The 56,643-nt window shown below is 71.9% G+C and carries 51 protein-coding genes, 1 tRNA gene and 1 pseudogene (2 of these 53 cut by a window edge); 34 read left to right on the plus strand and 19 right to left on the minus strand.

Features of this window, described 5'->3' with window-relative positions; all coding sequences use genetic code 11:
- The 8 genes from ACFWJX_RS02725 to ACFWJX_RS02760 all read left to right on the plus strand — a co-directional run.
- Positions 1-748 carry the 3' end of an aldehyde dehydrogenase family protein gene (locus ACFWJX_RS02725; RefSeq protein WP_383235728.1) on the plus strand. It extends 794 nt beyond the left edge of the window, so 748 of the gene's 1,542 nt are visible here — the last part of the coding sequence; its start codon lies beyond the left edge, outside the window; it ends in the stop codon at positions 746-748.
- Between the two features lie 526 nt (positions 749-1,274).
- Positions 1,275-1,359: transfer RNA gene (locus ACFWJX_RS02730), tRNA-Leu, on the plus strand.
- 441 nt (positions 1,360-1,800) lie between these two features.
- Positions 1,801-2,973: an ATP-binding protein gene (locus tag ACFWJX_RS02735; RefSeq protein WP_383235731.1), complete on the plus strand. Its 1,173-nt coding sequence runs from the start codon at positions 1,801-1,803 to the stop codon at positions 2,971-2,973.
- A complete protein-coding gene (locus ACFWJX_RS02740; protein WP_073497663.1) occupies positions 2,970-3,371 on the plus strand; it encodes a roadblock/LC7 domain-containing protein in 402 nt (133 codons plus the stop codon). Before ACFWJX_RS02735 ends, ACFWJX_RS02740 begins: the two co-directional genes overlap by 4 nt.
- Positions 3,368-3,745, plus strand: a complete 378-nt coding sequence (locus ACFWJX_RS02745; protein ID WP_086771796.1) for a DUF742 domain-containing protein — start codon at positions 3,368-3,370, stop codon at positions 3,743-3,745. The genes ACFWJX_RS02740 and ACFWJX_RS02745 overlap by 4 nt, the downstream gene beginning before the upstream one ends.
- Positions 3,720-4,313, plus strand: coding sequence for an ATP/GTP-binding protein (locus tag ACFWJX_RS02750; RefSeq protein ID WP_073497659.1), 594 nt, complete (start codon positions 3,720-3,722; stop codon positions 4,311-4,313). Before ACFWJX_RS02745 ends, ACFWJX_RS02750 begins: the two co-directional genes overlap by 26 nt.
- 8 nt (positions 4,314-4,321) lie before the next feature.
- A complete protein-coding gene (locus ACFWJX_RS02755; RefSeq protein WP_383235736.1) occupies positions 4,322-5,662 on the plus strand; it encodes a cytochrome P450 in 1,341 nt (446 codons plus the stop codon).
- Between the two features lie 222 nt (positions 5,663-5,884).
- Positions 5,885-7,033, plus strand: a complete 1,149-nt coding sequence (locus ACFWJX_RS02760; RefSeq protein WP_383235738.1) for a tryptophan dimethylallyltransferase family protein — start codon at positions 5,885-5,887, stop codon at positions 7,031-7,033.
- A gap of 190 nt (positions 7,034-7,223) precedes the next feature.
- Here the strand turns inward: ACFWJX_RS02760 and ACFWJX_RS02765 are convergent, their stop codons facing one another.
- From ACFWJX_RS02765 to ACFWJX_RS02800, 8 genes are all read right to left on the minus strand, one after another.
- Positions 7,224-8,510 (minus strand): flavin-containing monooxygenase, encoded by a 1,287-nt coding sequence (locus tag ACFWJX_RS02765; protein WP_383235741.1) that lies wholly within the window; start codon positions 8,508-8,510, stop codon positions 7,224-7,226.
- A 126-nt stretch (positions 8,511-8,636) separates the two neighbouring features.
- Positions 8,637-9,335, minus strand: coding sequence for a GntR family transcriptional regulator (locus ACFWJX_RS02770; RefSeq protein ID WP_383235744.1), 699 nt, complete (start codon positions 9,333-9,335; stop codon positions 8,637-8,639).
- 131 nt (positions 9,336-9,466) lie between these two features.
- Positions 9,467-10,468: a proline racemase family protein gene (locus tag ACFWJX_RS02775; RefSeq protein WP_383235747.1), complete on the minus strand. Its 1,002-nt coding sequence runs from the start codon at positions 10,466-10,468 to the stop codon at positions 9,467-9,469.
- Between the two features lie 23 nt (positions 10,469-10,491).
- Positions 10,492-11,382 carry a dihydrodipicolinate synthase family protein gene (locus ACFWJX_RS02780; RefSeq protein WP_383235750.1) on the minus strand — a complete coding sequence of 297 codons (891 nt, stop codon included), beginning with the start codon at positions 11,380-11,382 and terminating at the stop codon, positions 10,492-10,494.
- Positions 11,383-11,498: 116 nt separating this feature from the next.
- Entirely contained in the window at positions 11,499-12,938 is a 1,440-nt protein-coding gene (locus ACFWJX_RS02785) for an FAD-dependent oxidoreductase (RefSeq protein WP_383235753.1), read from the minus strand.
- Positions 12,931-13,230 (minus strand): (2Fe-2S)-binding protein, encoded by a 300-nt coding sequence (locus ACFWJX_RS02790; protein ID WP_383235756.1) that lies wholly within the window; start codon positions 13,228-13,230, stop codon positions 12,931-12,933. The genes ACFWJX_RS02785 and ACFWJX_RS02790 overlap by 8 nt, the downstream gene beginning before the upstream one ends.
- The gene (locus ACFWJX_RS02795; protein ID WP_383235941.1) at positions 13,227-14,402 is read right to left on the minus strand and encodes an NAD(P)/FAD-dependent oxidoreductase; all 1,176 of its coding nucleotides are present in this window, start codon (positions 14,400-14,402) and stop codon (positions 13,227-13,229) included. Before ACFWJX_RS02795 ends, ACFWJX_RS02790 begins: the two co-directional genes overlap by 4 nt.
- Positions 14,403-14,613: 211 nt before the next feature.
- On the minus strand, positions 14,614-15,468 hold the full coding sequence (locus ACFWJX_RS02800; RefSeq protein WP_383235943.1) for a hypothetical protein: 855 nt from the start codon (positions 15,466-15,468) through the stop codon (positions 14,614-14,616).
- Between the two features lie 598 nt (positions 15,469-16,066).
- Here ACFWJX_RS02800 and ACFWJX_RS02805 point away from each other — a divergent pair.
- The 6 genes from ACFWJX_RS02805 (at position 16,067) to ACFWJX_RS02830 (ending at position 24,036) form a co-directional block, all read left to right on the plus strand.
- Positions 16,067-16,765: a DNA polymerase beta superfamily protein gene (locus ACFWJX_RS02805; protein WP_383235759.1), complete on the plus strand. Its 699-nt coding sequence runs from the start codon at positions 16,067-16,069 to the stop codon at positions 16,763-16,765.
- 420 nt (positions 16,766-17,185) lie between these two features.
- The gene (fusA, locus tag ACFWJX_RS02810) at positions 17,186-19,231 is read left to right on the plus strand and encodes an elongation factor G (protein WP_383235762.1); all 2,046 of its coding nucleotides are present in this window, start codon (positions 17,186-17,188) and stop codon (positions 19,229-19,231) included.
- Between the two features lie 234 nt (positions 19,232-19,465).
- Complete coding sequence (locus tag ACFWJX_RS02815; RefSeq protein ID WP_383235765.1) at positions 19,466-20,785, plus strand: ABC transporter substrate-binding protein; 1,320 nt, start codon at positions 19,466-19,468, stop codon at positions 20,783-20,785.
- A gap of 5 nt (positions 20,786-20,790) precedes the next feature.
- Complete coding sequence (locus tag ACFWJX_RS02820; protein ID WP_383235768.1) at positions 20,791-21,780, plus strand: carbohydrate ABC transporter permease; 990 nt, start codon at positions 20,791-20,793, stop codon at positions 21,778-21,780.
- Between the two features lie 28 nt (positions 21,781-21,808).
- Entirely contained in the window at positions 21,809-22,648 is an 840-nt protein-coding gene (locus ACFWJX_RS02825) for a carbohydrate ABC transporter permease (protein WP_383235946.1), read from the plus strand.
- 29 nt (positions 22,649-22,677) lie between these two features.
- Positions 22,678-24,036 (plus strand): GH1 family beta-glucosidase, encoded by a 1,359-nt coding sequence (locus ACFWJX_RS02830; RefSeq protein ID WP_383235771.1) that lies wholly within the window; start codon positions 22,678-22,680, stop codon positions 24,034-24,036.
- 190 nt (positions 24,037-24,226) lie between these two features.
- Here ACFWJX_RS02830 and ACFWJX_RS02835 read toward each other — a convergent pair whose 3' ends face one another.
- Entirely contained in the window at positions 24,227-25,306 is a 1,080-nt protein-coding gene (locus ACFWJX_RS02835) for a hypothetical protein (RefSeq protein ID WP_383235774.1), read from the minus strand.
- A 621-nt stretch (positions 25,307-25,927) separates the two neighbouring features.
- Here ACFWJX_RS02835 and ACFWJX_RS02840 point away from each other — a divergent pair.
- From ACFWJX_RS02840 to ACFWJX_RS02875, 8 genes are all read left to right on the plus strand, one after another.
- Entirely contained in the window at positions 25,928-26,767 is an 840-nt protein-coding gene (locus ACFWJX_RS02840; protein ID WP_383235777.1) for an alpha/beta fold hydrolase, read from the plus strand.
- 205 nt (positions 26,768-26,972) lie between these two features.
- Complete coding sequence (locus ACFWJX_RS02845) at positions 26,973-27,395, plus strand: WXG100 family type VII secretion target (protein WP_383235779.1); 423 nt, start codon at positions 26,973-26,975, stop codon at positions 27,393-27,395.
- 55 nt (positions 27,396-27,450) lie between these two features.
- A complete protein-coding gene (locus ACFWJX_RS02850) occupies positions 27,451-27,765 on the plus strand; it encodes a WXG100 family type VII secretion target (protein WP_355983361.1) in 315 nt (104 codons plus the stop codon).
- The gene (locus ACFWJX_RS02855; protein ID WP_383235782.1) at positions 27,765-29,501 is read left to right on the plus strand and encodes an RNase A-like domain-containing protein; all 1,737 of its coding nucleotides are present in this window, start codon (positions 27,765-27,767) and stop codon (positions 29,499-29,501) included. The genes ACFWJX_RS02850 and ACFWJX_RS02855 overlap by 1 nt, the downstream gene beginning before the upstream one ends.
- A gap of 26 nt (positions 29,502-29,527) precedes the next feature.
- The gene (locus ACFWJX_RS02860; RefSeq protein ID WP_383235785.1) at positions 29,528-30,091 is read left to right on the plus strand and encodes a hypothetical protein; all 564 of its coding nucleotides are present in this window, start codon (positions 29,528-29,530) and stop codon (positions 30,089-30,091) included.
- Between the two features lie 59 nt (positions 30,092-30,150).
- Positions 30,151-30,450, plus strand: a complete 300-nt coding sequence (locus ACFWJX_RS02865) for an RNase A-like domain-containing protein (protein WP_383235788.1) — start codon at positions 30,151-30,153, stop codon at positions 30,448-30,450.
- Between the two features lie 13 nt (positions 30,451-30,463).
- Positions 30,464-31,123: a contact-dependent growth inhibition system immunity protein gene (locus ACFWJX_RS02870; RefSeq protein ID WP_383235791.1), complete on the plus strand. Its 660-nt coding sequence runs from the start codon at positions 30,464-30,466 to the stop codon at positions 31,121-31,123.
- 363 nt (positions 31,124-31,486) lie between these two features.
- On the plus strand, positions 31,487-32,026 hold the full coding sequence (locus ACFWJX_RS02875) for a hypothetical protein (RefSeq protein WP_383235794.1): 540 nt from the start codon (positions 31,487-31,489) through the stop codon (positions 32,024-32,026).
- A gap of 430 nt (positions 32,027-32,456) precedes the next feature.
- On the opposite strand, the gene ACFWJX_RS02880 is transcribed toward ACFWJX_RS02875, so the two are convergent.
- Positions 32,457-33,290, minus strand: a complete 834-nt coding sequence (locus tag ACFWJX_RS02880; RefSeq protein WP_383235797.1) for a CDP-alcohol phosphatidyltransferase family protein — start codon at positions 33,288-33,290, stop codon at positions 32,457-32,459.
- 107 nt (positions 33,291-33,397) lie between these two features.
- Between ACFWJX_RS02880 and ACFWJX_RS02885 the strand changes: the two genes are divergently transcribed.
- From ACFWJX_RS02885 to ACFWJX_RS02905, 5 genes are all read left to right on the plus strand, one after another.
- Positions 33,398-34,378, plus strand: coding sequence for a zinc-binding alcohol dehydrogenase (locus tag ACFWJX_RS02885; RefSeq protein WP_383235799.1), 981 nt, complete (start codon positions 33,398-33,400; stop codon positions 34,376-34,378).
- A 116-nt stretch (positions 34,379-34,494) separates the two neighbouring features.
- Positions 34,495-34,893, plus strand: coding sequence for a 6-carboxytetrahydropterin synthase (locus tag ACFWJX_RS02890; protein ID WP_086772043.1), 399 nt, complete (start codon positions 34,495-34,497; stop codon positions 34,891-34,893).
- A gap of 11 nt (positions 34,894-34,904) precedes the next feature.
- On the plus strand, positions 34,905-36,074 hold the full coding sequence (locus tag ACFWJX_RS02895) for a glycosyltransferase family 4 protein (RefSeq protein ID WP_383235802.1): 1,170 nt from the start codon (positions 34,905-34,907) through the stop codon (positions 36,072-36,074).
- On the plus strand, positions 36,071-37,129 hold the full coding sequence (locus ACFWJX_RS02900; RefSeq protein ID WP_383235805.1) for a class I SAM-dependent methyltransferase: 1,059 nt from the start codon (positions 36,071-36,073) through the stop codon (positions 37,127-37,129). Before ACFWJX_RS02895 ends, ACFWJX_RS02900 begins: the two co-directional genes overlap by 4 nt.
- The gene (locus tag ACFWJX_RS02905) at positions 37,129-38,517 is read left to right on the plus strand and encodes a lysylphosphatidylglycerol synthase transmembrane domain-containing protein (RefSeq protein ID WP_383235808.1); all 1,389 of its coding nucleotides are present in this window, start codon (positions 37,129-37,131) and stop codon (positions 38,515-38,517) included. Before ACFWJX_RS02900 ends, ACFWJX_RS02905 begins: the two co-directional genes overlap by 1 nt.
- On the opposite strand, the pseudogene ACFWJX_RS02910 reads toward ACFWJX_RS02905, so the two are convergent.
- Positions 38,400-39,152 (minus strand): annotated as a pseudogene (locus ACFWJX_RS02910) (creatininase family protein); the annotation flags it as partial. The gene ACFWJX_RS02905 and the pseudogene ACFWJX_RS02910 overlap by 118 nt on opposite strands.
- 38 nt (positions 39,153-39,190) lie before the next feature.
- On the opposite strand from ACFWJX_RS02910, the gene ribA reads away from it, so the two are divergent.
- The 4 genes from ribA (at position 39,191) to ACFWJX_RS02930 (ending at position 43,465) form a co-directional block, all read left to right on the plus strand.
- Entirely contained in the window at positions 39,191-39,850 is a 660-nt protein-coding gene (ribA, locus tag ACFWJX_RS02915; RefSeq protein ID WP_383235811.1) for a GTP cyclohydrolase II, read from the plus strand.
- Positions 39,851-40,096: 246 nt separating this feature from the next.
- Positions 40,097-41,245, plus strand: a complete 1,149-nt coding sequence (locus ACFWJX_RS02920; RefSeq protein WP_383235814.1) for an NAD(P)/FAD-dependent oxidoreductase — start codon at positions 40,097-40,099, stop codon at positions 41,243-41,245.
- The gene (locus ACFWJX_RS02925) at positions 41,242-42,303 is read left to right on the plus strand and encodes a saccharopine dehydrogenase (protein WP_383235817.1); all 1,062 of its coding nucleotides are present in this window, start codon (positions 41,242-41,244) and stop codon (positions 42,301-42,303) included. Before ACFWJX_RS02920 ends, ACFWJX_RS02925 begins: the two co-directional genes overlap by 4 nt.
- Complete coding sequence (locus ACFWJX_RS02930) at positions 42,296-43,465, plus strand: saccharopine dehydrogenase family protein (protein WP_383235820.1); 1,170 nt, start codon at positions 42,296-42,298, stop codon at positions 43,463-43,465. The genes ACFWJX_RS02925 and ACFWJX_RS02930 overlap by 8 nt, the downstream gene beginning before the upstream one ends.
- On the opposite strand, the gene ACFWJX_RS02935 is transcribed toward ACFWJX_RS02930, so the two are convergent.
- The 3 genes from ACFWJX_RS02935 to ACFWJX_RS02945 are packed head-to-tail and all read right to left on the minus strand — an operon-like array spanning position 43,455 to position 46,862.
- Entirely contained in the window at positions 43,455-44,684 is a 1,230-nt protein-coding gene (locus ACFWJX_RS02935) for a serine hydrolase domain-containing protein (protein WP_383235823.1), read from the minus strand. The genes ACFWJX_RS02930 and ACFWJX_RS02935 overlap by 11 nt on opposite strands.
- A 58-nt stretch (positions 44,685-44,742) precedes the next feature.
- Positions 44,743-46,275: an MFS transporter gene (locus tag ACFWJX_RS02940; protein WP_383235826.1), complete on the minus strand. Its 1,533-nt coding sequence runs from the start codon at positions 46,273-46,275 to the stop codon at positions 44,743-44,745.
- A complete protein-coding gene (locus tag ACFWJX_RS02945) occupies positions 46,272-46,862 on the minus strand; it encodes a TetR/AcrR family transcriptional regulator (protein WP_383235829.1) in 591 nt (196 codons plus the stop codon). The genes ACFWJX_RS02940 and ACFWJX_RS02945 overlap by 4 nt, the downstream gene beginning before the upstream one ends.
- 89 nt (positions 46,863-46,951) lie before the next feature.
- On the opposite strand from ACFWJX_RS02945, the gene ACFWJX_RS02950 reads away from it, so the two are divergent.
- Positions 46,952-47,398 (plus strand): PPOX class F420-dependent oxidoreductase, encoded by a 447-nt coding sequence (locus ACFWJX_RS02950; RefSeq protein WP_383235832.1) that lies wholly within the window; start codon positions 46,952-46,954, stop codon positions 47,396-47,398.
- A 58-nt stretch (positions 47,399-47,456) separates the two neighbouring features.
- Here ACFWJX_RS02950 and ACFWJX_RS02955 read toward each other — a convergent pair whose 3' ends face one another.
- The 3 genes from ACFWJX_RS02955 to ACFWJX_RS02965 form a co-directional block, all read right to left on the minus strand.
- Entirely contained in the window at positions 47,457-48,698 is a 1,242-nt protein-coding gene (locus ACFWJX_RS02955; RefSeq protein WP_383235835.1) for an MFS transporter, read from the minus strand.
- A gap of 368 nt (positions 48,699-49,066) precedes the next feature.
- Positions 49,067-50,422 carry an MFS transporter gene (locus ACFWJX_RS02960; protein ID WP_383235838.1) on the minus strand — a complete coding sequence of 452 codons (1,356 nt, stop codon included), beginning with the start codon at positions 50,420-50,422 and terminating at the stop codon, positions 49,067-49,069.
- Between the two features lie 337 nt (positions 50,423-50,759).
- Positions 50,760-51,425 carry a TetR/AcrR family transcriptional regulator gene (locus ACFWJX_RS02965; protein ID WP_383235841.1) on the minus strand — a complete coding sequence of 222 codons (666 nt, stop codon included), beginning with the start codon at positions 51,423-51,425 and terminating at the stop codon, positions 50,760-50,762.
- Positions 51,426-51,595: 170 nt separating this feature from the next.
- Between ACFWJX_RS02965 and ACFWJX_RS02970 the strand changes: the two genes are divergently transcribed.
- Both ACFWJX_RS02970 and ACFWJX_RS02975 read left to right on the plus strand, forming a co-directional pair.
- A complete protein-coding gene (locus tag ACFWJX_RS02970) occupies positions 51,596-52,492 on the plus strand; it encodes a shikimate dehydrogenase (protein WP_383235844.1) in 897 nt (298 codons plus the stop codon).
- A gap of 379 nt (positions 52,493-52,871) precedes the next feature.
- Positions 52,872-54,689 (plus strand): bifunctional sugar phosphate isomerase/epimerase/4-hydroxyphenylpyruvate dioxygenase family protein, encoded by a 1,818-nt coding sequence (locus ACFWJX_RS02975; RefSeq protein WP_383235847.1) that lies wholly within the window; start codon positions 52,872-52,874, stop codon positions 54,687-54,689.
- A gap of 69 nt (positions 54,690-54,758) precedes the next feature.
- On the opposite strand, the gene ACFWJX_RS02980 is transcribed toward ACFWJX_RS02975, so the two are convergent.
- Together ACFWJX_RS02980 and ACFWJX_RS02985 are read right to left on the minus strand one after the other, a co-directional pair.
- Entirely contained in the window at positions 54,759-56,201 is a 1,443-nt protein-coding gene (locus tag ACFWJX_RS02980; RefSeq protein ID WP_383235849.1) for a membrane-associated oxidoreductase, read from the minus strand.
- A 96-nt stretch (positions 56,202-56,297) separates the two neighbouring features.
- Positions 56,298-56,643: the 3' portion of a histidine phosphatase family protein gene (locus ACFWJX_RS02985; protein ID WP_383235851.1), read on the minus strand. 242 nt of this gene lie beyond the right edge of the window; only the last 346 of its 588 coding nucleotides appear in the window; its start codon lies beyond the right edge, outside the window; its stop codon occupies positions 56,298-56,300.

Raw genomic sequence — 56,643 nt, forward strand, 5'->3', positions numbered from 1 at the left:
CACCTGGGGCATCTGGAACCACTCGGACTGGGACACCCTCGCGGCCCACGTCCCCAAGCTGTTCGACTACGGCAAGCAGCGCTGCACCGCGTATCCGCGCTTCGTCGTCCAGCGCGAGCTGTTCGACGCGTTCCTCGCGGCCTACCTCCCGGCGGTGCGCACCCTGACGGTCGGCCACCCCCTGGCCGTCGAGCAGCGCGACGACCCCTACCCACGCCTGGACTTCGGGCCGGTCATCAACGCGGCCAAGGCCAAGGACCTGCACGACCAGGTCGCCGAGGCCGTCGACCGGGGAGCCGTCCCGCTGTACCGCGGCGACCTGGCGGACGCCCTCTTCCTGCCCGGCCAGGACACCTCCGCGTACGTCCGTCCGGTCACGCTCCTCAACCCGCCGCCGTCGTCCCCGCTGCACCACGCGGAACCCTTCGGCCCGGTCGACACCATCGTCCTGGTCGACACGGAGGCGGAACTGCTCGCCGCCATGAACGCCTCCAACGGGGCGCTGGTCGCCACCCTGTCCACCGACGACCGCGCCACCTACGAGCGACTGGCCCCGCAGATCCGTGCCTTCAAGGTCGGCCACGGCACCCCCCGCTCCCGCGGCGACCGCGACGAACTGTTCGGCGGCTTCGGGGCCTCCTGGCGCGGGGCGTTCGTCGGCGGCGAGCTGCTCGTGCGGGCGGTGACCCGGGGACCGGCGGGGGAGCGGCTGCCGGGGAACTTCCCCGAGTACCAGCTGATGCCCTGAACCAGGCTCGGGGCGGCGCACATGAGGGGGCGCCGCCCCGAGTCACGCCTCGCACACCGGCTGTCACCCCTCGCTGCATGGTCCGTGACCGCGTGCCACACCCGCCGCCCCTCGGACGGGGCGGGTGCCGTTCATCGACGGACCGGAGGACCACGGGTTCGCGGAGCGGCGTCGCAGTCCGTGAGTACGGCTGCCGCGAGGGCGACGTCGCTCTGACGGCGCCGGGCGAGGACTGCCCGCGCCGGGCGGAGCGGGCCCGCCGCGCGGCGGAGCATCGTTTCCGTGCACCGCTGGACGAGGAAACGGCGACACCCTGATCCGGGCACTTCCCACGCCGGCCCCGGAGGCGGATCCCGCCACCGGCCGCCCGTGACCGTCCGCGCACGCGCTGTGACCCCGGCGACCGGGCCCCGCCGGGACACCCGCGCAGGCCCCCGGCCAGCGGATACTCGGGTGAAACGCACTCCGAAAGCTTGGTATTGTTGTCCATGTCGCCACGGGGAACACCCGCGGCGGCAGACACCTGGTCCGGGTGGCGGAATGGCAGACGCGCTAGCTTGAGGTGCTAGTGCCCTTTATCGGGCGTGGGGGTTCAAGTCCCCCCTCGGACACTTGTCACCCTCCGTATCGAGCGGTTTCCGCTCGGTGGGGAGAGGTCGCGGAGAGCGACCTCGCAGACGTCACCCGCACCCGGGATTCCCGGGTGCGGGTTTTGTTGTTTCCTCACCCGGCGACTTCCGGGAAAACGTTCCGAACACCTCGATTGCCTCCCGAATGCCGCGGAAGCCCGTTTATCGGTTGCGCCGGAGGCGGCCCGTCCCGCGTCCACTGACGAACCGTCAATGTTCATCTGGGGCGCCCATGTTGGCGGTCTGTGATCGCATCGTGTGGTGATACGATCACGGCGCTTGTAGAGCGGGCGGATGGGTGAAGGACGACATCCCCGACTACGGGGACAGTCCGGGCGGTGGCCCCGATGCGGGCGGTCCCGCCGGTCCACCCGCATTGACGGGAATTCAGCAACTGGCCGTCAGTCGCCTGAAGAGAGTCTTATGACTGATTACATACAGAACCCGGTACTCTGGGCTCTCCTCATCGCCGTACTCGCCGCCGTCGCCCTCATTGTTCGTCAGCGGAGGGCGGCGCGGACGTTAAGGCAGGAGTTCGCAGATCTCAGGGCTCGGCACGACGAGCTGGAGAACGGGTACGCGAAATCCGTCGAGGCAGCTCAGGAAAGAGCCGACGAGGCTACGAAAACAGTCCTGAAGTCCGCCATGCGGACCCTTCAGGGCCTTGCCGCGGAACAGCAGTTGATTGTCTCCCGGCTCCAGAACAAATACGGCGAGTCGGTCATCCTCCAGGACCTTCTGGAGATCGACCACACGAACTCTCAGTTCGGCCGCCGGGCCCAGTCCATCGCCGTCCTCTGTGACGGCTGGCTGGGTCGTCAGCGCGATGTGGCGTCGGTTTACGACGTGGTCCGCAGCGCGCAGGGCAGGATCCGTCACTACCGGCGGGTGGAAATTCTCTCGCAGGTCGATTTCGGCATCACCAGCCGCGCCGTGGAACCGGTCGCACTGGCCCTCGCCGAAATGCTCGACAACGCCACCAGCTATTCCAGCCCGGACACGGTCGTCGAAATCAACATTCGTACCGTGCCCAAGGGTATTTGTATCGTCGTGGACGACGCCGGTGTCGGCATGAACGACGAGGAGCGGGCCCGCGCGGAGAAACTCCTCTCCAGCGACCGCGTCTCGGGCGTCTCCCGGCTCGGCAACCCGCCGCAGTTCGGCTTCGCGGTGATCGGCGTCCTCGCCGACCGCTTCGGCTTCGAGGTGTCCGTGGACTCCACGTCGCCCTACGGCGGCGTACGCGCGGTCCTCCTTCTGCCGCACGACCTGCTCACCAACGCACCCGAGCAGAAGGAACCGACGCCGGCCGCTCCCGCCGTCGCCGCACCCACCCGCGGCGGCCCCGAGCCCGGCCCGGCCCCGAGCACCACCGTCGACGGCCTGCCCAAGCGGCGCCGGAAGCGGCCGATGGCCATCGTGCCCGGCAGTGCCCCGACCGCCTCCGCGCCCTCCCGCTCGGGAGCGGAGACGGCGGCGATCATGGGCGCCTTCCAGCGAGGCACCCAGTCGGGCCGGCGGGCCACCCCTGCGGACCCCGCGGAACAGTCCAGCAGCACACGTGGCGCAAGCAGCGAAGGGCATGAGTTCTCGTGAACGACGATCTGTCATGGATGCTTGACAGCGCCCTGGAGATTCCCGGGGCCCTGCACGCCGTCCTGATATCCGCCGACGGCCTGTTGATGGCCCGGACGCAGGACATCGGGAAGGACGACGCGGACCGCGTGGCCGCCGCCATGAGCGGGGTGCAGTCACTCAGCCGCTCCCTGGCCTTCTTCTGCGAGGACGCCCAGCAGCGGTGGCGGCAGACGCTGGTCGAGTTCGACGGCGGCTGGGTCTTCCTGATCTCCGCAGGTGAGGGCGCCTACCTCGGTGTCTCCGCCTCGCCCGATGTCGACATGGCGGACATCACCTTCCGGATGCAGCAGCTCGTCGGCCAGCTCGGCAAGGCCCTGACGACACCGCCGCGCGAGAACCTCGGCGTGCGGTCATGACCGGTTTCGACGAACTGGAGCCCCAGACACCGGAGTTAGTTCGTCCGTACGTCATCACCAAGGGGCGCGGACTGCCCGACGAGGAGCAGCTCTCCCTCATCACGCTGGTGACGGCTGTCGCCGACCACCAGCAGCGGCCGACCCGACTGTCGCCGGAGGAGCAGAGCCTGCTCGAGCTGTGCTCGGCCGGCTACCTGTCGGTCGCCGAGATCGCGGGGCACACCCAACTGCCCCTCGGCGTGGTGAAGATCCTCCTCGCCGCCCTCACCGAGGGCGGCTACCTCATCACCCGCCCGCCGGTGCAGCGGGCGCCTCTCGCCGACCGGGAGATCCTGGAGGAGGTGCTGAATGGTCTCAGGGCCAAGTTTGGATGAACAGGCGTACGTCCGTGAGGGCGCGTCACAGACGGCCGTGAAGATCCTCGTCGTCGGCCACTTCGCGGTGGGCAAGACCACGTTCATCGGGGCGATCTCCGAGATCCCCCCGCTGTCCACCGAGGAGACGATGACGCGGGCCGCGGAGGCCGTCGACGACCTCAAGGGGGTCCAGGGCAAGACCACCACCACGGTCGCCATGGACTTCGGGCGCCTGACCATCAGCGACCGGGTCGTGCTGTACCTGTTCGGGACGCCCGGCCAGCAGCGGTTCGTGCAGATGTGGGAGGACATGGCCCGCGGCGCGCTCGGCGCCCTGGTCCTCGTCGACCCCGAACGGCTCGCGGACTCGTTCGCCGTGATCGACCTGATCGAGCAGTACGGGCTCGACTACGCCATCGCCGTCAACCACTTCGACGGCTCCCCCCTGCGGGACGAGACCGCCCTGCGTGACGCGCTGGACCTGCTCGACGACACCCCCGTCGTCACCTGCGACGCGCGGGACGAGCAGTCGTCGGCCGAAGCGCTCATCACTCTCGTCCGCCACTTGCAGGACCGTGCCCACTAGGAGCAGAAATGGACCAACCCACCGCTCCCGTGCCCCCGCCCGGGTGCCCGGCGCACAACAGCGGCGCCCGAGTGCCGCTCCACGGCCCCGAGTTCGCGGCTGACCCGCAGGCCTACTACAGCTATCTGCGCCACTACGGGCCGACCGCCCCGGTCGAACTCGCCCCCGGCGTCGAGGCCACCCTCGTCACCGACTACGCCACCGCCCTGCAACTCCTGCAAGATTCCGGCTCGTTCCGCAAGGACGCACGCCGCTGGCGGCACTTCAACGAGGGCAAGATCTCCCCCGACAGCCCCGTCGCCCCCGTACTGGCCTACCGGCCCAACTGCATGTTCAGCGACGGTGCCGAGCACCTCAGGCTGCGTCAGGCCGTCACGGACAGCATGGCCCGCATCGACACGCGCAAGCTGAGCCACACCACCGAGCAGGTCTCCAACTACCTCATCTCCCAGTTCGGTTCGCGCGGCTCGGCGGACCTGCTCGGCGACTACGCCAAGCAGCTCCCGCTGTTCGTGTTCAACGAACTCTTCGGCTGCCCCCCGGACATCGGCGACCGTGTCGTCTACGGCATCACCGGCATGTTCGACGGCATCAACCCGGCCCGCGCGATGGAGGTGCTGTTCGGCGCCGTCGGCGAACTCGTCGCGCTCAAGCGGGTCAAGCCCGGCGACGACGTCACCTCGTGGCTCATGGAGCATCAGGCAGCGCTCACCGACGAAGAGATGGTCCACCAGCTGGCCCTCCTGCTGGTGGGAGGCAACGAGCCGCTGCGCAACCTGATCGGCAACACCCTGCACCGGCTGCTCACCCACGACGCGTACGCCAACCAGGGCGGTCTGATCGACGAGGCGATCGACGACACGCTGTGGGAGAACCCGCCCATGCAGAACCTCGCCCCGCACTACCCGGCCTCCGACATGGAGTTCGCCGGGCAGAAGTTCCAGGCGGGCGACCTGGTCCTGGTCAGCTTCGCCGCCGCCAACACCGGCGCCGCGCTGACGGCCGCCCGGCAGGCCGGCAGCAACCGCGCGCACCTGGCCTGGAGCGCCGGCCCGCACGCCTGCCCGTCCAAGGACCCGGCCCGGCAGATCACCGTGACGGCGCTGGAGAACCTCCTCAACAAGCTTCCCGACGTCGAACTCGCCGTCCCCGAGGAGAGCCTGACCTGGCGCCCCGGCCCCTTCAACCGGGGGCTCATCGCGCTGCCCGCCCGGTTCACCGCGGTCACCGAGCGCAAGCCCGCCCCCGAGGCGCGCACCGGGGCCGCCCGCCCGGAGCAGCCCCAGCCGGGCGCCCGATCCGAACGCGCGGGTGTGTGGAGCCAGTTCCTCAACTGGCTCACGAGGTGATTCACACAACACCGGCCAACTCTTCACTCTCGTATGACGGTTCAACCTCAGGGGTAGTGAGCCATGCGGTGACCCGCATATCCCACGAGCCCGAGGAGTTGCCGTGGACCACATATCCACCGACACCGTTCCCCATCAACACCCAGCAGCGTTGAGCCTCGAGATACCCGCCCTCGCCGGCGGGTATCTCCATGTCGGCTCCGGCCCGTGGCGGGAGAGCCGGTGACCGCCGCCCGGCCCGGCGCGCCGAGACCCTCCGGCACGGACACGCTCGGCGGCCACACGGCCCGCCAACTGCGCAACCTGTGCGAGATCGTGGGACTCACCGCCCATGATCGCGAGGTCTACGCGCGTACCCTCACCGAGATGCTGGGTGCCGCCGCCGACCGGCCGCTCGACCTGCCGCCCCCGAACCCGACGTTCCTCTCCGACGACCACACCCCGGTGGAGTTCTCGCTCTCCTTCGTGCCCGGTGCGGCGCCCACCCTGCGGGTGCTGCTCGAGCCGGGCTGCGCGGCCGGCGGCCTGGCACAGAACGGGCGCCTCGGACTGCGGGCCGTCCGCGAGACGGCGGCCCGCTGGGGCTTCACCACCGACCGGCTCGACGAACTGGAGGACCTGTTCCTCCCGCCCTCGCCCGAGGGTCCCCTCGCCCTGTGGTGCGCGCTGGAACTGCGTCCCGGCGGCGTCCCCAAGGTGAAGGTCTACCTCAACCCCGCGGCCACCGGGCAGAAACGTGCCGCCGCCACGGTGCGTGAGGCGCTGCGGCGGCTCGGCCACCGCGACGCGTTCGCGGCACTGCCGCCGCACGACCGCCACCTGTTCTTCGCCCTGGACCTGGGCGACTGGGCGGAACCCCGGGTGAAGGTCTACCTCGCCCACCACGACCTGTCGGCCACCGAGGCCGGCGCCCTGTCCCGCATGGACGGCGGTCCGCTCGCCGCGGAGACCGAGGAGTTCTTCCGCATCGCCGCGGGCCAGGACGGTGAGGACGGCGGCGGCGCCGACTCGGGACGGGTGGTGCGGCGGCCCGTACAGTCCTGCCACGCCTTCACCGAGACCGGGTCAGGACTGCCCAGCGGCTTCACCCTCTACGTCCCGGTCCGCGACTACGCACGGCACGACGGTGACGCCCTCACCCGTGCCACCGCCCTGCTCGGCCGCTACGGGCAGGACCCCGCCCCGTTGCTGGGTGCCGTGGCCGCGGTCACCGACCGCAGCCCGGAGGACGGGGTGGGACTGGTCGCCTACCTGGCGCTCGCCCACCAGCAGGGCCGGCCGCCTCGGGTGACGACGTACGTCTCCTCGGAGGCGTACGAGGTGCGCCCGCCCGTCGGCCTGCTGCCCGCCGAGCCCGCGATCGTGCCGTAACGGGCGGTACGGGGGGACACCTCGCGGGGGAGCCGTACGCCGACGACGTCGAACCGCTCCCCTCCCGCCGCGGCGGCCGGGAACGCGGGGGAGGACCGGGGGAGCGAGGGGCTGCGGGACGGCGAAGGGGCCGGCCGACGGGGGAGCCCCCGCCTGCCGACCCCCGACGGGCCCGTCGGCTGATGCACCGTCATATGCCTTGCAGTTCCTGGAGATACGGCGCCACGTTCACCTGGATCGAGGCGCCCTCCGCCTGTCCGTACTGGCCCGCTATGCCGCTGAGGTAGGCGGCGACCTCCTTGCGCATGACCTCCGGCTCGGGCAGCACCGCCTCGCCCGAGACGATCCGCGCGATCCAGCGGGACTGTGCCTCCACGAGCCGGGTGATGGAGCCGTGCGGACGGACCAGGCCCACGAAGTACAGACCGGCATGGCCCGGCGCGACGACCCGCTTGTACAGCTCGACCGACCCCCGCTCCCCGATCGGGCAGCCGGACGGCAGGAACGGGAACGCCATGCGGTAGCCGGTGCAGTGCACGATCGCGTCGGCCCGCGCGGACGAACCGTCGGTGAAGATCACCCGATCGCCGTCGAGGGAGGCGATCGCGGGCTTGGGGACGACCCCGCCGTGCCGGATGCGGGTGAGGATCTCGTCCGAGATGGTCACGGCCGAGGCGAACACCGGGTGGTCCGGCTCGGGCAGCCCGTAGTCCGAGAGCCTGCCGCGGGCCACGAGGAGGGCCTGCTCGATGAAGCGGCGCTGCTCGGCCAGCGACATGCTCGTCCACCACGGCGCCTCGGCGACCTCGTCGAGCGGGATGCCGAACAGTTGCTTGGGCAGGATGTGCAGACCCCGGCGCACCGAGAGCAGGGTGGTCGCCGCGTACCGGGAGAGGTCCGCCGCGATGTCCACGGCCGAGGCGCCGAGCCCGACGACGACCACCCGCTGACCGGCGTAGTCGCCGCCGTCGCGGTAGTCCAGGGCGTGCAGAATCGTTCCGGTGAAGGTGTCCGAACCCGGAGGCAGCGCGGGCAGGGACGGCTCGGTGTTGTGCCCCGAGGCGACGACGACATGCGAGAAGCTCCGCACGCCGCGGGTGCCCCCGGCGTCCACGGCGACGACCGTCCAGGAACCGTCGGCCTCCTGCCGCACCGACTCGACGGACGTCTCCAGCTCGATGTGGTCCAGGAGGTCGGCCCATTCGGCGAACGAGCGCAGGTAGGAGGCGACCTGGCTGTGCCGCGGGTAGACCGGGTAGGAGGCGGGCATCGGGTAGTCGGCGTAACCGGTCAGCTGCTTGGTCGTGTTGAGGTGCAGCGACAGGTAGCCCGGCCCTCGCTCCCCGGCCTCGGGGCGGCGCCAGATGCCGCCCACGCCGCCCGACTTCTCCAGGCACACGAAGTCGACACCCGCCGTCCTGAGGGCCCGTGCCGTGGCCAGACCCGACAGGCCTGCACCGATCACACACACACTCACGGTTTCCCCCACAGGAAAGACACCACCTCTACGGACACGCGCAGTGCCTGCCCATCGGGTACTGCCCGCAACCAGCGACAAAGATCACACAGGCCACATGTGCGACAGGGGCACCGGTGCGTCCGGCTACACGTCGGCGGACGCCCACAGCCCGCGTACGTGCCCGAGGTGCCGGGTCATCACCGCGCGCACCGCCCGCTCGTCGCGGGCCAGCAGGGCGTCGAGGAGTTCCAGGTGTTCCTCGGCGGACGCCAGCAGCCGGCCGGAGGCGGACAGGGCGGTGAGCCCGTAGAGGCGGGCACGGCCACGCAGGTCACGGACCACCTCGACCAGGTGGGCGTTGCCGGCCAGGGCGAGCAGGCCCAGGTGGAAGCGGGTGTCGGCCTCGACGTAGGCGATCAGGTCGCCCGCCACCGCGGCGGTGACGATCTCCCGCGCGGCCGGACGCAGCGCCTCCAGCGACACCGGGTCGGCGGTCGTCGCCAGCGCCTCCACGGTCGGGATCTCGATGAGCGCGCGGACGTGGGTGTACTCGTCGAGCTGCTTGTCGGAGACGTCGGTGACGCGGAACCCCTTGTTGGGGACCGCGTCGACCAGCCCCTCCTTCGCGAGGTCCAGCATCGCCTCGCGCACCGGGGTGGCCGAGACGCCGAAGCGGGCGGCCAGCGTGGGCGCCGAGTACACCTGGCCCGGCCGCAGTTCACCCGCGATCAGCGCGGCCCGCAGCGCGTCGGCGACCCGCTCGCGGTAGCTGCTCCGCCGCCCGCCCAGCACGGGCAGCGCGGGCGCGGCGGGGGAGGGGCTGATGCTGCGCGGGGCGGCCATGCGGGATCTCCTCGGAACGGTGGTGCCATGTCACACGGCATGTCTCGTGCCATGTCACGTGGTTCTCAGTATCTACGGCGTTTTGCGGGCGTACTACGGCCCCGCCGTGGCCCGGCGGCGCGTTCGGGAGGTCAGAGCACGAACCCGGCCGGGAACGGGTCCGCGGGGTCGAGCAGGTACTGGGCCGTGCCGGTGACCCAGGCGCGGCCGGTGAAGCTGGGCAGCACCGCCGGCACCCCGGCGACCTCCGCCGTGCCGAGGAGCCGGCCGGTGAAGCGGGTGCCGATGAAGGATTCGTTCACGAACTCGGTGTGCAGGGGCAGTTCACCGCGTGCGTGCAGTTGTGCCATGCGGGCGCTCGTCCCCGTGCCGCAGGGGGAGCGGTCGAACCAGCCCGGGTGGATCGCCATCGCGTGCCGCGAGTGGCGGGCGGTGGCGCCGGGCGCGTACAGGTGGACGTGGTGGCAGCCGCGGATGGACGGGTCCTGCGGATGCACCGGCTCCGCCTCGGAGTTGATCGCCTCCATGAGGGAGAGTCCGGCTCCCAGGATGTCGTCCTTGCGGGCCCGGTCGAAGGGCAGCCCGAACTCCTCCAGCGGCAGGATCGCGTAGAAGTTCCCGCCGTACGCCAGGTCGTACGTCACCGTCCGGCCGTCGGGCAGGGTGATCCTGCGGTCCAGTGCCACGGCGAAGGACGGAACGTTGTGCAAGGTCACCGCCGTGGCCGCGCCGTCGCGTACCGCCACCTCGGCGACCACGAGTCCGGCCGGGGTGTCCAGCCGGATCGTGGTGACCGGTTCGACGACCTCGACCATGCCGGTCTCCACCAGCACGGTCGCCACCCCGATCGTGCCGTGCCCGCACATCGGCAGATAGCCGGAGACCTCGATGTAGACCACTCCCCAGTCGCAGTCCGGGCGGGTCGGCGGCTGGAGGATCGCGCCGCTCATCGCGGAGTGCCCACGCGGCTCGTTCATCAGCAACTGCCGCACCTCGTCGCGGTGTTCACGGAAGTACAGCCGGCGCTCGTTCATCGTCGCGCCGGGGATGGCGCCGATCCCGCCGGTGATCACCCGGGTGGGCATGCCCTCGGTGTGCGAGTCGACGGCGTGCAGGACGAGTTTGCTGCGCATGAAGTCCTTTCCGGGCAGTGGGGTTACGCCAAGCCCGCGGCGACGGCCTTCTCGGTGGCCGCGCGGACGGCCGCCTCCTGCTCGGGCGGCAGCGGCACGCGCGGCGGCCGGCAGGGTCCGCCGTGCCGGCCGACGACGTCCATCGACACTTTGATGGCCTGGACGAACTCGACGCGTGAGTCCCAGCGCAGCAGCGGGTGCAGCTGCCGGTACAGCGGCAGCGCGGTGGTGAGGTCCCCCGCGACGGCGGCCCGGTACAGGTCCACCGAGGCGCGGGGCAGTGCGTTGGGGTAGCCGGCCACCCAGCCCTTGGCGCCCGCCACCGCCAACTCCAGCAGCACGTCGTCCGCGCCGATCAGCAGATCGAGTTCCGGGGCGAGTTCGGCGATCCGGTAGGCGCGGCGGACGTCGCCCGAGAACTCCTTGACCGCGTGGATGAGCCCCTCGCCGTGCAGCCGGGCCAGCAGTTCGGGCACGAGGTCGACCTTGGTGTCGACGGGGTTGTTGTACGCCACCACCGGCAGGCCCGCCTTCGCGACCTCCGCGTAGTGCGCCACGACCGCGCGCTCGTCGGCGCGGTAGGCGTTGGGCGGCAGCAGCATCACCGCACCGCAGCCCGCCTCACGCGCCTGCTCGGCCCACCGGCGGGCCTCCGCCGAACCGTACGCGGCGACCCCCGGCATCACACGCTCCCCGCCGATCGCCGCCACCGCGGTCCGTACGACCGCGGCACGTTCCTCGGGTGTGAGCACCTGGTATTCGCCGAGCGAGCCGTTCGGTACGACGCCGTCGCAGCCGTTCGCCACCAGCCAGGCGCAGTGCTCGGCATAGCGGTCGAGGTCGACGGAGAGGTCGTCACGGAGGGGGAGGGCGGTGGCGACGAGGACGCCGCGCCAGGGGCGGGGGGTGGTCATGTGGGGGTCTGCCTCTCTCCGAGGGCTGGTGTGTGACATAGCACTGCGGGTGGCGGTGGCGGTGGCGGGTGGCGGGGGGCGGGGGGCGTGCCAGTGGGGTGAGCGTCGGCGACGGGTCAGGGGCTCGTTCCGGCGTCCCGTGGTGGGGGCGCTGCCAGGACTCCGAGGGGGACGGGACGGGCCAGCGGCCGTCGGCCGGGGGTGAGGTCGCAGCCCGCGACCCCCGCGACGCCCGGCTCGCACATCCGGCCCTGGCACCAGCCCATCCCGGCCCGCGTCAGCAGCTTCACGGTGCGCAGGTCGCCCGCGCCGAGCGCGCCGACGGCCTCGCGGACGGCACCCGCCGTGACCTCCTCGCACCGGCACACCACTGTCGCGTCGGTCACGTTCTCCGCCCACCGCACGGGCGCCGAGTACGCCCGCCCCAACTCGGCGAAGAACGCCCGCAGTCGCGTACGGGACCGGGCGGCCGGGGCCCAGGTGCGCGGGTCGGGCGCGGTGCCGTTCAGGCGTGCCGCGGCGGAGCGGCCGGCGATGTGTCCCTCGGCGAGCGACAGGGCGGCGCCGCCGATGCCCGTCGCCTCCCCGGCCGCCCACACGCCGGGGACGTCGGTGCGCTGCTCGTCGTCGACGTGCACCCCTGCCCCGTCGAGGCGGCAGCCGAGTCCGTCCGCGAGATCGGTGTGCGGCAGCAGGCCGTGTCCGACGGCGAGGGTGTCACAGGCCAGGCGCTCTGCGGTGCCGGGCACCGGGCGGCCTTCGGGGTCGAGTGCGGCGACGGTGACGGACTCCAGTCGGTCCCGGCCGTGAGCCTCCACGACTGCCTGACGGTCTCTCACCGAAGCTCGATGGCACAGGAGTTGGGCGGCGTAGCCTGCTGCCTCGGCGAGCTTGGCGGGCTGTGCGGCCAGGGCGCGGGCCAGGCGTACGACATCCCGAGGGTCCGCGGACCGACGTACCAGAGTGGCCGGGGCGGCCGATTCCACCAGGGCCGTGACGTGGGCGCCCGCCGCGGCGAGGCCGGTCGCCACGGGGAGCAGCAGCGGGCCCGTGCCGGCGACCACCACCGTGCGGCCGGGCAGCGTCAGCCCGCCCTTCAGCATGGCCTGGGCGCCGCCCGCGGTGATCACACCGGGCAGGGTCCAGCCGGGGAACGGCCACACCTTCTCATAGCCGCCGGTCGCCAGCACCACCCCGTCGGCACGCACGGACGCCGGCTCCCGCTGCTCGGGACCGAGCAGCGCATGCACGAGGAAACCATCCGGCTCCCGTTCCACACACCAGACATGATGGTCACCCAGGTGCGTGACGCGTCCGGCCGCGAGGTGGGTGGCGAGCCCCTCGCGCAGGCGCTCCCAGGTCCGCCACTGGTGGTGGAGGGCCTGCGGGCGCCGGGCGCCGAGGCCGGGGGCGGGCTGCCGGTAGAACTGTCCGCCCGGTTCGGCGGCGGAGTCGACGAGCACCACGCGCACCCCTCGCGCGGCGGCCGCCAGAGCCGCGGCGAGGCCCGCCGGACCGGCGCCGATCACCGCGAGCACCTGCCGCCGCTCAGTCATCGTGGCCCGTCCCTTCCTGCGTACGGATGTCGGCGCCCGGCGTGGCGGGTGCCAGGCAGGCGCGCCGGCCGGGGCGGCCGTCCACGGTCACCAGGCAGTCGAAGCAGACGCCGATCCCGCAGAACACCCCGCGCGGGCGGCCCCCTTCACGGGTGGTGCGCCAGGCGAGGACGCCCGCCGACCAGAGCGCGGCCGCGATCGTCTGCCCCGGCAGCGCCTCGATCTCCCGGCCGTCGAACGTGACGGTGAAAGGCGCGCCGGGACGGGCCCCGACCAGTTCCAGGGGGTTCACGGCGCGGCCTCCTCGGCGAAGCGGTCGGGGCGGAACGAGGTGAGGTCCAGGTCGGGGGCCTTGCCGGTCAGCGTCTGCGCGATCAGGTGGCCGGTGCCGGTCGCCAGCCCGATGCCCGCCCCCTCGTGCCCACAGGCATGGAAGAGGCCCGGCGCACGCGGGTCCGGGCCGATCGCCGGCAGATGGTCGGGCAGGTAGGGGCGGAAGCCGAGATACGCGCGCATCGCCCGGACGTGCTCCAGGAACGGGAACAGCCGTGTCGCCCCCGCCGCCAGGGCCCGGACGACGGGCAGGGAGAACGACCGGTCGAAGCCCACCCGTTCCCGGCTCGCGCCGATCAGCACGGGCCCGGCCGCCGTTCCCTCGACGACCGGCGAGGTCTGGAGGGCGGCGGAGTCGCTGGCGACGTCGGCCACATAGTCGGCGGAGTACACCTTGTGCCGTACCCGGCGCGGCAACGGTTCCGTGACCAGGACGAATCCGCGGCGCGGCAGGACCGGCAACGAGACGCCCGCGAGCGCGGCGACCTCCGCGCCCCAGGTCCCGGCCGCGTTCACCACGGCGGGCGCCAGGAGGTCGCCGCGGTCGGTCAGGACGCCCCGTACCGCCCCGTCGGCGCCGCGCAGCACGCCGGTCACCGTACGGCCGGTCTCCACCCGGGCGCCCGAGGCGCGCAGCAGGTGTGCGGCGGCCAGGGTGGGCATGACCTGGGCGTCCTGGGGATACAGGACGCCGCCCGCGAGGTCGCATGCCAAGTACGGTTCCAGCTCCGGGAGTCGGTCGGCGCCGACGGCGACCGTCTCGACGCCGGCGGCACGCTGTCCGGCCGCCAGCTCCGTGAGGGCGGTGAGTGCCTCGGGGGTGGAGGCGACGACGAGGCCGCCCTTGGGCTCGTACTCGACGGCACGGCCGTTGATGGCGTGGCCGTCCACGGCGCGGCCGGAGCCCCCGGCGGACGGCCGGTGGTCGTCCGGCCCTCGGTCCTCGGTGATCTCGCGCCACAACCGGCGGGAGAGCAGGGCCAGTTCCAGCTCGGGGCCCGGCTCCTTGTCGGAGACGAGGAGGTTGCCCTCGCCCGCTCCTGTCGTGCCGCCCGCCACCGGGCCGCGGTCCACCACGACCACGTCCAGTCCGGCACGCGCCGCGTACAGCGCGCAGGCGGCGCCGATCATGCCGGCGCCGACGACCACGACGTCACAGGACGATTGGTTGGTCACGCCAGTAATATGTCACATGGTTCTGGTGGGGGGAACAGGCCGACGGAGCGCTCCCGTTCAGCCGATCGGGGTGCGGGTCACGGCTGACAGGGCGCTCCGGTGCGGTGCGGTTGAGGTGAGGTGCGGGCGAGGGACTCGGCCGGATCGCCCGGTCGGGATCGATCGCTCAGTCGAGGTTGCTCGGCGTCGGGGTCGGCGTACGACCGGCCTGGACCTCCTTGAGCCGCTCGGTGCCCTGCTCCACTGCGGTCCTGGTGGTGTCCTCGTCGGCGCCGTCGAGCCCGCCGTTGGTGACGGTGATCGCGTCGTTGCCGACGCGGACGACGGCGACGTCCAGGGTGAGCGTCACCGGGTCGCCGTTCGCGTCGCCCTTCACGGTCACGGTGAGACCCTGCCGGGCGTCGCCCTCCTCGGGCAGCGAGGCCTCGACGACCTGGACGGTACGCTCGCCGCTGTCGCCGCCGGTCAGGGTGAACTGGTCGCAGGTGTCGGGCAGCTTCTTCAGCCAGTCCATCGACTTGTCGAGCGAGGCCTTCTCGTAGGCGGCGACCTGGTACAGCAGCCGGGACTGCCCCTCCTGGAAGCCGTTCAGCGCCGACGCCCCGGACGGACGGCCGAGCAGGGTCTCGTCGTAGAGCGCGTCGATCAGGCGCTGGCAGTCGGGGGCCTCGGCCTTCCCGGTGAGGAACTGGGCCGTGTCCACCTGCCCGATGAGCAGCTTGTCGCGCCAGGTCTGCGGGTCCTTCACCTGGACCCAGTCGTCCTCGATGTCCGCCGCGGTGATCAGTGCGTTGCGGGCGCCGGTCTCGGAGAGAGGGGCGGCGGGCGACGGGGTGGCGCCGGTGGGCGAGGTGACGCTCGCCGACGGCGTGGCGACCGATCCGGTGGCGGTGGGCGACGGGGTGGCGGTCTGCGCGGCGAGGGGCCGCTCGGCGACCGCGGCGGCGGTCTCCGAGTCGGCCGCCGCGCCGTCGTCCCCGCCGGCACAGGCCGCCGTGGCGAGCAGCGTGCCGGTGGCCATCGCGGCGGCCAGCACACGGGCCGGGCGCGCCGCTCGGGCCCGACGGCCCGCCGTGCGGGATACGGCCGTGACGGGCGTGGCCGCACGGGGCGTGGCCGGGTCCGGTGCGGCCGGGTCCGGCGCGGCGGCAGCGGGCTTCGCCGTGCGGGACGGGCGGCCGGTCGGGCGAGGGGTGATCACGTGTGCCTCCTGAAGACGGAACGGGTTCCCGGCGCACGTGTGCCCCGGGCGGCTCCCACTTGCCTCCCACCGCACCACCGGCCCGCCCGGGCGACCAGCGCAGCGGGTCATACGGGTGAGGGCATACGCCTTGGGCGGCGGGGCGCAGGGCGCACCCGGTGAGGGCATACTCCCCGCGGGATCGCCCGGACGCCGGGCGATCCCGCGGGGGACACCGGGCGAACCGCGGCAGGGGGCCGGGCGAACCTGCGGGGGGACACCGGGCGAACCGCGGCGGGGGGCCGGGCGATCCCGCGGCGGGGTTCCTCCGGAACCTCGGGCGGATCGGAAAATGCGAGGTGGCCGGGCCGGTCGCCGGGGCATCATGACGACTCCCGCCGCCTACCAGCGGCGTCGGCGATCAGCACCGGGGGAGTCCATGAGCGTCCAGAACATCCTGCTGTCAGGCGTCGTCGGCTCGACCGCCTACGGGCTCGCGCACGCCGGTTCCGACGTGGACCGCCTGGGCCTGTTCGCGGCGCCCACCGAGGAGTTGCACGGCCTGCACCCACCGAAGGAGTCCCACGTCGGCACGGCACCCGACCGGACCCTGCACGAGGCCGCGAAGTGGTGCCGGCTCGCGCTCGGTGGAAACCCCACGGTCACCGAACTCGTGTGGTTGCCCGACGAGTTGTACGACGTCCGCGCCCCGCTCGGTGACGAACTCGTGGGCATCCGTACGACGTTCCTGAGCGCCCGGCGGGTCCGGGACGCCTATCTCGGCTACGCCACCCAGCAGTTCCGCAGGCTGCTCGGCCGTGGCGACGGCTCGTTCTCCGCGGACACGCGCAAGCGGACCGCCAAGCACGCCCGGCACCTCAAGCGGCTGTGCGGCCAGGGCTACGAGCTGTACACCACAGGGCAGTTGAGCATCCGGGTCGACGACCCGGAGAGCTTCCACCGGTTCGGCGAGCAGGTGGCGGACGATCCCGAGACCGCCCTGCCGCTGCTGCGCCGGTACGAGACGGCGTTCGAGGAGGCGCGCAGCGTGCTGCCCGAGCAGCCCGACGAGAGGGCCGCCGACGCCTGGCTGCGCAGGGTACGGCGGCACTTCTACACGCCGGAGCCGTCGTCCTGAGAAGCCGCTTCGACCGGCATTTTCTCCGGTCCTGAGAAAAACACGTGCCGCGCACGTCCGTTCCTCCCTAGACTCACCCCATCGAGCGCCGCCCACGAACAGGGCAGCGCCGCACCGCGACGAACGAGGGGAGCCCGGCCATGCGCGACCACACCGCTGCCGCCGCTCCCCGTTCCCGCTACGAGGTGGTCCTCGTGTCCTCGTCCGTCCGGTGTCCGCGGCGCGGCCGACACCGGATGGTCTGACGAGACCCCAGCTTCCCGCGACAGAGCTGCCCCGACGACTTCCCGCCGCGGTCGCCGCTCTGTCGTCATGTCAGCTGTCACCTCAGCCGTCGTCACGGCTGCCGTGCGTCATCTGACGTCGCGTCAGAAATCGCGCTGCCCCTTTCACGAGTCACACCCCGAAAGGCCATGGGCCGTGCGCAACAACCTCGACCGTCACCTCGCCGCCGTCCGCAACCTGGGCATCCTCGCCCACGTCGACGCGGGCAAGACCACCGTCACGGAGCGGATCCTCTTCGCCACCGGGACCACGCACAAGCGCGGTGAGGTCCACGACGGCACGACCGTCACCGACTTCGACCCCCAGGAGCGCGACCGTGGGATCACCATCTTCGCCGCGGCCGTCAGCTGCGACTGGGACGGCCACCGCATCAACCTGATCGACACCCCTGGGCACGTCGACTTCGCCGACGAGGTGGAGCGCTCGCTGCGGGTGCTGGACGGGGCGGTCGCGGTGTTCGACGCCGTCGCGGGCGTGGAGCCGCAGAGCGAGTCCGTGTGGCGGCAGGCCGACCGGCACGGCGTGCCGAGGATCGCCTTCGTCAACAAGCTGGACCGCACGGGCGCCGACCTCGACACGGCCGTGGCGTCGATCCGGGAACGCCTGCACCCCGTCCCGCTCGTCGTCCAGCTCCCGATCGGCACCGAGGACGCCTTCACCGGCGTCGTCGACCTGCTCCGGATGCGGGCGCTGACCTGGGACGACGGCGCCGAGACGGCCGTAGAGGGACCCGTGCCCGAGGAACTGCGGGACGAGGCGCGGCGCCGGCGCCGGCTGCTGGAGGAGGCCGTGGCGGAACGGCATCCCGCCGCCCTGGAGGAGTTCTGCGACCGGGAGACGCTCTCGGCCGAGACGCTCGCCGAGGCCCTGCGCGACCTGACCCGCACCGGTGACGGGGTGGTCGTGCTGTGCGGCTCGGCCTACCGCAACCGCGGGATCGAGCCGTTGCTCGACGCCGTGGTCGCCTATCTGCCGTCGCCCCTGGACGTGCCGGCTGTATGCGGTATGCACGATGGTGTCGACGAGCGACGGCCGGCCGACCCCGCCGCACCCTTCGCTGCCCTCGCGTTCAAGGTCAGCGCCACCTCCACCGGCAGGCTCACCTACCTGCGGGTGTACTCCGGAACGATCGAGAAGGGAGACGCGGTATGGGACGCGAGCGCCGACCGCGGCGAGCGCGTCGGACGGATCCTGCGGGTCCAGGCCGACCGGCACGCCCAGCTGGAACGGGCGGTCGCCGGGGACATCGTGGCGGTGATCGGGCTGAAGGCGGCCCGCGCGGGCTCGACCCTGTGCGCGCCGGCCTCCCCGCTGGTCCTGGAACCGCCCGGGGTCGCCGACCCCGTCGTCTCCGTGGCGGTAGAACCGCGGCGCGGCACCGACGCCGACCGGCTGGCCTCGGCCCTCGCCCGGCTGGCCGAGGAGGACCCGTCGCTCACGGTGCGCAGCGACGCCGAGACCGGCCAGACCGTGCTCTCGGGCATGGGTGAACTGCACCTGGAGGTCGCGGTGGAGAAGATCCGCCGCGCCCTCGGGCTGGAGGTCAACGTCGGCCGGCCGCGCGTCACCTACCGGGAGACGGTGGACCGCGGCGTGTCCGGACTGGTCTTCCGGCACGTCAAACAGGACGGCGGCGCCGGTCAGTTCGCGCATGTCGTGCTCGATGTGGAGCCGCTGGAGGACGGGTTCGACTTCCGGTCCGCCGTGGTCGGCGGACGGGTGCCGCAGGAGTACGTCCGTGCCGTCGAGGCCGGCTGCCGGGACGCCCTGAACGAGGGTCCCCTCGGCGGGCACACGGTGACCGGCCTGCGGGTCACGCTGACCGACGGGGCGACCCATGTGAAGGACTCCTCCGAGATGGCCTTCCGCACGGCGGGCCGGCTCGGCCTTCGCGAGGCCCTGCGGGCTTGCGCGATGGTGTTGCTGGAACCGGTTGTGGAAGTCACGGTCACCGTGCCCGAGGACGCCGTGGGCGGGGTCCTCGGTGACCTCGCCGCCCGGCGCGGTCGGGTAACCGGTTCCGAGGTGCGCGGTGGCGCGGCCGTCGTGACGGCCACCGTGCCGCTCGCGGAACTGTTCGGCTACGCCACCCGGCTGCGCAGCCGCACCCAGGGCCGCGGCACGTTCACGGCCCGGCCGACGGGGTACGCCCCGGCGCCGGCGCTGACGGCGGCACCGTAGTACCCGTACGCCCCGGGGGATCACCCCTCCGGGGCGTACGCGCGAGAGCGGCGTCGTAGGCGCCGTCGAAGACGGTTTCCGGAAGCCGCCCCGGAAGCGGGGCCGGGCCCGAAGCCGCCCCCGAGACCCGCGCCCCAGTTGCACAACCCTCGTCGAAACACTTGACGCCGCTCACTTCCGAGGTTTAACTCACGTCCTAAATTAAGCCCTGATGAGAGACCCGGGAGCCGACCCATGCGCACCATCCGAGCCGCGGCCGCAGGCGCCGTCGTGATGTCACTCGCCCTGGCCGTGACGGCCTGCGGCGGCGGTTCGTCGACGGACGGGAGCGGGTCCGACGACTCGCCGAAGGAACTGACCTACTGGGCGTCCAACCAGGGCGCCAGCATAGAGATCGACAAGAAGGTCCTCCAGCCCGAGCTCGACAAGTTCGAGAAGGAGACCGGGATCAAGGTGAAGCTGGAGGTCGTGCCCTGGTCCGACCTGCTCAACCGGATCCTCACCGCCACCACTTCCGGGCAGGGCCCCGACGTCCTGAACATCGGCAACACCTGGTCGGCCTCGCTCCAGGCGACCGGCGGGCTGCTGCCCTGGGACGACGCGAACTTCGCCAAGATCGGCGGCAAGGACCGCTTCGTGGAGTCGGCGCTCGGCTCGACGGGCGCGCAGGGCAAGGACCCGGCCGCGGTGCCGCTGTACTCGATGGCGTACGCGCTCTACTACAACAAGCAGCTCCTCGCCGACGCCGGGATCTCGCAACCACCGGCGACCTGGGACCAGCTGGTCGCCGACGGCAAGAAGATCCAGGCGAAGGGCAAGCAGGTCCTGGGCGCCGAGGGAGCCAACGTTTCCGAAAACGTCCACCACGTCTTCACCTTCGCCAAGCAGCACGGCGTGGACTTCTTCACCGCCGACGGCAAGCCCGACTTCACCTCCGACGGCGCGGTGAGCGCGGTCAAGCAGTACGTCGACCTGATGGCGAAGGACAAGGTCATCCCGCAGGGCAACGCCGAGTACGCGCAGAACCAGTCCGTCAGCGACTTCGCCAAGGGCAAGACCGCTTTCCTGCTCTGGCAGTCGGCCTCCGCCAATCTGAAGTCCCAGGGCATGGACGAGGACAAGTACGGCATCGCGCCCGTGCCCGTGCGGTCCGGCACCCCCGGCGCCGGCGCGCAGGTCAACTCGATGGTCGCCGGCATCAACCTGGCCGTCTTCAAGAACACCGACAACCTCGACGGCGCCACGGAGTTCGTGAAGTTCCTGACGAGCGACGAGGAGCAGCGGATCCTCAACAAGGCCTACAGCTCCATCCCGCCGGTCGCCTCGGCACAGGCGGACCCGGCCTTCAACACCCCCGCCAACGCCGTCCTGAAGAACACCCTCGCCAAGAGCGCCGCCGCCCTGCCGCAGGTCGCCGACGAGTCGCAGTTCGAGACGGTGGTCGGTACGGCCGTGAAGGAACTGTTCGCCGAAGCGGCCGCCGGACGGGCGGTGACCACCGAGTCGGTGAAGGCCCGCCTGGAGAAGGCCCAGCAGCAGATGCCGACGAAGTGAGCGCGATGACGACCACGGTCACCGAGCAGGCCGCCGCGCGCAAGGACTCGCCCGGGGCGGCGGACGGCCCCCGCCGCCGCCCCGGGCGAATCCGCCGTATCGGACTGCCCTACCTGCTGCTTCTGCCCGCCCTGATCCTCGAACTCCTCGTCCACCTGGTGCCGATGGTCATCGGCATCGTGATGAGCTTCAAGGAACTCACCCAGTTCTACATCCGCGACTGGGGCACCGCGCCCTGGGCCGGACTCGACAACTACTCGATGTCCGTGGACTTCAACGCCCCGGTCGGCGAGGCCCTGTTGCACTCGTTCCTGGTCACCGTCGCCTTCACCCTGCTGTCGGTGGGCCTGTGCTGGCTGATCGGCACGGCGGCGGCGATCTGCATGCAGGACACCTTCCGCGGCCGCGGCCTGCTGCGCGCGCTGTTCCTGGTGCCGTACGCGCTGCCGGTCTACGCGGCCGTCATCACCTGGGTGTTCATGTTCCAGCACGACAACGGCCTGGTGAACCACGTCCTGCACGACCAGCTGCACCTCACCGACAAACCCTCCTTCTGGCTGATCGGCGACAACAGTTTCTACGCCCTGCTCACCGTGTCGGTGTGGAAGGGCTGGCCGTTCGCCTTCCTCATCGTGATGGCCGGCCTGCAGAACATTCCGCGCGAGCTGTACGAGGCGGCCGCCCTGGACGGCGCCGGCGTGTGGCAGCAGATCCGCAGGATCACCCTGCCGTCGCTGAGCGCCGTGAACCAGGTCCTGGTCCTGGTGCTGTTCCTGTGGACGTTCAACGACTTCAACACGCCCTACGTCCTGTTCGGCAAGGCCGCCCCGGAGGCCGCGGATCTCGTCTCGGTCCACATCTACCAAGCCTCGTTCGTCACCTGGAACTTCGGCGCGGGCTCCGCGATGTCGGTCCTGTTGCTGCTGTTCCTGCTGGCCGTGACCGGCGTGTACCTCGCCGTCACCTCACGCGGACGGAGGCCCGCCGATGCCTGACCTTCACCGGACGAGACCCACCTCACCGATGTCGCCCCCGCGTTCGTTCCTGTGGTCCCGGCGGATCTTCCTGACCCTGCTCAGCGGCTTCGTGCTGGTGCCGGTGTACGTGATGGTCTCCAGTTCCCTGAAGCCCCTGGCGGACGTCTCGGGCACGTTCCGCTGGCTGCCGAGCGACCTGACGATCCGGCCGTACATCGACATCTGGTCGACCGTGCCGCTCGCCCGCTACTTCGTGAACTCGCTGATCGTGGCGGGTGCGGCGACGGTCTGCTCGGTGGTGATCGCGGTGTTCAGCGCCTACGCGGTGAGCCGCTACGACTTCCGCGGAAAACGCACGTTCACGGTTACCGTCCTGTCCACGCAGATGTTCCCCGGCATCCTCTTCCTCCTCCCGCTGTTCCTCCTCTACGTCAACATCGGCAACGCCACCGGCATCGCCCTGTTCGGCTCGCGCGGCGGGCTGATCCTGACGTACCTCACCTTCTCCCTCCCCTTCTCCATCTGGATGCTGATCGGTTACTTCGACTCGGTGCCGCGAGACCTGGACGAGGCGGCACTGGTGGACGGCTGCGGCCCGCTCGGGGCACTGTTCCGGATCGTCGTGCCGGCCGCGGTCCCCGGCATCGTCGCGGTCGCCGTCTACGCCTTCATGACCGCCTGGGGCGAGGTGCTGTTCGCCTCCGTCATGACCAACGACACCACCCGCACCCTCGCCGTCGGACTCCAGGGCTACTCCACCCTCAACGACGTGTACTGGAACCAGATCATGGCCGCCTCGCTGGTCGTCAGCGTGCCCGTGGTGGCCGGCTTCCTCCTCCTCCAGCGTTACCTCGTGGCCGGTCTGACGGCGGGAGCGGTGAAGTGAACAACCTCCGTGATTCTGAAAGGACTTCCGTGACCATCGATCTCGCCGCACTGCCCCACGACTTTCTGTGGGGCACGGCCACCTCGGCCTACCAGATCGAGGGAGCCGTGGCGGAGGACGGACGTTCGCCGTCGATCTGGGACACCTTCTCGCACACCCCCGGAAAGATCGCCGGCGACGACCACGGCGACATCGCCTGCGACCACTACCACCGCTGGCGCGAGGACATCGCCCTGATGCGCCGACTGGGCACCAACGCCTACCGGATGTCGATCGCCTGGCCGCGCGTGATGCCGGGCGGCGACGGCCCGGTCAACCCCAAGGGCCTCGCCTTCTACGACGAGTTGATCGACACGCTGCTGGCCGCCGGCATCACCCCGTCCGTCACCCTCTACCACTGGGACCTGCCGCAGGTGCTCCAGGACCGGGGCGGCTGGCCCGAGCGCGACACCGCCGAGCACTTCGCCGCGTACGCCTCGGTGGTCGCCGGGCGGCTGGGCGACCGGGTCTCCCAGTGGACCACCCTCAACGAGCCCCTGTGCTCGGCGTGGATCGGCCACCTCGAAGGCACGATGGCCCCCGGCCTGACCGACCTGACGGCCGCCGTCCGCGCCTCCTACCACCTGCTCCTCGGCCACGGACTCGCCGTACAGGCGATCCGCGCGGCGGCCCCCGGCGCCGAGGTCGGCATCGTCAACAACCTCTCCACCGTCCACCCCGCGAGCGACCGGCCCGAGGACCTCGCCGCCGCCCGCAGGGTGGACGGTCACACCAACCGCTGGTGGCTCGACCCGGTGCACGGCCGAGGCTTCCCGGCCGACATGCGCGAGGTGTACGGCGTCGAACTGCCGGAACGGCAGGGCGACGTGGAGACGATCGCCGCACCCCTCGACTGGCTCGGCCTGAACTACTACTTCCCGGCCACCGTCACCGACGACCCCGACGGACCCGCCCCGTACGCCCGTTCCGTGCGCCGCACCGGCGTACAGCGCACCGGCATGGACTGGGAGGTCGACCCGAGCGGCATCGAGGCACTGCTGCTGCGCCTGACCGACGAGTACGGCGCCCGCCGCCTGTATGTCACGGAAAACGGTTCCGCCTACCCGGACGTCGTCCGCCCCGACGGCACCGTCGACGACCCCCAGCGTCAGGCCTACCTCGCCGGACACCTCGCGGCCTGCGCCTCCGCCGCCCGTAAGGGGGCACCGCTGGCCGGGTACTTCGCCTGGTCGCTGCTGGACAACTTCGAATGGGCGTACGGCTACGACAAGCGGTTCGGTCTGGTCCACGTCGACTACCGCACCCAGACCCGCACGATCAAGGGCACCGGACGCCATTACGCGGACATCATCCGCAGACACCGGGAGGGGGTGGCGAAGGCCGCCTGACCCGGTTCGCCGTGGCGGGCGTGGGCGGGGGCGGGGCGTGGAACAGGAAGGAGTCATCCTCCCGTCGGCACGGCTTCGCGGCCCGCCCACCGCACGGAGCCGCCGCCCCACCGCACGGACCGCCGTCCTTCCGCCGTCCGGACGGACGGCCTCGCCCTTGCGGCGGCGCTTCCCGAGCGGGCGGGTCCGGTCAGAGGAGCAGGACCAGGACCAGGACGACGAGGGCGACGACCGCCGCCACGGCCAGCCAGGCCTTCCACCGGCCCTCTTCCGACAGCCGCCGCAGGACGCTGAGTCGTCCGTCGGTGCTCCGGAAGACGTAGAACTGCAGGTTGGCGGAGCCGGGCGGCGTCGCCCTGACGACCGTAAGACGCTGGATGACGGCCTCACGCTCCTTCTCCCCCTCCCACCGGCGCAGGTGCGGTTCGAGGGCCGCGCGGTGGTCGGGGGAGAGGTCGCCGGGAAGCGGATCGTCAGAACCGAGCCGGTCCTGCCGCCAGCCCCCGGAGTCCAATTCGGATGCCACCCGTCGCGGCCGCGGGACGGGGGAGGGTACGCCCTTCCTCGTCGAGGTCCACTCGATCCGTCCCGCCGTCCAGGACGTCAGGTTCCCGCATCCCTCACAGGTGGCGCATTCGACGGTGCCCGTACGCCCGCACGGCGTGCAGGGGATGCGCCCGCTCGCGTCGCACTCCGAGCACCTCACCTTCCCCCAGCCCCGGCACCCGGGGCACGCGCTGCCGGGTGTGTGGCAGCCCTCGCAGGTCACCCGCTCGTCGGGGCGGTCGGCCCGGCCCGGCTTGGGCGGCCGGGGCGGGGTGCCGGGCAGGCCGCCGTGGTTGAGGTAGTGCGTGCACGCGGTGACGCCTTGGCACACGGTGCACACTTCGGCGGGCTCGCACGGGCGGTACTTCATGCCGTTGCAGTCGGCACAGCGCCGCCGGCCGTTGCCGCAGTCGCAGGACCTGAGGTGTACCGTGCCGCGTTTGACCAGGTCGATCGGTTGGTCGAGAGGCGTCTCGTGCGGGCCGAGCTTGTAGTCCCTCAGCACGTCGTAGACCGGCCGTTCCGAGAGGGCGACGGTGCCGGGCCGGTGCCGGATCTCCTCCGTGCGGTGCTCGACGCGCCGGGTGACGGTGCCCTCGAGGAGGTGCAGGCGGGTGAGGAGGAAGTCCGTGGGGGGCTGACCCGGACGCCTGTTCCGGCCGCGTGCCAGGTATGCGTCGAGCGCCGCCCGCACCTCGTCGTCCGACGGATCGTCTGCTGCCACCGCGAACCCACTCCCCCCGAGTCGCGCCCCCCCGCCCGGGATACGGCCGGGCCGGTGCCGAGCGGCACCAGTGTGACGCGCGTGGGCCCGCCGCAAAAGGGCGCGAAGGGGAGCGGCCGTGACGTCCCACGAGGCCATGCGCTCACGAGGCCATGCGCTCACGAGGCCATGCGCTCACGAAGCCATGCGCTCACGAGGCCATGACGCCGCCGATCTCGCGAAGCGCAGGGATCAACGGTGCCGGGGGCCCATGAGCCAGGCGGCCCGCAACTGCGGGTGTGGCCGGGCCGCCCGCACCCGCACTGCGTCGACCAGTTCGGTGAGCGCACCGGTGAGCGAACCGGCGTGCTGTCCCGGCCCAGGTCGGACTGAGCCGCCCGGACACCGACCCGAGGGCCCGTCCCAGCCCGCATGAGCGGGTGAACGCCACATCAGCCGGCCTCGGCTCGGCCTTCGTCACCGACAGAGGAGGAAGCCGGCCCGTGGGCCGCGTCAGAGTAAGGGCACCCGCGACATCGACGATGGCGGCTTCGAAAGGTGCGCCGCCGCCCCGGCTCGAGTGGCAGTTCCCGGCCCCTCAAGCGTTTGCCCCGCCTTGCTTCCGCTGCGAAGCTCCCGGCCATGCCTACTTTCACCGTGTCCGACGGAACGTCGCTCGCCTATCACACCGACGGAGACGGTCCGCTGCTGATCTGTCTGCCGGGCGGGCCGATGCGGGCCTCGTCCTACCTGGGAGATCTCGGCGGGCTGACCGCTCACCGGCGGCTGATCCGGCTCGATCTGCGGGGGACCGGGGACTCCGCGATTCCCCGGGACCCGATGTCGTACCGCTGCGACCGGCTCGTCGACGACGTCGAGGCGCTGCGGGTCCACCTGGGGGTGGAGCAGATGGACCTGCTGGCGCATTCCGCCGGGGCGAACCTCGCCGTGCGGTACGCGGCTCGACACCCGGACCGGATCGCCCGGCTGCTGCTGGTCACGCCCAGTGTCATGGCCGTCGGCATCGAGATCACGCCGGAGGACCGGCTCGCGACCGTCCGCCGCCGGGAGGGTGAGCCGTGGTTCGGCGATGCCTATGCGGCCCTGGAGGAGATTACTCAGGGCAGGGCGACTCCCGAGCGATGGGAGGCCGTCGCGCCTTTCTGGTACCGGCGTTGGGACGGGGCGGCTCAGGCGCTCCAGGCGGCCGACGCCGAGGAAAAGAACAAGGAAGCGGTTCCCGTGTTCGCCGGGGAGGGCGCCTTCGACCCGCAGGCCACCCGCGCCGCGCTCGCCGACCTGACGGCACCCGTGCTGCTGATCGCCGGAGAGGTGGACGTGGCCGGACCGCCACGGGCCATGGCCGAATTCGCCGGACTCTTTCCGAAGGCGGAACTGGTCGTGCAGGCGGAGGGGTCACACCACCCGTGGGTGGACGACCCGGCCCAGTTCGTCAGCATGGTCAACGAGTTCCTGGGCTGAGACGGATGACGTGCAGGGGAGCGGTCGGGCTGTTCCTCCGGCCGTGAATGAAGAACGTCGGCGCGTGGCCGAAGCTGCCGTTCCTGCCTGTCGGGTGCCTGATCCGGGCGCGCCGCCGGACGTCGGCTTCGGAAGAGCGCGACGTTAGGATCACTCAGTACACGCGGCTTGACATGCCAAGCTCACGGGGGTGGAGGTACGAAGCATGGGCGTACATGACGCGGGCGCGGGCCAGGAGGGCGGCGTCGATCTGAGGGCTTCGAGCCAGGACCTCACCAAACTGGCCGATGACCTCGACGACATGCAGGACAACCTGGACAAGCAGGTCAGGCGGATGGACGCGATCGTCGATCGCATCGAGGCGGGTTGGCGAGGACCGGCGGCGACGGCGTACCGCGGGTTCCACCGGGCGGCGGCCGAGGACGCCGTGCGCATCCGTGAAGTGATCCGGCACCTCGAGCAGGCCGTACGTCTGAGCCGGGACGGCTTCACGGAACGGGAGTTGGACGTGATGGCCCAACTGCGGACGATCGCGGTGGACATCGGCAGCGAGGTCGACAAGCTGTCGACACCGAACCCGGAGGCGACCGGGCCCGCCCATCCGCGCAGCAGCCTCGACTCCTTCTGACGGGCTCTCAGGAGACCTCTGCCGCAACCGCGACGACACCTACGAACGGGGAAGCATGCCGACCGGGAGCACCGATGACGGCCACATAACCGTCTCCTTCGCCACTCTCCGCGAGCTCGCAGCCGAACTGGAGGACATCCTCAAAAAGCTCAACGGCAGCCTGGACGACCTCCACGACCGGGTCGTGCCGGTCGTGCTGTCGTGGGAGGGGGAGGCCCGCGAGGTCTTCGTCGAAAAGCTCGACGAGTGGGACCGCTCGGCCCAGGACCTCCAGGCGGCCCAGAAGTGGCTGCACGAGTGCGCGACCACGAGCCACATCAACTATGCGGCCGCGCACCAGGCCGTGCTGCGCGGCTGGGGAGCCGGCTGATGGGAACGCCACCGCCGGGCCAGAACGGCACCATCGACGTCAAGCCGACCGACCTCCACCGCGTCTCCGGCGGTGTGGCGAGCCAGCAGACGGTGATGGACAGAGGCGTCAAGAGCCTGCTCGACGATCTGCAGAAGTACCCGGACGCCGGCGGTTACGGCACCTCGCCCCAGGCATTCGCGATGGCGTACGTCAAAGTGGGCAACCGGTTCATCGAGGTATGGGCCAAGAGCGTCGTCAGCATCGGCGGTGCAGCGGTCGGCTTCACTTCGACGGCCAACGCCTATGCGAAGGCGGAGGCCGCCAACGACCCCACGGGGAAGGCGAAGCCGGTCGTCCAGCCGTTGCCCAAGGTCATCGACAAGGCGCCCGCCTACGGCTCCGTGCCGAATCTGAAGTGGGGCGACGACGACGGCGGCGACGACTTCATCCGCAGGGTCCTCGAGTGGGTGCCCGAACTGGTCCGGGACGTGTTGAGGCCGGTGGTGGAGCACGCCTTCCGGATGGGCAAGGTCGCGGAGGTCTATCCGTTTCCACAGCAGCACTACCTGAACTCGCTGTCCAAGGCGTGGATGGCGACGACCGCCCCGCTCTCCATGGCGGAGAGCGGGCTGACCGGGAACGTCAGCAGCATCACTCAGCAGAGCCACAGCGAGTGGTACGACGCGATGCGCCATTTCTGCAGTTCGCTCTGGGGCACGACGTCGTGGGGCAAGAGCCGCGAGGGCTACGAGTGGAAACACGACAACTCCTCCTCGCAGACCGCCACCCACCCCGTGATGACCGTGCTGTTCGACACGGCTCAGAAAGTCAGCGATCTCCTCTACGAGTTCGCCGAGGCGGCCGTCTACCTCAATCGCGAGGTATGGGACGTCTACACCGAGGCCGTGCGCGACGCGATCCCCAAGGTCGAGGTCAACCTCAAGGATGGCGTCGGCATGGATGACGTCAAGGGATTCCTCAAAGGCGTGGCCAAGGGTGTCGCCAAGGGGGCGAGCCAGCTGAGCGTGGGCATCGTCCTGAACATGGATACCGCCAAACTGAACTCGATCGTCATCGAGTACAACCGGCGCGTCGACGCGCTCGTCCCGCAACTCGACGCCCTCATGCCCCCGTTGGACGAGGCGCACCGGAGCGCTCCGAAATTCGAGGCCGAGGAGGCACGTGCGCAAGGCTTCGGCATGCGGGCCCTGGAGGAGTTCAAGGATTCGAAGGTCTGGCTGAAGGTCGACTCGACCGGCAAGTACGACCTCAACCTTGCCGCCAACGAGTACCTGGAGCACGGCCACACCCTGGACAGGCACGTCGGTAAGACGGACGAGCAACTCGTGCAGCGTCTGCGTGACCAGCAGGTGAGCGGGCCGACCGCCGCCTGGCCGTATGGCAAGCCGAAGCCCGGTGCTGCTTCGGCCTTCCCGAACTACCGGCGGGCGGAAGAGCTGACCGAGTACAACCTCAACCAGAACAAGGCCGCGATCGAGGCGTGGATCAAGGGCCCGCCCCCGCCGGGGGAGGGCGACGGGGAGGCGTTCCGTTCGACGGCACCCAACGGTGAGATCAGCGGCCGCAACGTGTTCAAGCAGCCGGTGGACCCGAACGACCCGCTGTCCGGGTACAAGGAGGGTGGCATGAACGCCAAGGCGTACGACGTCACCGGCATCGACACGCGGCTCCGGTACGACAGCAGCCGCACCCCGCCGTTCACCGTCATGACGTCGATGCCCTCCAAGTCCTAGCGCCCACCGAGAAAGGTCAGCACCACATGTCCGTCGACCAGGCCTCCTGGGACGCTGCGGTACGCCACCTGTACAGGGATGCGGCCGCGTACATCGCCACGGGCCCGCGCCGCCGTGAGGACTGGGTCCTCGACGTTCTCGCGCTGATGGCTCGTGCCGTCCCGGACCCCCGGGGCTGGACCCGCGTCGATGACGAGGCGCAGGCCCCAGAGCGCGTGGGGAATCCCACCTGGCCCTTCGCCGTCCACCCTCCGGAACACGTCGCGCCGCGCCTCAAAGAGATCGACCGGGACAGTGCCGAGAACCTGCTGCTGGCCCTCACCGAGGGCGGCTGCACGCTGTCCAACCTGCGGTACTTCGACGAGTCCCCGGAGGAACTGCGGGCGATGGCGCGCACGGTCCTCGCGCGTTACGGGGACGACGCCATCTACCGCACCAACGTCAGTAAGAGAGGCAGCGCGCCCGGCACACTCGACTTCACACTGGAGAGCCTGGGGTACAGCCCGATGAGCGTCTTCACCGAGGATTGCGGCCTCGTCATCATCTCGGACACCGAGGTCGGCCTGTTCTGGACCTTCAACGACCTGTGATCGGGCTGCTGCTCCCCTACGTAAACACCCCTGAGCAGGTAATTTGAGAGGATGCCCCCGTGCTGACCCGTTCCTCCTCCTACCCCGACCGGGAGACCGCCCACTGGGCCACCCAGCAGGTGGTGACCGCCAACGAACAGCCCATCCACCGCTGGCTCGCCCAGGGCACCCGGGCCCGTCTCACCATCGAGGCTGCCTGGCCCTCCCGCGAGGAGCCCGTGGGCCGGGTCCAGATGGAGGGCGACCTGCTGGCGGGGCGGGGGCCCGTCGACGTCCGCGCGGCGCGCGTGGTGCTGCGCCGTGAGCCGTCGAGCCCGCTCGGCTTCGTCGTCCACACGACCGTCCCGTTCTACCTGTAGGGGCCGCACGCACATGTCCATGAAGCCCCTCGAACACGACCGTCGGTACGGCGAGCTGGACCAGGTGATGCGCGCCTACCTGGGGCAGCCGGCCGACGACACCCCGGAGCGGCGCAGCCGCGCGCTGGACGCGTACCTCCGTCACACCTGGCACACCAGCCCATGGGCCATCGCGGAGGCGGAGCGCCAGCTGCGCGAGTACAGCCGTAATCCGCCGGGCCGCATCCGGCAGAAGCTGGGCGAGTTCTACGCGATCCCGGACACCGGGATGGCCGAGCCGGAGATCGGCGACTGGCTGACGGTGCTGGCCGACCACCTGAGGAAGAGCATCGAGGAAGGCGATGTCCCGAAACCGTGGTCCCCGCAGACGCACTGGGAGTGGCACGCGCGCTTCCCGGAAACCGCGCAACTGCTCGGCGGCTGGTTCTCGCAGGACATCGTCGACGAGTTCCCCGATCACGACGCCGCCGTCGCCGACTACGCCGCCACCACCGACCCCCACCTGGTCGCACGCCTCGTGGGTGAACTCCAGGAACTGCTCGCCCTCCCCCTAAACGAGGGGGACTACGCCTTGGCAGCCGCCGAACTCGGCATGGAGGTCGGTCCGCCCGAGCCGTTCTCCCACGGCGCCTGGTTCCAGTCGCTGGCGACAAGGCTGTCGTCCGGCGTCTGATCCGGCCCTGAGGCCGTGGACGGACCTTCGACCGGGTCGGCGCACCTCCGGCATGGTTGGTGCCACGCTCGGACGGTGACTTCGCAGGAGCGCGACATTGCGCCACCTGATTACTCAACCGGGTTGGAAGAGTGGCGAGTTGCTGCAAAGTGGCGCGCCGTACCCTCGCGGGTTCGTGTCGGCGGAGCGACCGCGCCGGGTCGGCGGGCCCGAGTCCGGGGATTCCCGGCCGGGGGGTTCGTCACACGTCCGGGTGAGGCTTCCCGGTGCGGGCACGGTCCGGACCGGCGGTCCGTTTGATCCATCGACGAGCGCGTCCTGGTCGTGTTCGTCGCATTGATCGCGGACACCACGGGGGCACACATGAGTCTGACCTTCCGGCGCAACCCGGACGGCACGACCACCGGTCGGAACGAGGGGTCGGGTCTCACCGTGACCCACGTCGACGCGGAGGAGGTCAAGCGGCGGCTGTACGAGGACGCCGGGTGGGAGTACACGCCTGCGCCGCCTCCGGTTCCGCCAGGCTTCCACCGGTTCTCACTGGTGCACGAGGAGTTCGAAACCGCCGGTTTCGGGGACGAGCGGTACGCGGGTCTGCGGGCGCGTCCGCCGGAGGGGTGCGTACCGGTCGACCGGGGCTGCCTCGCCCTGGAGTGCGAGCGTCCTGGGCGAACGCTCCTGGACGCGGTCGCGGGCACCGTCGCGCAGGTCCGTCGCGAGTACGGGCTGGTGATGAACAGCCTGGGCGTCGAGAAACCGCAGGAGTGGCTCGGAGACGACCCGGACGGGCACCCCGGGAAGACGGTGGCGCAGCTCGTGCTGATGGCCGCTCATCGCGCCCGTCTGCTCGGGTACGGACGCAGAGACCTGGTCCGGCTCATCGACGCGACGGGGGTCGAGTAGTCGGGGAAGCGGGAGGCGGTGAGGGAGGGGAAGCCGCTTGGGGGAGGGCCGGGTGATCTCCGACGAGCGAACTCCTCCGGCGCGGTCGGAGGGGCCGGGTGGCCTCCGGCGCCCTAGTCGACCAAGGCCCTCGGGCACCCTGCCACCGGAGTCCGCCCCGGACCCCCGTTCGGCCTGGACGGCAGTCCCACGTTGGGCCTGGACGGCATCGTCCTCAACGCCGGACGGGCGGCTGGTGGCCTGGCGTGCCGGTTGCGTCCGGACCGGCTGCCGGCCTGAGATCGGGCCCGCCGACCAGTGGCCCGGACCAGTGCGCGGGGACCGGCGCAGGACGGTCATCGCCCGGGAACCGCTTGCCGCAACGCCCCCGCACGCGACGAGGGCCCGGATCCGTTCAGCGGACCGGGCCCCTCGATGTCGTGCGCCAGGACTAGCGTCCAGCCAGTTCCATATCGATGTCCAGGTCCAGGTCCATGTCCATGCCCATGTCCAGCGCCGGCATCTTTCCCACCGGTGCCGTCTCCGCGCCAGTGTTCTTCCTCCCCCGATGCGCCCTCGACTCCCGCCACAGCCACAGCACATCGCGGCCGAAGGACCACAGCAGCAGGGTCAGGGCCAGCAGGGCCACCGCGAGGTTCCCGGCGTGCGGGAGCAGGTCGGCGCCGGCGACGAGGAGGCAGATGCCCTGCATCGCGGCGACTGTCTTGCGGGCTGTGCTCGGCGGGAGTGGTGCGTTGAGCCACGGGGCGACTCGGGCTGCCGCGACGAAGGCGTAGCGCATCGCGCCGATCAGCAGTACCCAGGGGCCCAGGGCCATGGAGACGTACACGCTGAGCACGAGGATCAGGAACGCGTCGACCTCCATGTCGAAGCGTGCGCCCAGCGCCGTGGAGGTGCCCGTGCGTCGGGCCACCTTGCCGTCCACGCCGTCCAGCAGCAGGGCCACGGCCGTCAGGCCGACCAGCAGGGACACCGGGGGCGCGCTCACGAAGGAGTCCGCGACGAGTGCTGTCACCCCGCCGACCAGCGTGGCCCGGCCGAGGGTGACTCGGTTCGCCGGGCCGAAAGTGCGCAGACCCGAGCGGTGCAGTGCCCGTGAGAGCACCGCCCAGGTGGCTACGGCGAAGACGAGGCCGGTCACCCAGCCCGTCGGGCCCATGCCGATCGCCGTGCCGAGCAGGGCCAGTACCAGGATCTGTACGCCCGCTCCCACAGCGGTCTCCTGCTGGACCAGCCTTGCGTCGTAAGTGTTGTTCAGGGCCACCGCACATCCTCCGGCCAGGTGACAGAGTCGATCAAGGCCGCGTACTGTGCGCGACCTGTGCACACCTCGGTACGTGAGCAAGTTCCCGAACGTTCAGGAGGACGCCGATGAACCGCACCGCACGTGCGTTCTGGATCGGTTCGCCGGGCCATGGAGAGATCCGTGATGTGACCCTGCCGGACCCGGCGGAGGGCGAGGTCGTCGTCCGCTCGCTGTACTCCGGAGTCAGCCGTGGCACGGAGACCCTCGTCTTCCGCGGCGGGGTTCCGGAGAGTCAGCACGCCGTGATGCGGGCGCCGTTCCAGGAAGGCGACTTCCCGGCGCCCGTGAAATACGGCTACCTCAACGTCGGCGTGGTGGAGGAGGGGGTGGAGGAACTGGTCGGGCGTACCGTTTTCTCCCTGTTTCCGCACCAGACCCGTTTCGTCGTCCCGGCGAGCGCCGTCACCGTCGTACCGGACTCCGTGCCCGCCGGACGGGCCGTCCTCGCCGGCACGGTCGAGACGGCCGTGAACGCGCTGTGGGACGCGGCGCCGCTGGTCGGCGACCGGATCGCGGTGGTCGGCGGCGGCATGGTCGGCTGCTCGGTGGCCGCGTTGCTGAACCGCTTCCCGGGCGTGCGCGTGCAGTTGGTGGACGCCGATCCGGCGCGGGCGAAGACCGCCGAGGCGCTCGGCGTCGGCTTCGCCTCCCCGGAGGAGGCGCTGGGCGGCTGTGACCTCGTCGTGCACGCCAGCGCCACCGAGCAGGGCCTCGCCCGCTCACTGGAACTGCTGACCGCCGAGGGCACGGTGCTCGAACTGAGCTGGTACGGCGACCGCAAGGTCTCCCTGCCGCTCGGCGAGGCCTTCCACTCCCGGCGGCTGGTCATCCGCAGCAGCCAGGTCGGCACCGTCTCCCCGCGCCGCGCGAACCGCAGCTACGCCGACCGGCTCGCCCTCGCCCTGGAACTCCTCGCCGACCCCGCGCTCGACGCCCTCGTCACCGGGGAAAGCGCCTTCGACGAGTTGCCGGAGGTGATGCCCCGGCTCACGAGCGGGGCGATTCCGGCCCTGTGTCACCGGGTCACCTACGAGAAAAGCGCCTGACCTGAGAAAAGAGTGAGAGTCGGCTGAACACGGGGAAGCCAAGAGCCGTACTACACGGCATCCCCCGGCGGCCGATGGCCGGGGGACCAGACGCGCCGCACCTGGAGGGTCGTCCGTTGTTCAGTGTCACGGTCCGCGATCACATCATGATCGCCCACAGCTTCCGCGGTGAGGTCTTCGGACCCGCTCAGCGCCTCCACGGAGCGACGTTCCTCGTGGACGCCACCTTCCGCCGCGAGCAGTTGGACGACGACAACATCGTCGTCGACATCGGCCTGGCGACCCAGGAACTGGGCGCTGTGGTCAGCGAGCTGAACTACAGAAACCTCGACAACGAGCCCGACTTCGCCGGGGTGAACACCTCCACGGAGTTCCTCGCCAAGGTCATCGCCGACCGGCTCGCCGAGCGGATCCACAAGGGCGCGCTCGGCGAGGGCGCCCGGGGCATCGCCGCCCTCTCCGTCAGCCTGCACGAGTCGCACGTCGCCTGGGCGAGCTACGAGCGTGCGCTGTGACCGACGTGACGATGGAAAAGGCCCCGCTCGCCTATCTGCCCGCGCAGCCGACGACCCCTGAGAAGAACGGGGGGATCATCCCCATGTCCCTGCGTTCCGTACATTTCGTCATGCCGGGCGGCGTCGACGACCCGGCGAACCCCAGCGGCGGCAACGCTTACGACCGCCGTGTCTGCCTGGACCTCCCCGGCTTCGGCTGGCAGGTCGAGAAGCACCGGGTCGCCGGTGACTGGCCCAGCCCGCAGGCTCCCGCCCGCGCCGAACTGGCCCGCACGCTACGGGAGTTGCCCGACGGCACCGTCGTCCTGCTGGACGGGCTGGTGGCCTGCGGCGTCCCGGAGATCGTCGTACCGGAGGCGGAACGGCTGCGGCTCGCCGTCCTGGTGCATCTGCCGCTCGGCGACGAGACGGGGCTCGACCCGGTGCTCGCCGCCGAACTCGACGCCAGGGAGCGGGCGGTGCTGCGTGCCGTCCCCGCGGTGATCGCCACCAGCGACTGGGCGGTCCGACGCCTCGTCTCCCACCACGGCCTCGCACCGGAGAAGGTGCACGACGCCGCCCCCGGCGCCGACATCGCACCCCTCGCCTCCGGCACCGACGGCGTCTCCCGCCTGTTGTGCGTGGCCACCGTGACGCCCCGCAAGGGCCAGCACCGGCTGATCGAGGCGCTGGCCGCGGTGACGGACCTGCCGTGGACCTGCTCCTGCGTGGGCGGCCTCGGCCAGGACCCGGAGTACGTGGCCCACCTGCGCGGCCTCATCAGCAGGTACGGCCTCGAGGACCGGCTGGAACTGGCCGGACCGAAGGCGGGCGCCCAGCTCGACGCCGCGTACGCCTCCGCCGACCTGATGGTCCTCGCCTCCTACGCCGAGACCTACGGCATGGCCGTCACCGAGGCCCTCGCCCGCGGCATCCCCGTCCTCGCCACCGATGTGGGCGGCCTGCCCGAGGCGGTCGGCCGCGCCCCCGACGGCGGCGTTCCCGGCATCCTCGTCCCGCCGGAGGACCCGGCCGCCCTGGCCGCCGAACTGCGCGGCTGGTTCGGCGAGGCGGACGTACGGCGCCGGCTGAAGGCGGCCGCGCGAGGCCGGCGGGCGGCCCTCAACGGCTGGGCGAGCACCGCCCAGCGCCTCGCCGGCGTCCTCGGCCGGCTTCCCAGCGAACCCCGGAGGGCGGCATGAGGAAGACCACGATGACCCCGGCCGACCTGGCACGGCAGGTCGGCCGGATTCCGGCCCGGCCCGGAGCTCGGGAGGTGTCCCCGGACAGGGAAACGCAGACAACCGGTGTCATGCAGACGACCGGTGTCATGGAGACAACGGGTGTCATCGAGGGCGCCGGCCCGGTGGCCCGACCCGGCGAGCGGCCGACCGTACGGCTTCGGGACGAGGACGTCGCGGCGCAGGAACCGCCCCGCTACGCACCCGAGTGGCTGCGGCTGCGCGAGCCCGCCGACGCCACGGCACGGGCGATCGACCTGCTGGACCCGCTGCGGATCCGGCTGGCGAACCTGCCCGGCCGCACCGGCGGACTCGTCGTGCACGACCTGGGCTGCGGCACCGGCTCGATGGGCCGCTGGCTCGCCCCCCGCCTGGACGGCCCCCAGCACTGGATCCTGCACGACCGCGACCCCTACCTGCTGCACTTCGCGGCCGTCGGCTCGCCGCGGGTCGCCGCCGACGGCAGCCGGGTCACCGTCGAGACCCGCCGCGGCGACGTCGCCCGGCTGACCCCGGACGCCCTCGTCGGCGCCTCACTGGTGACCGCGTCGGCGCTGCTGGACGTCCTCACCCGCGAGGAGATCGACACCCTCGCCGCGGCCTGCGCGGGCGCCGGCTGCCCCGCCCTGCTGACCCTCTCCGTCGCCGGGCGCGTCGAGCTGAGCGCCGAGAACCCGATGGACGAGGAGATCGCCGCCGCCTTCAACGACCACCAGCGGCGCGGCGGCCTCCTCGGCCCCGACTCGGTCACGGCGGCCTGCGAGGCGTTCGCCGACCACGGCGCGAGCGTCAAGGTGCATCCCAGCGCCTGGCGGCTCGGCCCCGACGAGGCCGCGCTCACCGCCCAGTGGCTGCGCGGCTGGGTCGGCGCCGCCGTCGAGGAGCGCCCCGACCTCGCCGCCCGCGCCGAGACGTACCTCGAGGCCCGGCTCGCCGCCTGCGCCGCCGGCGAACTCCACGTCACCGTCCACCACAGCGACCTCCTCGCCCTGGCCCGGCCGACGGGCGGCGTCTGATGAGCGCGGAGACGGTGGGCGCGCGCGTCCCGGCGGCGCCGCTGTCGGCGCGGCGCGCGCGGACGGCCGTACGACGGTCCCCGCGCGACGGCGCCACCCTGGCGGGAACGGCCGTAACCGCTTCCCGTACGGCGGCCGAGGCGCCCCCGGCCCGTACGGCGGCCGTGATGTTCCCGGCGCGTACCGGCCCCGCCGTCTCCGAAGCCCGTATCGGCGTGATCGTGACCGAGCCGCGGGGCCCGCGGCCGGCCGCCCGTTCCCGGTGCGCAGCGCTGCGCACCCACCTCGGCACCGTCGCCGGCGTCGTCATCCTCGGCGTCCTGCTGTGGCGGATGGGCACCGGCGCCGTCCTGGACGGGCTGCGGCGGATCGACGCCCTCACCCTGCTGCTCGGGCTCGGCATCGGCGCCGTCACCACCGTGTTCAGCGCGTGGCGATGGGCGCTGGTGGCCCGCGGACTGAAGGTGCGGCTGCCCCTGGGGCCCGCCGTCGCCGACTACTACCGCTCGCTGTTCCTGAACGCCGCCCTGCCCGGCGGCATCCTCGGTGACGTGCACCGCGCGGTGCGCCACGGGCAGAGCACCGGCGACATCGGACGCGGAGTCCGGGCCGTCGTCCTGGAGCGCACGGCGGGACAACTCGTGCTCGCCCTCGCAGGAGTGACGATCCTGCTCACCCTGCCGTCCCCGGTCATGGCCGACGTACGGCACTTCGCGCCGCCGGCCGCACTCGGCGCGGTCGGCGTGCTCGCCGTCGTCCTCGCCCTGCGCGCGAACTCCTCGGCCTCCCGCTCGGGGGGACGGATGCGGGCGGCGCTCGCCGAGGCGCGCGAGGGGCTGCTGTCCCGGCGCAACGGGCCCGGCGTCGCCCTGTCCTCGGCGGTCGTCCTGGCCGGGCACCTCACCACGTTCGTCGTGGCCGCCCGCGCGGCCGGCTCCGCCGCCCCGGTGCTCACACTGCTGCCGCTGGCGGTCCTCGCCCTCCTCGCCATGGGCGTGCCGCTGAACGTCGGCGGCTGGGGGCCCCGCGAGGGCATCACCGCCTGGGCGTTCGGCGCGGCCGGACTCGGCGCGAGCACCGGACTCGCCGTCGCCGTCGTGTACGGGGTGCTCAGCTTCGCGGCCGCGCTGCCCGGGCTCGTCGTCCTGGTCGCCCGCTGGTGCACCGGGCTGCGGGACAAGGACCGCAACGCGGCGGCCGGCAGCCTCGTACCGGACGCGGAGCCCCGCGACGGGCGTCACACGGGGCCGGCGGAATCCCCCTCGGCCGTCCCGGTCGTCAGTATCGAGAAATACGTCCCGAAGGAATCCGCCAGGCTCGACAGGAGTTCCTTCCCCTTTTCCGCGGACCCCAGGGAGGGACGGCCGATGACGCCCGAATCGGTATAGGCGGACATTCCCAGCGTGAGCAGATGGCGACGGTCGTCCGCGGTGAAATCGGCCGACTCGTAACCGGGCCGGACGAGTTCGGGATGGGCGTGCAGCAGGATCGAGGTCTCGATTTCCCCGGCGTGCATGTCGGTGAGCAGAGAGGTCGACACCCCGGACCGCTGCCGCGCCGCCTCCCAGTCCTCGGCGGCCGGGAAGAGCGCCATCCGCTCGCCGCGGGCGGAGGACTCCTGGACCGCGTTGCCCAGGACATAGTTCCCGCCGTGTCCGTTCACCAGCACCAGGGCCTCGACGCCCGAGCGGCGCAGCGAGGCCGCGATGTCCTGTACCACCGCGTGAAGGGTGACGGCGGAGATGCTGACGGTTCCCGGCCAGTCCGCGTGCTCGTGCGAGCAGGCGATGGTCACCGGAGGGAGGAGGTGCACCGGATACGCGGCGGCGATCTCCCGCGCTATCGCGCATGCGACGAGCGTGTCGGTCGCCAACGGCAGGTACGGCCCGTGCTGTTCGAAGCTTCCGACGGGCAGCACCGCCACCTGGACCGGGACGTCCGCGCCGCGCGACCGCACGTCCTCGGTGGTGTCCGCCGGCACCAGCCCTCCGTACGCCGCCGTCCGCATTCCCGAACCACTCATCTTTTCCCGGCCTTTCGTCTCTGCTTAGGAACCAGATCATGACAGACAAATTTGGCGTGCTCGGCAAGAAGTCCTCCCAGCGCACCGGTGTGGAACGCGTGGTGAATGCACCGCTGCCCACCGTGTACGGCAAATTCCAGGCGATCGGTTACCTCGACCACGACCGCGGTGACGAGCAGGTCGCGCTGGTGTACGGCGAGCCGGGCTCCGAGAACGTGCTGACCCGGCTGCATTCGGAATGCCTGACCGGTGACGCGTTCGGCTCGCAGCACTGCGAGTGCGGCGATCAGCTCGAGTCCGCGCTGCGGGCCGTCGTCGCCGAGGGCCGGGGCATCGTCGTCTACCTGCGCGGGCACGAGGGCCGGGGGATCGGGCTGCTGGGCAAGCTGCGGGCGATGGCGCTCCAGGCGGAGGGCCTGGACACCGTGGAGGCGAACGTCGCGCTGGGCTTCCCGGTGGACGCTCGCGACTACAAGGTGGCCGCCGACATCCTGCGCGACATGGGCGTGCGTTCCGTCCGCCTCATGTCGAACAACCCGCGCAAGCGCGAGGCGCTGGTCGAGAACGGCATCCAGGTCGCCGAGGAGGTGCCGCTGCTGATAGAGCCGTGCGAGAACAACATCACGTATCTGCGCACCAAGCGTGAGCGGCTGGACCACCGCCTGCCGCACCTGGACGCGGTGGCGCACTGGTCCTGAAGCCGGGCACCGGTCCTGAAGCTGGGCACCGGTCACGCAACCGGGCACCGGTCCTGAAAACGCGCACTGTCCCGAAGTCGTGCACTGCCGGCCGCCGCGGGGTAGGGATCACGACGGTCACCGCCACCGCACGTGACAGCCGCGACAGCCACGGCACGCGACAGCCACGGCACACGACAGCCGGACAGCCCGGTGGCCCCGGTCCCGGTGACGGGCCGGGGCCGCCCGCCGGAAGGAGCCGCCCGCGTGAACACGCATGCCTCGGTCGTCGTCATCGGCGGCGGAGTGATGGGGACGAGCATCGCCTACCACCTGGCCGCCGCCGGCGTCCGGGACGTCCTGCTGGTCGAGCGGGAAGAACTCGGCGCGGGCTCGACCTCGAAGGCCGCGGGCGGGGTGCGCGCCCAGTTCTCCGACGAGCTGAACATCCAGCTCGGTGCCCGCAGCCTGGAGGCGTTCGCCCGGTTCGGGGAGGAAATCGGTTACGACATCGGACTGCACCGCGTCGGCTACCTCTTCCTGCTGTCGACGCCCGAGGAAGTCGCCTCCTTCGAGGCGGGCGTCCGGCTCCAGAACGCGCTGGGCGTGCCCAGCCGCATGATCGACCCGGCCGAGGCCGGCCGGCTCTCCCCGCTGATCACCACCGACGGGTTACGGGCCGCCGCGTACTCGCCCGACGACGGTCACTGCACGCCGGAGGCCGTCGTCCACGGTTACGCGGCCGCCGCCCGCCGATGCGGGGCGCGCATCCTGCGCCACACCGAGGTAACCGGTATCGAAACGCAGGGCAGCAGGGTCACCGCCGTGACGACCACCCTCGGCCGTATCACCACCGACACCGTGGTCTGCGCGGCCGGCGCCTGGTCCCGGTCCGTCGGCGCCCTGGTGGGCGTCGATCTGCCGGTACGGCCGCTGCGCCGCCAGATTGCGGTTACCGAACCGTTCCCCGGCGGTCTGCCGCCCAGCCTGCCGATGACGATCGACTTCACCAGCAGCCTCTACTTCCACGCCGAGGGTCCTGGCCTGCTGGTCGGCATGTCCGACCCCGACGAGCGGCCCGGCTTCGCCACCGACACCCACGACCGCTGGATCCCGCGCCTCGTCGCCGCGATGGAACGCCGCGCCCCCGCCCTGCTCGACCTGCGCCGCGCGGGCGGCTGGGCGGGGCTGTACGAGGTCACCCCGGACCACAACGCCCTGATCGGCGAGGCGACTTCGGTATCCCGTTTTCTGTATGCAACCGGCTTCTCGGGACACGGTTTCCTCCAGGGACCCGCCGTCGGCGAGGTCGTCCGCGACCTCTACCTCGGCCGCGTACCCTTCGTGGACGTCAGCCCCCTCGGCGCCGGCCGGTTCGCCGCCGACGCCTCGCGTCCGGAGGTCAACCGCGTATGACGGAACTCCACCTGTGGCTGCGCCACGAGGCCCGCTCCACCGAACGCCGCACCCCGATCGTCCCCGACGACGCCCGCCGCCTCGTCGAGAGCGGTGCACGACTGACGGTCGAGGAGTCCCCGCAGCGGATCTTCCCCGTCGCGGAGTACGAGGCGGTCGGCGCCCGTGTCGCGCCCGCGGGCTCCTGGACGTCGGCACCGCCCGACACGGTCGTCCTCGGCCTCAAGGAACTCCCCGAGGACCCTGGCGAACTGACGCACCGCCACATCTTCTTCGGGCACGCCTACAAGGAACAGCCGGGAGCCGCCGACCTGTTGCGCAGGTTCTCCAGCGGGGGAGGAGCACTGCTCGACCTGGAGTACCTGGCCGACGACGAGGGCCGCCGGCTCGCCGCGTTCGGCCACTGGGCCGGCTATCTGGGCGCGGCTCTCGCGGTGCTCCAGCACCGGGGCCGGCTCACGGCACCTCTGCGCCCCACCGACAAGGACGCCCTGGACGACACCCTGCGCCCGCTCCCCGGTGACGAGGATTTCACCGCGCTCGTCGTCGGCGCCCTGGGCCGCAGCGGACGCGGCGCACGGGCCGCGTTCGGCACGGCGGGCGTCGACCCCACCTGCTGGGACCTGGCGCAGACCCGCGACCTCGACCGTGCCTCCCTGCTCGGACACGACGTCATGGTCAACGCAGTCCTCGCCACCAGCCCGGTCCCCCCGTTCCTGCGCGAGCGGGACCTCGACGACCCCGCCCGCCGACTGCGCACCCTCTCGGACGTCACCTGCGACGTCGGTTCCCCCCTCAACGTCCTTCCCGTCTACGACCGGACGACCGAGTGGAACGAGCCCGTCCGGCGGCTGCGCAAGGAACCACCGCTCGACCTGATCGCCATCGACAACCTCCCCTCCCTGCTGCCGCGCGAGTCCAGCGCCGACTTCTCCCGCGCCCTGCTGCCGCTCCTGCTGGAGTTCGACGTGAACCCGGCCTGGGCGCGATGCCTGGCCCGCTTCCGGCAGGCCTGCGCCGAACTCGGCCCGGACGAGGGAGCTGAGCACCGTGGCTGACCGGGTTCCCGCGAGCGGCACCGTCCACTGGGTCGGCGCCGGCCTGTCCACGGGCAGCGGACTGGCCGCCCTCTGCGAGCACGCCGACCGGGTCCGGCTGTGGCACCGCACCGAGGAACGCGCCGCCCAGGCCCTTGATCGTCTGGGCCTGACCGGACGCGCCGAACCGCGCACCCACACCCTGGACGCACTCACCGCCGAACTGGCCCCCGGTGACGTCGTGGTGTCGATGCTGCCCGCCGGCGAACACGCCTCGCTGCTCGCGGCCTGCGTGGCGGAGCGGGCGCACTTCGCCTGCTCCAGCTATGTCTCTCACGCGGTGCTGGAGCAGATTCCCGCGGCCGTCGACGCCGGCACCGTCGTACTCACCGAGGCGGGACTCGACCCCGGCCTCGACCATCTCTTCGCGCACGCCCTGGTGGCCCGCGCCCGTGCCGCCGTCGGGGACGCCACGCCGGCCTCGTACCGCTTCACCTCGTACTGCGGCGGCATACCGGCCGTCGCCGACGACTTCCGCTACCGCTTCAGCTGGGCGCCGCTCGGAGTCCTCAACGCCCTCCGCTCGCCCGCCCGTTATGTGGAGGGCGGCACCGAGACGACCGCCGAGCGGCCGTGGGAGGCGACCCGCGCGCACCTCGTCGACGGGGAGGTCTTCGAGGTCTACCCCAACCGCGACAGCCTGCCCTTCGTCGAGCAGTACGGGCTGCCGGCCGCCTGGCAGGCGCGGACCTTCGTGCGCGGCACCCTGCGGCTGGGCGGCTGGCGGCGCGCCTGGGAGCCGGTGTTCGAGGAGCTGAAGGCGGGTGACGACACCCGGATCGCCGCCTTGGCCCGCGAGTTGGCGGCCGCCCACCCGATGACGGACACCGACCGCGACCGGGTCGTCCTCGCCGTTTCCCTGGCGGTGCGGGCCCGCAACGGCTCGTCCTGGACCGGCAGTTGCCTGCTTGACATGGTCGGCGACGCGGAGGAGAGCGCGATGGCGCGCTGTGTCTCCCGGCCCCTCGCCCTCGGCGTCCGGCACATCGCGGACGACTCCCTGCCCGCCGGGCTGAACCGCGCCGCCGAGACGGAGGAGCGGGCGCGGGAGTGGCTCGGCGAACTCGCCCGGGACAGCGTCCCGTTCACCCTGCGCGTCGACGGCCGGCCGGTCAGTCCGTGACCGCTTCGTGGACCAGCCGCTTGAGGTCGGGGTAGAGCTTCAGCGATCTCTTCGGCCGTAGCTGGGTGAGGAACTGGACGGTGAGATCGCGGCTCGGGTCGACCCAGAACGTCGTCGTGGCGACCCCGCTCCAGCCGTAGGTGCCGAGTCCGGAGGGCGCCTGGGTGCGGGCCGGGTCGATCACCACGGAGACACCGAGACCGAAGCCGACACCGTCGTTGCCGGGTTCGTCGTGGGCGGGGCGGCTGCCGACCGTGCGCAGGTCGGCGCCGCCCGGCAGATGGTTGCGGGTCATCAGGTCCACCGTCTCGGGCTTCAGCAGCCGTGTCCCGTCGAGTTCGCCCCGGCGTCGCAGCAACTCCATGAAACGGTGTATATCGTATGCGGTCGCCACCATACCGCCGCTGCCCGACAGGAACCGGGGCCGCCCGAACAGCGGCAGCCCCGGGATCGGCTCGATCCCGCCGTCGTCGGTGCCGCCGTACAGCTCGGCCAGCCGGCCCGCCTGGTCGCCCGTGACCTGGAAACCGGCGTCGGGCATGCCGAGCGGGCGGAAGATCCGTTCCGCGAGGAACTCGTCCAGGGACCTGCCGGAGACGACCTCGATGATCCGGCCCAGGACGTTGGTGGCCACCGAGTAGTTCCACTGCGTGCCCGGTTCGAACTGGAGCGGCAGCCGCGCGTACGCCTCGACGGTCGTCGCCAGGTCCGAACCGGGCAGCACCGCCGACTCCAGCCCGGCCTCCCGGTACAGGGCGTCGACGGGGTGGCAGTGGTAGAAGGCGAAGGTCAGGCCCGCGGTGTGGGTCATCAGGTCCCGCACCAGCGGGGGCCGCCCGGCCGGCCGGGTCTCGATGTCCTCGCCGGAGCCGCCGACGTACACCCGCGGGTCGGCGAACGCCGGGAGGTGGGCGGCCACCGGGTCGTCGAGGGAGAGCCTGCCCTCCTCCATCAGCATCAGCGCGGCGACCGAGGTGACCGGCTTGGTCATCGAGTAGATCCGCCACAGGGTGTCGGTCTCCACGGGCAGTCCCGCGGCGATGTCGCGGTGGCCGTGCGTGGTGAGGTGCGCGATCCGGCCGCCCCGGGCGACGGCCACGAGGAATCCGGGCAGCCTGCCCTCGTCGACGTAGTGGGCGACATGCTGGTCGAGGCGGTCCAGGGCCTTCGCGTCCAGCCCGACCTCGGTGGGGTCGACCTCTTGTCGCAGGTGTGCCATCGCTCTCCTCCGGTGCGTTCGAGCAAGGTGCGGCCCGGCATACCCCGCCGGAACGACCTCAGACTTCATCGTCGCCCAGGGACGGCCCGAAAGCCCCCCTTTCGACAGCGCGAACGGTGTGCTGTGCGTCGCTCGGACCGGCCGGAACAGGCCGCCCGAGGGGGTCGGGAGCACCGGCCGGTACGGCGGCGGGAACGACGGCTGGAACTCCGGCGCGAAGGCCGGCGGCGACCGGCCGCGGCCCGCCCGGAAGCGCCCGGCAGAACGGCAGCGCCGCCACGACCCCCACGGCGAGCACGACGAGGGGCGACCTGGTCCCGGCCGCACCCATGAGGACGGTCGCCGACGCCACCCCGAGCACCGGCCCGACGTTCATCGCCGTCTGCTGCAACCCGCCCGCCACCCCGGCCGACTCCGCGGGAGACTGTCGTACGACGACATGGGTCGCCGCGACCATCACCGTGCCGAATCCGGCGCCGACCAGGGCGAACCCGGTGCAGAAGGCGGCCGTGCCGCGGGCGGCGGCGAGGACGAGGAGGCCGGCGGCGAGGACGGCGGTCGCGCCCGCGACGGCGGGACGGGCACCGGCCCGGCGCAGCAGGACGGCCGACAACGGCGCGGCGGCCACCAGGGACGCGGCCAACGGCAGGCTGACGAGGGCGGTGCGCAGCGGGGTGAGACCCAGGTCGTCCTGGAGGACGTACACGCAGGCGAAGAGGCCGCCGTTGAGGGCCGCCGACACGATGACCAGCAGGGCCAGTGCCGCACCGACCGCCGGGGAGCCGACGACGGCGGGCGGCAGCAGGGGTGCCGGGGCGCGGCGCTCGCGGCGGACGAAGCCGGCCCCCGCGACGACGGCCGCCACGGCCCCCAGCGCACCGGCGGGTCCGGAGGGCGCGACGAGGGTGTGCACCAGGCAGCCCAGCGCCACCGCGAGCCAGAGGGCCCCGGGGACGTCGAGGGCCGTCTCTGTTTCTCTTTCCGTCTCTGTTTCCGATGCCGCTTCCGGTGCCGTTTCCGATGTCGACGAGGTCGTGTCCTGAGAACGGTTTCCGCCGACGAGCGCGAGCGCGCCGAACACCAGCGCGGGCACCACGTTCAGCAGGAACACGGAGCGCCATCCGAACCCGGTCGTCAGCGCCCCGCCCAGTAGGGGACCGGCGGCCGCCGCCAGCCCGATCGCGGCCGTGCGCGCGGCGATCGGCCGCCGCAGCGACTCCGCGGGGTAGGACGCGCGCAGCATGCCGAGCGTGGCCGGCTGCAACAGTGCCCCGAACACACCCTGCGCCACCCGGAGTCCGATCACCCAGCCCACGCCCGGCGCCACCGCGATGCCCGCCGAGGCCACCCCGAAGCCGAGCATCCCCCAGGCGAACGTACGCCGGTGCCCGTACCGGTCGCCGAGCCGTCCCGAGACCACCAACAGGCTGGCCACCGCGACGAGATACCCCGTGCTGGTCCACTGCACCTGCGCGAAGGGGGCGTCCAGATCGCGTTGCAGCGTGGGCTGGGCGACCGTGAGGACGGTGCCGTCCAAGGCGACGACCATGGCACCGGCGACACTGCTCGCCAGGGTCAGCGGACGGTTCACCGGTCGGCCTCCGGCCCCAGATGCGCGTCGAGCGCCGTCCGCAGCAGCGGTCCGAAGTCATCGACTCCCGTGGCAAGTTGGAGGCTGCCCCAGCTCCACAACTGCGCGATGCCGTGCAGATTCGCCCACAGTGCCGCGGTGACCGCGCGGGCGTCGGCGTCCGGCCGGACCCGGCCGACCAGCTCCACCAGCACGCCGAACAGCGGCAGGCTGGTGTCCCGCAGACCCAGGTGCCCGCTCACCAGCAGGTCATGACGGAACATCAGCTCGTACATGCCGGCGTTGTCGAGCGCGAACTCCAGGTAGACCCGCCCCAGTTCGGTGATCTGCCCGCGCGGGGCCGCGGTGCCGTCCCCGCGTGCCGCGGTCACCCGGCCGGCCAGGTCGGTGAAACCCCTGCGGGCGATGGCCGACAGCAGCTCCAGATGGGTGGGGAAGTGGCGGCGGGGCGCCCCGTGCGAGACGCCCGCCCGGCGGGCGATCTCCCGCAGGCTCAGCGCCCCGACACCCTCTCGGGCCAGCAGTTCCACACCGACGTCGACCAGCCGGACCCGCAGGTCCTGACCCGGCTTCTCCTCATCGCCCATAGACACTGTCTACCAGGCATCGGTAGACAGTGTCTACCGGCGTTTCGGTGCCAGGGAATGCGGACGGGTCCCGCACCCGTTGTCCGGAGATGACTCAGGACACGCAGCACGCCCTGCTCGCACTGCTCTCCGACGGCCGCGACGGGGTACTGGTCACCCTCAAGCGGGACGGCCGACCGCAGTTGTCGAACGTCAGCCACCACCATTACCCGGACGAGGGCGTCATCCGGATCTCCGTCACCGACGACCGGGCGAAGACCCGCAACCTGCGCCGCGACCCACGCGCCTCGTACCACGTGTCCGCCCCCGACCGCCGCGCCTACACCGTCGTCGAGGGCACCGCCGAGCTCTCACCCGTCGCCGCACACCCCTACGACGACACGGTCGAGGAGCTCGTCCGCCTCTACCGGGACGTCCTGGGCGAACACCCCGACTGGGAGGACTACCGCGCCGCCATGGTCCGCGACCGCCGCCTGGTGGTCCGCCTCCGGGTGCAGCGCGCGTACGGCATTCCCCAGGGGGCCAACGACGGCTGAGAGCCCGCTGCTCGATCCGGGTGGTGGCGGGGGCGACCGGGTGCACGCGGCGAGACCCTCACGCCGCTGGGAATCCGTGCCTGCGCGCCCCCGCCACCACCATGAACACCGGGACCATCAGCACCAGGACGCTCCACGGGAACGCCGTCGCGCCGAACAGGCCGAGCAGCAGGCCGCCGGCCAGCCCGCCGCCCGCCATCGCCGCGTTCCACAGGGTGACCAGCATGGCCTGGGCCTCCTCGGCCCGCTCCCCGCCCGCCTCGGCCACCGCCGTCTGCAACAGCGTGGGCACACCGCCCCAGCCCAGACCCCACAGCGCCGCCGCCGCGTACACGACCGGCGGGCTGCCGGCGAAGAGGGCCAGCAGGCCCGCCGACGCCCCCACCAGCAGCGCACTCGAGATCGTCAGCGCGCGCAGCCGGCGGTCGATGCCCGCCCCGACCGCCCAGACACCCGCCAGCGAGGCGCCGCCGAACACCAGCAGCACCAGGTCGGCCGAGCCGCCCATGCCGAACCGGTCGAGGAACGTGGCGAGGTACGCGTACAGGACGGTGTGCGCGAGGACGAAGACGAGGGTGACGGTGAGGACCGGCACCACGCCGGGCACCGACAACGCCCGCAGAACCGGAGCCCGTTCGGCGCGTGACTGCCCCGGCCGGTCCGGGACGAACAGTGCGATCCAGCCGAGCAGCAGCACGGCGAGCCCGGTCATCGTCCAGAACGCCGCCCGCCATCCCAGCGCCCCGCCGAGACACGTGCCCGCCGGCACCCCCAGCGACAAGGCGAGCGGCACGCCGGTCATCACCACGGCCACCGCCCGCCCGCGCAGCGCGGCCGGCACCAGCCGCCGGGCGTAACCGGCGAGCAGGGCCCAGGCCAGGCCCGCCGCCACACCCGCGACGAACCGGGCGACCATCGTCAGCGGATAGTTCGCGGACGCGGCGGTGACCGTGTTGGCGGCGGCGAACCCCGTCATCGCCGCGAGCAGCAACCGCTTGCGCCGCCAGCCGGCGGTCGCCGCGGTCAGGGGGATCGCGGTGAGGGCCGTTCCGACCGCGTAGGCGGTTACCGACTGCCCCATGGCGGACTCACCGACACCGAGACCGGCGCTCATGGCGGGCAGCAGGCCTGCGGGGAGGGTCTCGGTGAGGCTCGTGACGAAGACCGCGGTGGCGAGGGCGAGGAGGGCCGGGAGGGGGAGCTTGCCGGTGTCCGCGCTGTCCGCGCTGTCGGCTCTGTCCGCGCCGCTCGCGTCGTCCGCGCTCGACCGGCTGTGGGGAGGGGAGACTTCGTTTTGCATGCCCGCAGGGTCGGTCTTGACACCGGTGTCAGGTTCAAGGGCTGGGCTGGTCGTAACCGGTTCCACAACTGATCCCACGACCGGTTCCACGACTCATCCCACAACCGGATCCACAACGGTTCCCGCAACCGGATCCACAACGGTTCCCGCAACCGGATCCACAACGGTTCCCGCAACCGGATCCACAACGGTTCCCGCAACCGGATCCGCAACGGTTCCCGCGACCGGTTCCGCAACCGTTCCCACCGGTGACCGCGCCGGCCGCGCGCCGCGCCCGAGCCCCCGGAGCCGTGACCGGCGTCCAGGGGCTCAGCGGAGCGGGGGAGGAGGAGAGTAGGTGCGGTCAGGCCGTAACCGTTTCCCGCTGGTCAGGCCGCAACCGTTTCCCGCTCGGTTGCCGGTCGGCGCGGGCGCTCGCCCAGTTGCTCGGTCGGAAGCTTCGCCGTCTCCTTGGCCGACAGGGCCGCGATCACCGGGGGCACGCACAGCGCAGCCGTGAACAGTGCCACCGCCGTCCAGTCGTCGCCGTCGGGGCCGGCGATCTGCGCGGCGAAGGTGACCGCGAAACCGGCTACCGCAAAGCCGATCTGGGTGCCGATCGCCATGCCGGACAGCCGCACGCGGGTGGAGAACATCTCGCCGTAGAAGGCGGGCCACACCCCGTTGGCGGCGCTGTAGACGATCCCGAAGGCGACGATGCCGAGGACCATGGTCAGCGGGTAGGAGCCGGTGGAGATCGCCCACAGGTAGAGGAACATCGCCCCGGCGCTGCCGGCCGCGCCGACCAGGAACACCGGTCGGCGGCCGATGCGGTCGGACAGCGTGGCCCACAGGGGAATCGCCGCCAGCGCGACCAGGTTGGCCAGCGCGCCCACCCACAGCATCGAGGAGCGGCTCATCCCCACCGAGTCGCTGGTGGCGTAGGCCAGCGCCCACACCGTGAAGATCGTGGAGACCGAGGCAACGAGCGCACCCGCGACGACCCGCAGCACGTCCGCCCAGTGCTCGCGCAGCAGCACCACCAGCGGCAGCTTGACGACGCCCTCGCTGTTCGCCTGCTGGGCGAAGGCCGGCGTCTCGTCCAGCTTGCGGCGGATGACGTAACCGACGACGGCGACCCCGATGCTCAGCCAGAACGGCACCCGCCAGCCCCAGGACAGCAGCTGCTCCTCGGGCAGAGCGGCGATGGGGAGGAAGACCAGCGTGGCCAGGAGCTGACCGCCCTGGGTGCCGCTGAGGGTGAAGCTGGTGAAGAAGCCGCGCCGGTGCGGTGGCGCGTGCTCCAGCGTCATGGAGTTGGCGCTGGCCTGCTCACCCGCGGCGGAGATGCCCTGGAGCACGCGGCACAGCACGAGCAGCACCGGCGCGAGCGTGCCGACCTGGTCGCGGGTCGGCAGACAGCCGATGAGGAACGTCGACACGCCCATGAGCATCAGGGTGAACACCATGATCTTCTTGCGGCCCACCCGGTCCCCGAAGTGACCGAGGAACAGCGCGCCGACCGGACGGGCCGCGTAGGCGACACCGAAGGTGGCCAGCGACAGCAGGGTCGCGGTGGCCGGGTCGGACTCGTCGAAGAAGACCTTCGGGAAGATCAGCGCCGCCGCGCTGCCGTAGATGAAGAAGTCGTAGTACTCCAGGGCGCTGCCGATCCAGGCGGCGGTCGCGGCCTTCTTCGGCTGGCCGGGCGGGGCGGCGTCGTGGGGTGCTGCGGGGACGGACACGGCGTGCTCCTTCGGGGAAACTCCAACGTACGCGGAGTGAGGGAGGGCGAGGGAGGGACGAAGGGGCCGGTTCCCTGGGGTGACGGGGCGGCTCTGCCGGGCGCTACCCGGCTAATTAACGCACTGGATAGTTAGTAGCGGTTGGGTAGGGATGTTGCGCCCGCGTTTCGCCGGTGTCAAGAGGTCCCGCACGAGGAGGTCGGCCGGCTGCGGGTCCGCCGGACGACCTGCCACTCGCTCCGTCGCACGCCGCTCGCGCGGCCGCGGTCCCCCGCCGTGGGTTGTCCGCGCGCCGTGCGCTGTCACTCCGCCGCGTGGACCGACGCGCGGACCGGCGTCACTCCGCCGCGCGTTCCGCCGTCAGGTAGGCGATCACCATGTCGCCGAGCATGGCGCGGTAGTGCTCGCGCTGGGCCGGGTCGACGAGGTCGCGCCCGAACAGAGCGCCGAAGGTGTGTCGGTTGGCCACCCGGAAGAAGCAGAACGCGCTGATCATCGCGTGCAGATCGACGGCGTCGACGTCGGCCGTGAACAGGCCGGACTCCTGCCCGGAGGCCAGGATGCGGCGGATCACGTCGAGAGCGGGGGAGCCGATCCTCCCCAGCTTCTCGGAGGCGGCGATGTGCTCGGCCCCGTGGATGTTCTCGATGCTGACCAGCCGGATGAAGTCGGGGTGCTGTTCGTGGTGGTCGAAGGTCAGCTCCGCGAGCCGGCGGATGGCCGCGACCGGGTCCAGGTGTTCTACGTCGAGCTGCTGCTCGGTGTCCCGGATCACGCCGTACGCCCGCTCCAGGACGGCGGTGAACAGCTGCTCCTTGCCGCCGAAGTAGTAATAGATCATGCGCTTGGTGGTGCGGGTGCGGGCGGCGATCTCGTCGACGCGGGCGCCGTCGTACCCGGCCCGCGCGAACTCCTGGGTGGCCACGTCGAGGATCTCGGCCTGGGTGCGGGCGGCGTCGCGGATCCGCCCGTTGGGTCGTGCCGGTTCGTCGACGCTGGTCATCGGGTTCCTTCGGGCGTAGAGCGGGCTTCCTTCGGCGTGCCGTGATTCTAGAAGCCCCGGTGCCCCTGGTACGGCGTGAGGTCTTCCCTCATGACCCGACTCGGTGCTATGACTAACTCACCGGTTCGTACATTAACCGCCGCTCGCTTCGCCCGCTCAGGAGGTCCGTCGTGACCAAGGACGTGTCCCACGGGACGCAGGACTCGTATCTCGTCGCACTGATCGGCTCCGGAATCGGCCCGTCCCTCAGCCCGGCGCTGCACGAGCGGGAGGCGGACCGGCAGGGGCTGCGCTACCTGTACCGGCTCTTGGACATCGACGTGCTCGGGGTGCCGCCGGAGGCGGTGGGCGATCTGGCGCGGGCCGCGCACGACCTCGGCTTCGACGGCCTGAACATCACGCACCCGTGCAAGCAGCTCGTCATCCCGCATCTCGACGGGCTCGCACCGCAGGCCGAGGCGCTGGGAGCGGTCAACACCGTCGTCTTCGAGGACGGCCGGGCCGTCGGCCACAACACGGACGTAACCGGTTTCGCCGCCTCTTTCGCGCGCGGTCTGCCCGACGCGCCGCTGGATCGGGTGGTGCAGCTCGGCGCGGGCGGCGCGGGCGCGGCCGTCGCGCACGCCACGCTCACCCTCGGCGCCGGCCGGGTGACCGTCGTCGACGCGCTGCCCGAACGGGCCGCCGCCCTCGCCGACTCCCTCAACCGGCACTTCGGCGCGGGCCGGGCGGACTCCGCGACCCCGGACCGCCTCGCCGGTCTGCTGGCGCGGGCCGACGGCATCGTGCACGCCACCCCGACCGGCATGGCCGCCCACCCCGGCCTGCCCTTCCCGGCAGAGTTGCTGCACCCCGGACTGTGGGTCGCCGAGGTCGTCTACCGGCCCCTGGAGACCGAGCTGCTGCGCACCGCCCGCGCACAGGGCTGCGCCGTTCTCGACGGGGGCGGGATGGCCGTCTTCCAGGCCGTGGACGCGTTCCGGCTCTTCACCGGTCGGGAACCCGACAGCACCCGCATGCTCGCGGACATCGCCGAGCTGGCCGGCGCGGTCCCGGTGCCCGAATAGCCCCGCGGTTCCCGAAACCGGCTCCGGAAACCGGCTCCGGAAACCGGCTCCGGAAACCGGCTCCGGAAACCGGCTCCGGAAACCGGCTCCGGAAACCGGCTCCGGAAACCGGCTCCCGAAATCGGTTACCGAACGCCGTTCCCCAAGGTGGTGACGCGGTTGCTGAAGGCGGTTACCGAACGCGGTAACACAGCGGCTGTATGCGGTTGCTGAAGGCCGTTACCGAAGGCGGTTTCCGCCGACGGCTTCCCAAACCGGTGACGCGGTTGCTGAAGGCGGTTTCCCACGCGGTCTCCCCACGCGGTCTCCGCACGCGGTTTCCCTACGCGATTTCCCCACGCGGTCCGAGCATGGTCAGGAAGAAGGAAGAGGTACCCAGGTGCGTACGTCCATCGCCACCGTCTCCCTCAGCGGTTCCCTCACCGAGAAGCTCACGGCGGCGGCCCGTGCGGGCTTCGACGGCGTCGAGATCTTCGAGAACGACCTGCTCGCCAGCCCCCTCACCCCCGAGCAGGTCCGCGCCCGCTGCGCCGACCTGGGCCTCACCATCGACCTGTACCAGCCGATGCGGGACATCGAGGCCGTGCCCGCCGACGAGTTCGCCCGCAACCTGCGCCGTGCCCGCGCCAAGTTCACCCTGATGAACCGGCTCGGCGCCGACACCGTCCTGGTCTGCTCCAGCGTCTCCCCGCTCGCCACGGACGACGACGCCCTCGCCGCCGAACAGCTCGCCCGACTCGCCGACCTGGCCCAGGACTTCGGCGTCCGGGTCGCCTACGAGGCGCTCGCCTGGGGACGGCATGTCAGCACGTACGACCACGCCTGGCGCATCGTCGAGACGGCCGGACACCCGGCGCTCGGCACCTGCCTGGACAGCTTCCACATCCTCTCCCGCGGCTCCGACCCCAAGTCCATCGAGGACATCCCCGGCGAGAAGATCTTCTTTCTCCAGCTCGCCGACGCCCCCCTGCCCGCGATGGACGTCCTCCAGTGGTCCCGCCACCACCGCCGTTTCCCCGGTCAGGGCGGTTTCGACGTGGCGGGCCTGCTGCGGCACGTGCTGCGCGCCGGTTACGACGGCCCGCTCTCGCTGGAGGTCTTCAACGACGTGTTCCGGCAGGCCGAGGCCGGCCCGACCGCCGTGGACGCCCGCCGATCCCTGCTCGTCCTCCAGGAAGAGGTCGGCCTCGGTGCCCTGCCCGCGCCGGTCGTGCCGACCGGCGTCGCCTTCGCCGAACTCGTCACCCCCGACGCCGAGCCCGTCACCTCCCTCCTCGGCGCCCTCGGCTTCGCCCGCACCGCCCGCCACCGCGGCAAACCCGTCGAACTGTGGGAGCGGGGGGAGGCCCGCGTCCTGGTCAACACGGGCCCGGCCGCCCTTCCCCACTCCCGGCGCCGCTCGGGCGGGGGGACCCCCATCGACGGCACCTGCCTGGCCGCCGTGGGCCTGGAGTCCCCGGACCCGGCCGGCGCCGCCCGCCGCGCCGAGGCCCTCCTCGCCCCCGTCCTGCCCCGCCGCCGTGCCCCCGAGGACGCCCCGCTGGACGCCGTAGCCGCCCCCGACGGCACCGAACTCTTCCTGTGCGCGACGAACCGTCCGCAACTGCCCGACTGGCGCGCCGACTTCGCGGACCTGCCGGACATCGCCGCCCCGCGGGACGGGGTCCGCATCGACCACCTCTCCCTCACCCAGCCCTGGCACCACTTCGACGAGGCGGTCCTCTTCCACCGCGCCGTCCTCGGCCTCGACGCCGAGGAGAGCGTGGACGTCGCCGATCCCTACGGCCTGCTGCGCAGCCGCGCCGTGAGCACCGCCGACGGCGCCGTCCGCATCCCCCTCACGGTCGGTGCCGCACCCGGCGACGACACCGCCCACGCCCGGCACATCGCCCTGGCCACCCCCGACGTGGTCGCGGCGGCCCGCCGCTTCACCGAGGCCGGCGGCCACCTCCTGCCGATCCCCGCGAACTACTACGACGACCTCGCGGCCCGCCACGAGTTCACCGACGGCGAGCTGGCGACGTACCGCGAACTGGGCATCCTCTACGACCGGGACGCGCACGGCGTCTTCCGGCACTGCTACACCCGCACCGTCGGCCGCGTCTTCTTCGAACTCGTCCAGCGCGACGGCGGCTACCAGGGCTACGGCGCCGTGAACGCGCCGGTGCGACTGGCCGCCCAGCACGCCGCCCGCTGACCCAACGCCCCGAGACGGACTGGCCCCGACCGACCGGCCCCGGCCGACCGGCACCGGACGCGGCCCGGCCTACTGGCGGCTGACCGTTCTCGTCACGCCGGCGACGACGGTCGTGGCCAGGATCCAGCCGGTGAGGATGAGGAGGTAGGACAGGCTCTGGTGCCAGCCGGACGGGGCGAACGCGGACTCCTGGCCGAAGGAGATGACGGGCAGCAGCAGGTCGAGGGTGTAGAAGACCGGGTTGAACTCGGGGGCCTCGGCCGCCTTGAGCGCACGCGGATGCTCCACCGAGAACGCGACCGACCCGGCCGCCAGCAGCGACAGCAGCCATACGGCGGCCCGCAGCGGGCGGAAGCCGTAGCCGACGGCCGCGTCCTGGAGGCGCCCCCACAGCCGGCCGTACCAGGGGAGCGTGGCCCGGTGCCGGCGCAGCTTGGCGAGCTGGACCAGCCGGGCGGCCCGGTCGTCGCCGGTGTTGCGGTAGGCGGCGGTGAGCTGTTCGTAGGCGTGCGGGTCGAACGCGCCGCCGTCGCGCTCCAGCATCGGCAGCCGGCGCTCGGCGGGCTCGTGCGGGGTGAGGAAGGTGTAGGTGAGGTCGAGGAGGCGCACCTGGGTGGGCAGCATCTCCGGCTCCAGGTGGAGCTGGTTGATCACGGCGCGGCGCAGGTTGAGCCGGCCCTGGATCGGCGGTCCCCCGCGCAGCAGCATCTCGCCGATCGTGCAGCTGCTGGCGCGCAGGGCGGTGTCGCCGGGGGCGGAGAGCGTCGCGTACAGCAGGTCGATCCGGCCGGGTATGCGGGCGCCGCGCAGGTCGATCCGGCCGTGGGCGCGCATGCGGCGGCCCAGGAGGTTGGCGCCGACGTCGAGGGATTCCCCGTCCAGGACGTGTCCGCCGGGGTTGCCGAGTTCGGCTTCCTCCAGGTCGATCGAGCCGGCCACGCTCGCGCCGTCCAGCCGGATCAGGCCGCGGGTGCGCAGTCCGCGGGCGCAGAGGTCGTCGCCGACGGAGATCTGGTTGAGCTGGAGCACGGGCCGCGCGGGGTCGTCCCCGGCGATGTCGGCCCGGTCGACGAACAGTGCCCCGGCGATCTGTGCCCCGGCGAGGTGCACGGGGCCGCCGATCCGGCAGCCCGTGAGCCGTACGCTGCCCTCGATCCGGGTCCGCGCGGCCGCCAGGCCGGGCAGCTGGGAGTCGCTCAGGTTGAGGTAGTTCAGCTGGGCGCCGGACAGACGGGGCACGCTGTCGAAGCGGCACCGGAGGAGGCGGACGACGCTGTCGACGGTCGCGTTCCGCAGGTCGAGGACACCGGTGATGAGCGCGCCCACGAGTTTGAGTGCTGCTATCTCCCCCGGTTCCCGGGGGCCGTTGAGAAGCAGGGCGCGCAACACGGAGGCCCGCAGGCTCTGTTCGGGGCCGTTCTCCGTGCCCGCGCCGCGGAGGTCGACCTCCGCCCCCGTGGCGAAGGCCCGCCAGACGCGCTGTTCGGCCGGTGTCAGATCGTTGATCTCCATCAGCCGCGACTCTGGCGGGCCCTCTGCGTGGTGTCAACCGGCTGCCGACCGGCTGCGGACCGGTTGCCGACCGGCTGCGGACCGGTTGCCGACGGGCTAGGTCCGGGCGTTCCATTCGGCGATGACGGGTCGCCCGTGCTCCGTCGACAGCCGGCTGACCGTACCCGTGGCCAGCTGGAACAACCGCCCTTCGGCGGGCGGCAGTCCGAGTCGACGGGCCGTCAGCACCCGGAGGAAATGGCCGTGTGCGACGAGCACGACGTCACCGTCGCCGAGCGCCGCGTCGACGCGGGCCAGCACCCGGTCGGCGCGCAGCCCGGCCTCCTCCGGCGACTCACCGGGGTGGCCGTCCGGTCCGGGCGGCACGCCGTCCGTCCACAGGTCCCAGGTGGGCCGGGTGCGGTGTATGTCGACGGTGGTGATGCCCTCGTAGCCGCCGTAG

This window comes from Streptomyces sp. NPDC058335 (genome assembly GCF_042723915.1).
In the GTDB taxonomy this organism is placed as follows: domain Bacteria; phylum Actinomycetota; class Actinomycetes; order Streptomycetales; family Streptomycetaceae; genus Streptomyces.

Bases quoted from the DNA above. Each gene is read 5' to 3' on its own strand.
- ACFWJX_RS02735 (WP_383235731.1), top strand. From the start codon at position 1,801: ATGACTGATTACATACAGAACCCGGTACTCTGGGCTCTCCTCATCGCC.
- ACFWJX_RS02745 (WP_086771796.1), top strand. From the start codon at position 3,368: ATGACCGGTTTCGACGAACTGGAGCCCCAGACACCGGAGTTAGTTCGT.
- ACFWJX_RS02750 (WP_073497659.1), top strand. From the start codon at position 3,720: ATGGTCTCAGGGCCAAGTTTGGATGAACAGGCGTACGTCCGTGAGGGC.
- ACFWJX_RS02755 (WP_383235736.1), top strand. From the start codon at position 4,322: ATGGACCAACCCACCGCTCCCGTGCCCCCGCCCGGGTGCCCGGCGCAC.
- ACFWJX_RS02770 (WP_383235744.1), bottom strand. From the start codon at position 9,335: ATGGCCGCCCCGCGCAGCATCAGCCCCTCCCCCGCCGCGCCCGCGCTG.
- ACFWJX_RS02775 (WP_383235747.1), bottom strand. From the start codon at position 10,468: ATGCGCAGCAAACTCGTCCTGCACGCCGTCGACTCGCACACCGAGGGC.
- ACFWJX_RS02780 (WP_383235750.1), bottom strand. From the start codon at position 11,382: ATGACCACCCCCCGCCCCTGGCGCGGCGTCCTCGTCGCCACCGCCCTC.
- ACFWJX_RS02785 (WP_383235753.1), bottom strand. From the start codon at position 12,938: ATGACTGAGCGGCGGCAGGTGCTCGCGGTGATCGGCGCCGGTCCGGCG.
- ACFWJX_RS02795 (WP_383235941.1), bottom strand. From the start codon at position 14,402: ATGATCGGCGCCGCCTGCGCGCTGTACGCGGCGCGTGCCGGACTGGAC.
- ACFWJX_RS02800 (WP_383235943.1), bottom strand. From the start codon at position 15,468: ATGGCCACCGGCACGCTGCTCGCCACGGCGGCCTGTGCCGGCGGGGAC.
- ACFWJX_RS02805 (WP_383235759.1), top strand. From the start codon at position 16,067: ATGAGCGTCCAGAACATCCTGCTGTCAGGCGTCGTCGGCTCGACCGCC.
- ACFWJX_RS02815 (WP_383235765.1), top strand. From the start codon at position 19,466: ATGCGCACCATCCGAGCCGCGGCCGCAGGCGCCGTCGTGATGTCACTC.
- ACFWJX_RS02820 (WP_383235768.1), top strand. From the start codon at position 20,791: ATGACGACCACGGTCACCGAGCAGGCCGCCGCGCGCAAGGACTCGCCC.
- ACFWJX_RS02825 (WP_383235946.1), top strand. From the start codon at position 21,809: ATGTCGCCCCCGCGTTCGTTCCTGTGGTCCCGGCGGATCTTCCTGACC.
- ACFWJX_RS02840 (WP_383235777.1), top strand. From the start codon at position 25,928: ATGCCTACTTTCACCGTGTCCGACGGAACGTCGCTCGCCTATCACACC.
- ACFWJX_RS02845 (WP_383235779.1), top strand. From the start codon at position 26,973: ATGGGCGTACATGACGCGGGCGCGGGCCAGGAGGGCGGCGTCGATCTG.
- ACFWJX_RS02850 (WP_355983361.1), top strand. From the start codon at position 27,451: ATGCCGACCGGGAGCACCGATGACGGCCACATAACCGTCTCCTTCGCC.
- ACFWJX_RS02855 (WP_383235782.1), top strand. From the start codon at position 27,765: ATGGGAACGCCACCGCCGGGCCAGAACGGCACCATCGACGTCAAGCCG.
- ACFWJX_RS02860 (WP_383235785.1), top strand. From the start codon at position 29,528: ATGTCCGTCGACCAGGCCTCCTGGGACGCTGCGGTACGCCACCTGTAC.
- ACFWJX_RS02870 (WP_383235791.1), top strand. From the start codon at position 30,464: ATGTCCATGAAGCCCCTCGAACACGACCGTCGGTACGGCGAGCTGGAC.
- ACFWJX_RS02875 (WP_383235794.1), top strand. From the start codon at position 31,487: ATGAGTCTGACCTTCCGGCGCAACCCGGACGGCACGACCACCGGTCGG.
- ACFWJX_RS02885 (WP_383235799.1), top strand. From the start codon at position 33,398: ATGAACCGCACCGCACGTGCGTTCTGGATCGGTTCGCCGGGCCATGGA.
- ACFWJX_RS02895 (WP_383235802.1), top strand. From the start codon at position 34,905: ATGGAAAAGGCCCCGCTCGCCTATCTGCCCGCGCAGCCGACGACCCCT.
- ACFWJX_RS02900 (WP_383235805.1), top strand. From the start codon at position 36,071: ATGAGGAAGACCACGATGACCCCGGCCGACCTGGCACGGCAGGTCGGC.
- ACFWJX_RS02905 (WP_383235808.1), top strand. From the start codon at position 37,129: ATGAGCGCGGAGACGGTGGGCGCGCGCGTCCCGGCGGCGCCGCTGTCG.
- ribA (WP_383235811.1), top strand. From the start codon at position 39,191: ATGACAGACAAATTTGGCGTGCTCGGCAAGAAGTCCTCCCAGCGCACC.
- ACFWJX_RS02925 (WP_383235817.1), top strand. From the start codon at position 41,242: ATGACGGAACTCCACCTGTGGCTGCGCCACGAGGCCCGCTCCACCGAA.
- ACFWJX_RS02935 (WP_383235823.1), bottom strand. From the start codon at position 44,684: ATGGCACACCTGCGACAAGAGGTCGACCCCACCGAGGTCGGGCTGGAC.
- ACFWJX_RS02945 (WP_383235829.1), bottom strand. From the start codon at position 46,862: ATGGGCGATGAGGAGAAGCCGGGTCAGGACCTGCGGGTCCGGCTGGTC.
- ACFWJX_RS02950 (WP_383235832.1), top strand. From the start codon at position 46,952: ATGACTCAGGACACGCAGCACGCCCTGCTCGCACTGCTCTCCGACGGC.
- ACFWJX_RS02955 (WP_383235835.1), bottom strand. From the start codon at position 48,698: ATGCAAAACGAAGTCTCCCCTCCCCACAGCCGGTCGAGCGCGGACGAC.
- ACFWJX_RS02965 (WP_383235841.1), bottom strand. From the start codon at position 51,425: ATGACCAGCGTCGACGAACCGGCACGACCCAACGGGCGGATCCGCGAC.
- ACFWJX_RS02980 (WP_383235849.1), bottom strand. From the start codon at position 56,201: ATGGAGATCAACGATCTGACACCGGCCGAACAGCGCGTCTGGCGGGCC.